Here is a 57,671-nt window from a genome sequence, read left to right on the forward strand (position 1 = left end):
TTGGCATTCGTCGCTATCGCACACGCCGTATAGCACCAAAGAATGCCCTGACAGCTTAAAGTTATGCTCTTGGGCAACCTTGAACTGCTCATCTTCGATAACGGTATTACGAAACTCGACAATCTTACCGCAAACATCACACACCAAATGATCGTGATGCTCTTCTTGGACGATTTCAAAAACCGACAAATTATTCTCAAAATTATGACGCTCAACGATGCCTGCTTGCTCAAACTGCGTCAAAACACGGTACACCGTCGCCAAGCCGACATCTTCGCCCTGCTCTGCCAACGCACGATAGACATCTTCGGCACTCATGTGGTGATGCTCGGCATTCTCCAGTAATTCTAAAATCTTAATGCGTGGTAGCGTAACTTTCAGTCCTGCTTTTCGCAAATCTTTATTTGTAAATGCCATAATTTAAAACCCCAATATTGTCTTATACATAGTTGATAATTTACCACAAAAATCGCCATCTTGCACCCAAAAATCATCACAGCAGACCAAAACATTGCGATAAGTTTATCCAATCATCACAAAGCATTACAAAATATTGCAAAATGCAACAAAAAAGCAAAAAATCAGGGCAAGTCAAAGCAAGCCAGTGCAAAAAGCCACCGCCAAAACCAAAAGACACTTGCATAATCGCTAACTTATGTTTAATATGGTGCAGAAGATTTGTTGTTGGGAATGATAATGAAAAAATCGACTTTAAAATTAGCAAGTTTGGGCTTGGTTGCGGCATTGGCGTTGTCAGGCTGCAGCGTTTTTCGTGTGTACACCATCGATTTGCCACAAGGCACGCCGCTATCGGTTGAGCAAGCCCAGCGAGTGCAAATTGGCATGAATGCCAACCAAGTGCTGTATTTGCTTGGCTCGCCTGCCCTAAAAGACACGCTGGCTCCAAACCGCTGGGATTATATTTATGACTACACCGCTGGCACGGAAGGCAAACGCAAGAAAAAGGCCAATGTCAAAAATGCTTCGCAATATTTGAGCGTGTATTTTGACAATCAAGGGCAAGTGGTACGCATTGATGGCATCGACAGCCTACCGCCGACACGCCATTAATCACGGATTTTGATAAATTACCAAACAATGAAACCGCTTTTGGCATCAATCAAAAGCGGTTTTTGTATTTTTGGCGTTTTGGCAATTATTGGTGATTGTTAGCAATTGGTGAATCATTTGCCAAACAACCTATCACAACAATCCATCGAAACAACCAACCATTGGGCAGATTGTGATGAATTGGTAAATTGGTAAATATTTAAATTATCTTATTTGGATTTTTTAAGTTTGCTGCGAATAAAGCCAATCACCACTGGCAGTACGCTAAAAATAATGATACCAAAAATCACATAAGTGAAATTTTCTTTCATCACAGGCTGATTGCCAAAAAAATACCCAAGCAGCACAAAAGACGCAATCCAACAAAAACCGCCAATGATGTTATAGCTGATAAAATAGCGGTAATCCATCTTGCCTGCCCCTGCCACAAATGGGGCAAAAGTGCGAGCAAATGGCAAAAATCTGGCAAAAATGATGGTCTTGCCGCCATGCTTGGCAAAAAAATCTTGGGTGTTTTTTAGGTGCTGCTGATTGATCCAGCGTGAATCCATCTCAAAAATCTTACTGCCCAAATGCCTGCCAATGTGATAATTGAGCGTATCGCCAAGCACCGCCGCCACAAATAATAGCCCAATCAATAACGCTGGGTTTAGCTCGCCTGTAAATGCCGCCAACGCTCCAGCGGCAAATAACAAACTGTCGCCCGGCAAAAATGGCATCACCACCAAGCCAGTTTCTACAAAAATAATCAAAAACAAAATGGCATAAATCCACATGCCATAATCTTTTAAAAATTCCGCCAAATGCTGATCAATGTGCAAAACAAAGCTCATCAGCTGCATCACAATATCCATCACAACCCGCCAAATATTATCAAAATAACTGTTATTAAAATTAAAATCAAAACAACAATTTAAAACTTACAAATTAAGCCGAATTTAATCAAACGCAATTTAATCAAATGTAAAAATGCAATAAAAGCAACATATGTTAGCAGAAATTTTGCTCATAAAAGGTAATTTTTTATTATAAAAATCTTAATCCCACCGCACAAAAAACCGCCACTATCAACAAAGACAATGGACGGCTTTTATTTTGGCAGTGTTGCCACTGCGTTTTGACAGTTTTTGACGATTGTCAATGATTATTGTGCTGATGATTGCTCTGATGGCTGTTCATCATCTTCATAATCAAATTCATCGTCATCGTGGACATTACAAGCATCACACATCAGATTTTCCTTAAAGTTTGTCAATTATGGTTTGCCAGATTGGGCTTTGGCTGGCTTGACTGATAACACCAATCATCAATCAAGCCGCCTTTTGCCAATCTTGCTGCAATTTGCCCAAAGATTAGGCGTATTGCTGACGTACTTTTTTGGTCATCTCAATCATGTTCGCCAATGCTGCCACAGTTTCTTCCCAGTTGCGAGTTTTTAGACCGCAGTCTGGGTTTACCCATAGGCGTTCTGCTGGAATGTATTTCACCGCTTCATCGATAACCACTTGCATATTTTCGCTGCTTGGGGTGCGTGGTGAGTGAATATCGTACACACCCGGACCAATGGCGTTGTGATAACCGTCGCCTTTGAAGGCATCTAGCAGCTGCAAGCCTGAGCGTGCAGTTTCGATGGTGATCACATCGGCGTCCATCGCACTGATGTGTGCCAAGCAGTCATGGAATGATGAATAGCACATGTGCGTGTGGATTTGTGTGGTCTTGTGAGCGATTGAGCATGAATGCTTAAAGGCATTGACCGCTTGTTGCCAGTAGTGCAGCTGATCGGCTGTTTTTAGTGGCAAGCCTTCACGGAATGCTGGCTCGTCAATCTGGATAATCGCCACGCCAGCGTCTTGCAAGTCACCAACTTCTTGGTTGATGGCTTCGGCAATTTGTAGGCGTAGAATGTCTCGAGTTGCCGTGTCGCTTGGTGCAAATGACCAGTTTAGAATCGTTACAGGGCCAGTCAGCATGCCTTTCATTGGCTTGTTGGTTAGGCTTTGGGCATAATTGATCCATTCAACGGTCATCGCTGTTGGGCGGCTGATATCGCCAACAACAATCGGCGGACGCACGCAGCGAGTGCCGTAGCTTTGTACCCAGCCATTTGCCGATACCCAGAAGCCTTCCATATACTTGGCGAAGTATTCAACCATGTCGGTACGCTCAGCTTCACCATGAACAAAGACATCTAAGCCAAGTTTTTCTTGCTCATCAACCGAACGGCGGATTTCTGCTTTCATGGCGTTTTCATAATCGGCATCAGACAGCTCGCCTTTGTTCCACTGGCTGCGAGCCTTGCGGATTTCGATGGTTTGTGGGAATGAGCCGATGGTCGTGGTTGGGAACAGTGGCAAATTCAGCTTATCTTGCTGGGCGGCATAACGCTCAACAAATTCACCATCACGAGCCTTGGCAGCTGATGTCGGTGCAGTCAGATTCAAAGCAACAGCATTGGTGTCGGCTTGGATTTCGCCTGTGGCAAGTTTGGCACAAGTTACCACTTCGCTCAATTTTTGTTTAGCAAAGGCAAGTTTACCAACCAAAGCCGCTGGCACATTTTCAAGGCTAACATCGACTGGCAGATGCAGCAGGCTTGAGCCTGAGCCTACCCACAGACGCTCACCAAGCTTGGCATAGCTTTCGCCCAAAATCTCTGCCGCTGCCGCTTGGTCAGTCGTCCAGACGCTGCGACCATCGACCACACCGATTGATAGAATTTTGTGCGTTGGCAATTGATCAATCACTTGCTGGGCGTATTGTTTTGGCGACTTGGCACGAGTGATATCAATGTGAATGCCTGCCACTGGTAGGTTGCACGCTGTGTTGATATTATTGCCCAGAGTGTCAAAATAGCTGGCAACGATGATTTTTGGCGGAATACGCTGCAAGGTGCTATAAGCACGCTCAAACGCTTGCTGCCAAGTGCCGTCCAAGTCTAGGCTCAAAATCGGCTCGTCTAACTGAGCGTATTCTACGCCAAGCTCGCCCAATGTCGCCAACAATTGGCTGTACGCAGGGATAAGTTTGTCCAAATGAGCGGTTTTGTCGTCATTTTCGCTGGTTGCCAAATATAGGAAGCTAACTGGGCCAACCAAAACCACTTTTAGTGGCTTATTGACGCCATTTTTGTCCAAAATCGCTTTGGCATCATTGACTTGCTTGATGATTTGGCTAAAATCTGTATTGGCAAAATCTTGATCTTTGGCAAGCTCTGGCACTAGGTAGTGATAGTTGGTGTCAAACCATTTGGTCATCTGCCAAGCTGCAGTATCAGCAAATTTGCCTGTGTTATCACGGCCACGAGCAAAGTAGAACTGACGGTCAAAAGTATCCAAAGTCTCAGCACCAGCAAAGCGTGGCGGTACAACGCCCAAAGCTGTCGCCAAAGTCAAAACCAAGTCATAATGTGCAAAATCACCAGTGGTAATCACATCAAGACCTGCGTCAATCTGATCTTGGATATTGGTTGTAAATACCGCTTCAATCTGTGCAAGCGTTTCGGCTTTGTCTTGTTTGCCTTTCCAGTATTTTTCTAGGGCAAATTTGGTTTGGCGGCGGTCGCCAATGCGGGGATAGCCCAAAATGTGGCTGGTCGTTGTCATAGCATTTTTCCTTATTTCAGGTTACAACTTAAAAATTTAAATGCAGTTTTTAGGTGAATTTAATTCATCAAAATAATAAAATAATGAATAATTTTGATGTTGCATATCTTAACCCAAAATTACCTTGAATAAAAATCAAGTTTTTCATTATAAGATGAATTTTATTTGATATTGAGCAAAAACTGCACAACTTTATAACAAAATTGCACAAAAAATAAGCAAATTCCTGACAAATTGCCGTTTTAACATGAATATATTTTTATTATATGATAAAATGATGAAAAATTTTAATCAGATATTGCCATGTTAGAAATTCGCCATTTACAAATGCTCAGTACGCTAAGACGCCACGGCTCACTGGCCAGCACCGCCGATGAGCTAAATTTGACCGCTTCTGCGATCAGCCATCAACTAAAAGAGCTTGAGAGTTATTATAACATCACACTGGTCAATCGCCGCACACGGCCAGTGAGCTTTACGCCAGCAGGGCTTGTGGTGCTTGAGCTTGCCGATAGCATCTTGCCGCAGGTGGCACGCTCAAAAGCCGAAATCAAGCGGCTGGCACACGGGCAAGCAGGCAGGCTTCGGCTTGCCAGTGAGTGCCACAGCTGCTTTGATTGGCTGATGCCGATTTTGAATGTCTATCGTGGACAATATAGCGATGTTGAGCTGGATTTTGCCACAGGCTTTGACCCAGAGCCGCATCAGATGCTGATAGACAATGAGATTGATTTGCTCATCACCGCCAGTGATTTGCCGATTGCTGGCATTCATTATTTGCCGCTGTTTACCTACGAAAGTCGGCTGGTGCTGTCGCCTGCTCATCGCTTGGCAAGCGGTGAATTTATCGCCGCTGAAGACTTGGCAGATCAGACGCTCATTGCCTATCCTGTCGAAGAAAGCCGCCTTGACATCATCGCCAAATTCTTAGCCCCAAGTGGCATCACCCCTGCTCGCATTCGCACCACTGAGCTGACCGCCATGCTCATTCAGCTGGTCGCCAGTGAGCGTGGCGTGGCGGCATTGCCTGATTGGGTGGTGCTAGAATACGAACGCAAAGGCTGGGTGGTCTCTCGCCCACTGGGGGCAGGCGTGCATTGTCAGCTGTATGCCGCCATTCGTGCCAGTGATGCTGGGCTTGACTATATGCAAGGATTTTTGGGCTTATTAAAAGACATCAAAAAACCCTAAACCGCCCAAAGCCCAAATTAACAAAAAAGCAAACCGCTGTGCTACAAGGTTTGCTTTTTATTTTTGCTTTTGTGATTGGCGTTGGTGTAAAATTGCTTGTTGTAAATTTAGGTTTTACTACTTAACACAATCAATCAATATTAATAATTAACGGCAAGAGCGAATCGCCTTGCTCATTTTTGGGATAAGTTGATAATGGCTGAACTGGCGCTAGGTAGCTTGGCACGGCTTCAAGGTTGGAGCGGTGATAGCAGACAAAATTAGCATCAAGACCCGAAAAATCTGCAAATTCAGGGCTGTCGCAGAAATTATCTGGCTGATAGCGATGCGAAATGAACCAATAGCACTGATAATCTAAGCTGTCAAAATACGACAACAGTTCATCGCTGTGATGTGGGTGAGCTTCGACAAAGATAATCGGTTTTAGCCGATTAATCAGCCGAACCCCCCCCTGTAACACATTTTTATCAAAGCCTTCGGCATCAATCTTGAGCAATTTTAACGCTGGTAAATTTGCCAAATCTGGGTGGCTGTCTAGATCAATCAAATTTAAATTTTCGTGATGAACATCGCCAGTAAACTCAAACTCGGTCGAATAACCCTTGTTAATCGAAAACGCACCATAATTCCACTGGGTCGTATAGTCGCTGGATTGCACCTGCGTGCTGCCTTGGCTGTCGCTCACGCCTGTGTGATAAGCGTGGACATTGGTCAGCTGATTTAGGGCAAGGTTGCAGCACAATTGTTGAAAAATAATCCGCTGCGGCTCAAAACAAAACAACCGACCCTGCGTCAGATGCTTAGCAATCGGCACGGCGTGCATGCCGATATTTGAGCCAACTTCGATGACATTGTCGGTAGCCGTTAGGATTGATTGAAAAAATCTGACTTCAAGCTCTGACCACTCGCCATAGATTCTGCCATAATTACTGATAAAATCGCCTTCGATTAAGCTAAATAAACCATGGCGTAAGTTGTGCAGCGTTGTTTTCATAAATTGCCCAAATCGGCTCAAAATTATTGAATTATTTTAATTGAGTTATTATAGACAATTTTTGAGAATTGGCAATATCAGCGGTGATGGTGATACATTTTAATAACAAATCAACGAGCAGCTACACAACGCCCAAAATCACCGCTAAAATCACGCTCATCATCTCAACCAGCTCAATCCCAGCTCCCAAAGTGTCGCCTGTGATGCCGCCAATTCGCTTGACAAAAATGTACCGCAAAAACGCCACTGTCAGCACCAGCCCCAAGCCAAGCCCCAACGCCAGCTTGACAGGCAGCAGCCAAAGACCCATCAAATACAGCAAAATCACCGCCACCAAAGGCTGCCAAGCGACATCGCCAAACGCTGAACCGATACCACCAGAGCGAACATACGGCGTGCTGACAAACATCATCAGCACCGACAGCCGACCGAGCATGGGGGCAAAAATCAGCACCGCCATTTGCTGCTGCTCAATCAAACTATAAACCGCTGCAAATTTGAGCAGCACAATCACCACAATGGCAATCACGCCCATCGCCCCTGTGTGCGTGTCTTTCATGATGGTAAGTGTCCGCTCACGATCGCCAAAGCCACCCACCCAAGCATCGGTAGTGTCCGCCAAGCCGTCCAAATGCAGCCCACCAGTCAGCCATGCCCACATCGCCACCACCGCCGCACTGGCGAGCATTATCGGCAAATGACTCATCGCCAAAAGATACAGCACCCCACCGATTGCCAGACCAATCAAAGGGTGAAACAGCAAGGATTTGGCGTTTTGATCACGACTGGGTACGACTGGCAAGGTGATGGGCAAAATGGTCAAAAACTGCACAGCAATCAAAAATGGCATTAAAATACGGTTCATGGTCGTAACAATTTGCCTTGTTGATAAATAAAGCGGTGAATCTCGCCAAGTTCGACTGGCTGCGACAAAATCTCATCTAAGGGCAAATTTAACGCCAGCAGATACAGGTATTTTATCACGCCGCCATGTGTGATGACACAAAGATTGTCCCAAGCGTGCGTTTGACAAAGCGTGTCAATCTGCACCAAAGCATCATCGATGCGTCTGGCAAACTGCATGATGGATTCGCCACGATTTGGGGTGAATTGCGTGGGTTTTTGCCACCATGCCGCCAGCTGCTCAGGGTATTTGGCATACAAATCGGCGGTGAATTGACCTTCCCAATCGCCAAAATCCATCTCTTGCAAGCCGTCTATAACCACCATCGGCAACTGATATTTATCCGCCTGAGCATGGGAAAAATCGGCACAGCGGCTAAGCGGCGAAGTGACAATCGCCTGCCATGCATTCGCTTGTATGCCTTGATTAAAACCGTCAAGCATCTGCTGCCAGCCTTTGTCTGTCAAGGCGTCGTCCGTTTTGCCACGCAGTATCATGCCTTGGGTCAAAAGCTCGGTTTCACCATGTCGCAAGCAGGATAAAATCATGATTTGTCCGTCACGCCAGCTTCGCCAAAGGTCGCCATTTGTGCATGCACCACGCACGCCAGCTGAATGATACCAAACGCTGTGGTTGCCCCTGTGCCTTCGCCTAGACGCAATCCCAAATCAATGAGCGGCACGGCATTCATCGCATCTAGGACTTTTTGGTTGCCGTATTCTGCCGATTTGTGCGAAAACAGCATGTATTCACGCACATCAGGGTTGATGCGTGTGGCACACAAAGCACAAACCGCCGAAATAAAACCGCCCACAATCACAGGCAAACCCAGCTGTGCCGCTCGCAGATATGCCCCCACCATCGCCACCATCTCAAAGCCTGCCACCGATTGCAAATAAACCAAGGGATCGTTTTTATCTTGATACAAATCAATGGCTTGGTCAATGACTTGTTTTTTGAACGTAAAAGTCTTATCATCAACGCCAGTGCCTAAGCCTGTCAAGCCGTCCGCTCGCTCACCCAATAACAAACCTGCCAGAGCCGATGATGCGGTAGTATTGCCAATGCCCATCTCGCCTGCGATATAAATATCTGCCCCTTGCTGTACCGCTTGCTCGACGCTCATTTTGCCAATGTCTAACGCCTGCAAGCACTGCTCATGGCTCATCGCTGGGGCTTTTAGGAAATTTTGAGTGCTTGGGGCAACAGGATACTGCTCCACGCCCACGCATTCATAAGCGTCGCCCAAAGTCCCACAATCGATAACCTGTGAAGTCGCTCCATAATGGCGAGCCATCACACTGATGCACGCCCCACCTGTGGCAAAATTGTACAGCATTTGCCGTGTTACTTCTTGTGGATAAGCAGACACGCCAAGGCTTGCGATGCCGTGATCGCCAGCAAAAGTACACACATACAGCCGATTTGCCACAGGCTTATCCTTGCCTTGCATACCTGCCAAAGCCAGCACCACCGACTCCATCTGTCCCAGCGAGCCTGTCGGCTTGGTCAGTTGGTTTTGGCGTACGCTGGCAGCGGTGCGTGCGTTTTGGTCAATGGGTTTGATCGCATCTAAATACCACATCATCTCGTCCTATTGTTGATAACTATGATAAAGTTTTTTAAGTTGATTGATTTTATTAAGTTAAAATTGGCTAAAATCAGCAAAAATCTTTGTAAGACTGGCCATCACTTTAGCACCATCGGCAAGCCAGCGACACAAAACACCACTTGATCGGCCAGCTGTGCGATTTGTTGGTGCAAAAACCCACTTTCATCGACAAATTGCCGTGTCAGTTGCCCCATTGGCACGATGCCCAAGCCAGTTTCATTGCTGACCAAAACGACATCGGCACGGCTTGTCGTCAGTGCTTGGATAAACGCTTGGCGGTGCTGTGCAAATTGGCTCTCATCTGGCAAACCCAGTAGATTAGATAGCCAAAGCGTCAAACAATCCACCAAAATCACGCAATCGTCGCCGTATCGGCTCAAAACACCCGCCAAGTCAAGCGGCTCTTCAACCACCTGCCAATGGCTTGGGCGATTGTGCTGATGGTGCTTAATTCTTTCTGCCATCTCGTCATCGCTAGCGGTGGCAGTGGCAACATAAATCACCTGCTTGCCAGCCGTTTCGGCTTGGGCGGCAAGCTGTTGGGCGTGGCGAGATTTGCCAGAGCGAGCACCGCCAAGAACAAAATAAAGCATCGCAATTATCCAAATAGTTTTTTAGATACTTAAAAATCAATTTCAATGATAAATTTATTATCAAAAATTAATCATATAAATTAATTATATTAAAATAAATCAATCCGTTGTATCGGTGTCAGCTCACCTTGCAGCTTATCGGCTTGATAATGCCCCACAGTGATTTGATTGACCCAAAAACGCTGCGGCGGACAAGGGATATTTTGTATCATCGTCAGCACCTGATGGCTGGTTATGCCTTGGCGATAAAAGCCCAAAGTAATGTGCGGACAGTAGTTATCTGGAGCAATCTCGCTCTTAATACCGCCCAAGGCTTGGCGAATGCGGCTCAAATTATCCGCCCAATCATCAATCGCCAAAAACAAACTGCTGCTAAAACCATCAACGCCTTTAACGCCAAGCTCAAATGCTGGCAGTTTTAGCCGCTGTATCGCTTGGGCTTGCTTGGCAATTTGTGCCAGCGTGCAATCGTCATCATAAATCGGTGCATCTGCCAAAAAACCATTGACAAACAGCGTGATATGAAACTGCCGCCGATAGCCGTCATGCAGGATTTGGGCAAATTGACTTTGCATCTGTTTGCAATAAGATAACACATTATCGCCAACAATCTCAATATACCAAACCACATAATGCCACCGCCCCTTGTGCCAGCTTGGATAATCCTGAAACTCATCCAACGCCAACACAGGCGTTTTGGGGTCAAATCTCATGCCGTGGCATCAATTCCCAGTGTGGTCATGTCCCATCTTGGCACGCAGCTGACCGCCAAGCCATCAGATTGCCCTGCCTGCAAGCGACAAAAGCCAGCATAAGCAATCATCGCTCCATTGTCCGTACAAAGCTCGGTTGGTGCATAATACACGGACGCACCGATTTTGGACAATTCTGTCGCCAATGCCGCTCGCAGAGCTTGGTTTGCTGAGACACCGCCAGCGATGACCAGTTGTTTTAGGTTGGTTTGCTTGAGTGCTTTGGTGCATTTTTTGACCAAAGTATCAACGACGGCATACTGAAAACTGGCGGCAATGTCAGCACGCACAGCGTCATCACAATCGCTGTTTGGCGTGTCTTTAATCAGATTATGCACCGCTGTTTTCATGCCACTGAACGAAAAATCCAGACCCTTATGCAGCATTGGGCGTGGCAGCTCAAAAGCGTGGCAGTTGCCATGTTTTGCCAATCGCTCAACATTGGGGCCACCCGGATAAGGCAGATTGAGCATTTTGGCAGCTTTATCAAAGCACTCACCCACCGCATCATCGATGGACTCGCCCAATATCGTATAATCGCCCACGCCGTCAGCTTGCACCAGCATGGTATGACCACCTGAAACCAGTAAGCACACAAACGGAAAATCTGGCGGATTGTCATTGGCCAATAGCGGTGCTAGCAGATGTCCTTCCATATGATGCACGCCAATGGCAGGCACGCCCAGCCCATACGCCAGCGTCCGCCCAAATAACGCCCCTGTCATCAAAGCCCCGATCAGCCCCGGGCCTTTGGTGTACGCCACCGCATCAATTTGCGATTTGTCAATGCCAGCTTTTTGTAGCAGCTCACGAAATAATGGCACCAATTTGCGAATGTGATCACGACTGGCAAGCTCTGGCACGACACCGCCATAAGTGGCATGCAGCTCAATCTGACTGTATAACACCTGTGCCAGCACGCCACCTTGGTGATTATTTAGGGTGCTGTCATAGATGGCAAGTCCCGTTTCATCACACGAAGTTTCAAGACCCAATACTTTCATAAAAATTTTCCCAAACTGATGGCAATTTTAATTTTGCCAATCTTTAACCTTTAACCTTTAATCTTTAATTTTGTCAATCGATGTGCTTTATTATAGCACAGCTTGCCTGTCAGCACGGCGGATTTGGGCAAATTTGCCAAGCAGATTGACTGCCTACGCCGCCGTTGTGTTTTTAACACTTGCCAAAACCAGATCAATGAATTTTAATTAATTTTATCAAAAGCTGTCTTTGATTTATTGCAATCATCATTGGTTGATGACCAAAAAATTGCCAATCATTTATTATATTTATGATAAACTTAAAATCATTAATATTTGATATTTGAGATTGTCTCAATAAAGTAGTACAGTTGTAATCTACCAAAGTGTCTGCGTTTTTGCGTGCAATTTTCGCTCAAAAGCATTGCCTGCTGTTGATATTTGGCACTTTGATAAGCATCTTGGGCGTCGGTCAATGTTTCAAATTTGGCTCGCCAAGTATGCTGATATGGCATTTTTATTTAAAATGTTAAAATAATCTGATGATTTGATGATTTTTTACAATAAATTAAATGCCATAACCCACTTTGCAAGTATGCAAAACAAGGAAAGTATGGCATAATACCGCCGCATTTATGAAAATTGATAACAAACTCAATTAGGAGTCCGTATGAGCAAATCTACCATTGTCTATACCCACACTGACGAAGCCCCAGCATTAGCAACTTATTCTTTACTTCCCATCATTCAAGCCTTTGGCAAAACTGCCGATATTGATTTTGTCACCAGTGATATTTCTTTGGCAGGCCGTATTTTGGCAGCTTTTCCAGAATTTTTGACCCCAGAGCAGCGTGTGACTGACGCTTTGGCAGAGCTTGCCGAGCTGGTTACTAAGCCTGAAGCCAATATCATCAAATTGCCAAACATCAGTGCTTCAGTGCCACAGCTACTGGCCGCCATCAAAGAGCTGCAAGCCCAAGGCTACCAACTGCCAGAATACCCAAGCAACCCACAAACTGACGAAGAAAAAGACATTCAAAAGCGTTATGACAAAATCAAAGGCAGTGCAGTAAACCCAGTTTTGCGTGAAGGCAACTCTGACCGCCGTGCACCAAATGCCGTCAAAAACTTCGCCAAAAAATACCCACACAGCATGGGTGCGTGGAGCAAAGACAGCAAATCGCATGTTGCCACCATGCAAAGCGGTGATTTTTTTGCTAACGAACAATCAAAAACTGTCGCTGATGCAACCACCGTGTCGTTTGTATTTACCGACAATCAAGGCAACCAAACCCAGCTACGCAAACCATTGGTACTAAAAGCAGGCGAAATCATCGATGCCACTTATATGAGCAAAAAAGCCCTGTTGGCATTCTTGGCAGAGCAAATCGCCGATGCCAAAGCCAAAGGCGTGCTGTTCTCACTGCACATGAAAGCCACCATGATGAAAGTGTCTGACCCTGTGATTTTTGGTCATGCGGTCAAGGTATTTTTTGCCCCAGTATTTGAGCAATATGGCGAACAATTGGCAGCCGCTGGCGTTGATGTCAATAACGGCTTTGGCAACCTACTTGCCAACCTAGACAAACTCGATGCCGATACTCGTGCTGGTGTCGAAAAAGCCATCGCCGATGCTTATGCCGCCAATCCTGACATTGCCATGGTTGATAGCGACAAAGGCATCACCAACTTGCATGTGCCAAGCGATGTGATTGTCGATGCGTCTATGCCAGCGATGATTCGCAACTCTGGCCGCATGTGGGACAAAAACGGCAACGCCCAAGACACCAAAGCGGTCATTCCTGACAGCAGCTATGCTTATGTTTATCAAACTGTGATTGATTTTTGCCGTGAAAATGGTGCTTTTGACCCAACAACCATGGGCAGCGTGCCAAATGTCGGCTTGATGGCTCAAAAAGCCGAAGAATACGGCTCACACGACAAGACCTTTGAAATCACTGCTGATGGTAAAGTCGAAATCATTGACGATAAAGGCAATGTGCTGACTTCACACACTGTCGAAGCTGGCGACATTTGGCGTGCTTGCCAAACCAAAGACGCTCCTGTCAAAGACTGGGTACAATTGGCGGTCAATCGTGCTCGCCTAAGCAACACACCAGCCATTTTCTGGCTTGATCAAAAACGCGCCCACGATGCCCAGCTGATTAACAAAGTCAATCAATACCTTGCCGAGCTGGATACTGATGGCTTAGATATTCAAATCCTAACCCCTGCCGACGCTTGTCTAGCCAGCCTAAAACGCATGAAAGATGGCCTAGACACCATCTCGGTAACAGGCAATGTGCTGCGTGATTACAACACCGACCTATTCCCAATCCTAGAGCTTGGCACTTCTGCCAAAATGCTGTCTATCGTGCCATTGATGAACGGCGGCGGCATGTTTGAAACAGGTGCTGGCGGCTCTGCCCCAAAACATGTACAGCAGTTCAACGAAGAAAACCATCTGCGTTGGGACAGCTTGGGCGAATTTTTGGCATTGGCGGTATCGTTTGAGCATTTAGCACAAACCACAGGCAACACCAAAGCACAAATCTTGGCAGAAACGCTGGATCGTGCGACCGAAAAACTGCTACTAAACGACAAATCACCAAAACGCAAAGTAGGCGAGCTTGACAACCGTGGCAGCCATTTCTACCTGGCCAATTACTGGGCTCAAGAGCTGGCAACACAAGATAAAGATGCTCAAATTGCCGAACAATTTGCCGCCGTCGCCAAAGCATTGAGTGATAACGAAAGCAAAATTGTCGAAGAGCTGAATCAAGCCCAAGGTCAAGCAACTGACATCGGCGGTTACTATGCCCCAAGTTTTGATAAAGCATCAGCGGCAATGCGTCCAAGTGCGACACTTAATCAAGCACTTGAATTGCTAAACTGATAAGTAATCGTCCCTACTACCAAAATGGCTCGTTGTTTATCAATGAGCCATTTTTTTTATGCTTAATTTTTTTTAAAAAATTGGCAACAAAAAAAACCAAGCCCAAAATAAGGCTTGGTTTGATAAATCGGTTTTGGCAAATGGCAGATTATTCTGCGTCTTTGCGGGCACCCAATTTTTCTTTGATGCGTGCAGATTTACCTGAACGATCACGCAAGTAGTACAACTTGGCACGACGCACATCACCACGACGCTTCACTTCGATGCTGGCGATTAGCGGTGAATGTAGTTGGAATGCACGCTCAACACCAACACCGCTTGAGATTTTACGCACGGTGAATGCTGAGTTTAGACCACGGTTGCGTTTGGCAATAACCACACCTTCAAAAGCCTGCAGACGCTCACGGTCGCCTTCACGAACTTTTACTTGCACGACAACAGTGTCGCCCGGTGCAAAAGATGGGTGGTTTTTTAGTTGTGCATTTTCAACAACTTGTACTAAAGGATGTTTGTTGCTCACAAGATTTCTCCTGATAATGATGGCATAGGCTAAAAACTTTTTGGCAAAATGCCGTGGCTAAAAAGTCGCATACCATGCTTTAATAAAGCGGCATCATCACAATGCACGCTGCACCTGAACCACACAGGTTATTAATAAAACTTTTGAGTTAATCTTCCAAGTCTTTGAGCCACTTGGCTTGCTGTTTGTTCGGCACAAATGCCTGCCACAATGCTGGGCGGCGTGCCTTAGTGCGTTTCACCTGCTGCAAAAAACGCCATTTGGCGATATTGGCATGATGCCCTGACAGCAGTACAGGCGGCACTTTATCGCCATAAAAATCAATCGGTTTGGTGTAATGCGGACAATCCAATAGGCCATCAACAAAAGAGTCCTGCTCGGCCGACAAATCATCGCCCATCACATTGGGCAAGCGGCGAATCACACTATCCATCAGCACCATCGCAGGCAGCTCACCACCTGTCAAAACATAATCACCGATGGAAATCTCCCCATCGACATAGCGGGCAATCAGTCGCTCATCGATGCCTTCATAGCGACCGCACAACAATATCATGCCGTCAAGTTTTGGCATTTGGGCGACCACAGACTCGCTTAAAGTCTCACCTTGTGGCGATAAATAAATCACTGGACATTTGCCAGCATCGACATTGCAGCCAGCATCTGCCGCCATCGCCTTGGCGTGCAAAATGGCCTTCTTCAGTGGCTCGGCCATCATCACCATGCCCGGACCACCACCAAAAGGACGCTCATCAATGCGGCGATAGTTGTCTTGGGTAAAATCCCTTGGGTTGATCAGCCGTATCTGCACTTGTTGGTTTTTGACAGCTCGCCCAACCACGCCATACTCTTTGATGGCACAGAACATCTCAGGCAAGATACTGATAACCGCAAAAAACACCGACCATTATCCCAAAATTTAAAATTATTATCTGCAAGATTATTGTCTGGCTGTCTGGCAATTTTACTGGCTTAGCCTAACAACACCAACAACAAAAATCTAGTAAAACAAGCCCATTGCCTATCAGTAATCTGCACCCCATGCCACACGCATGGTTTTATTGGCCAAATCAACCGCCAGCACAATATCACGATGCCACGGTATCAAGCGTTCTTCATTATCAATGCTGTCCGCCGTTGGCTTAAGCGAGATGATTTCATGAGCGCCTGTTTCGAACATTTCTTTGATTTGTCCAAGTTTTTCGCCTTCTTCATTAACCACCGAAAGCCCGATCAAATCCGACCAGTAGTATTCATCTTCGTTAAGTTCAGGAAAGCTGTCTTTGCTCACCCAAACGCCCGTGCCATTCATCAGTTCGGCAGCATTGCGATCGGCAATTTCTTCAAAACAAGCCACCAAGCCTTGCCCTTGATGACGCCATTGTTTGACGGTCAAAGGCTTAAAGCCAGTTGCGGTTTTTATCCACCATGGTTTCATCTCAAAAATGTCCGCACGGTTATCCGTTTGGCTAAAAACCCACAGCCAGCCTTTGATGCCATAGGGTTTTTTGAGCGTGGCAATTTTGACAAGCTCGGACTCTGCGGCAGGCGATTTGGGATTGAGATTTGGCTGATGTGTACGCATGAATACTTCTAAAATAAATGCTTAAAAATTTCGCAAATACTGATAGCAGAAAACGGTTTACACCCAACAAGAGTGCAAACCGTGCTAATAAAGCAGCGATTAAGCGGCTTTGTTCAATGCTTTTACAAGTGATGCCACACGCTCAGTTGGCTGTGCACCTTTAGCAACCCAAGCGTTATAAGCTTCTAGGTCGATGCGAGTTTCAACTTCTTGACCACGAGCCATTGGGTTAAAAAAGCCGATTTTTTCGATAAAACGACCGTCACGAGCTGCACGCTTGTCAGCAACAACAACTTGATAGAATGGACGCTTTTTTGAACCGCCACGGGCTAGACGAATAACTACCATGATAACTCTCTTAATAAAGTAAAAAATCTAAAAAATCAATTTGCAAGAATTAGAGCATGATACAGATTCGATAAGTTGAGGATGAGCCGTACGAACCTGAACCACTAAAACCGTAATTATAGCAAGAATTTTTCCATCTTTAAAGCAAAAAATGACTTTTTTACAAAAATTACTTCAAAACCCCAACAAAAGCTGTGCTAAAATGACAATCAAAAGACCAGCGAGACCGATGATGCCCAAAGCCTTGCAAAATTTATTTTCTAAGCTGCAATACAAACTGTATTCAAATACGCTACAAACCTTAATCATGGTGTGTTTTATTGTGCTTATCAGTGTAACCCTGTCAATTTGGCTATTTTGGCGTAGTCTGTATTTGCCTGAGCTAAAAAGCCATGCCAATTATCTGTCCAGTGAGATTACCCTGCTGACTTCCGCTCAGACCAAGTGGCATGACGATCCCCAATTCACGCAATGGCTAAAAAGCAATACACACATTGATATTGTCAGCGATCCCAAGCAATTTCCTGATGTCGCCGACAAGCCACTGGTAACACATCTGACCAAAATTATGGCAAAAGAAATTTCCGATTCGCTGGGGCGAGAAGTTGAAGTGTATTTCAAATTCAAACCCACGCCAAAACTTTGGATTCACGACAGTGCCTATCCAGACATTTGGATACGAGAACCGATGCGGCATTATTCTCAATACAGCACAGGGGTGCTGGTTGGTTTTTTGTTTGGCATTCCGCTTTTGACGATTTTTACCATTTGGGTGCTGGTGCGTGGACTCAATCGACCACTCAAAAAATTGGAGCGTGCCGCCAACGATTATATCACCCAAGGACACGCCACTACTTTACCCACCCAGACTGGCCCCAATGAGATTCGCAAGGTAAATACCGCCTTTAATCGCCTATTTACCACGCTCAACCAAGCTCAAAAAGAACGCACCATCATGCTTGCTGGCATCAGCCATGACCTGCGTACACCGCTGACACGCATGCGTCTGACCGCCGAGATGCTGCCTGATGAGTTTTTTCGAGAAGGTTTGGTTTATGATATCGAAGACATGGACGCCATTTTGGAGCAGTTCATTTCATTTATGAAAGATGGCTCTGATGAACCTGTTAAGCCGACCAATTTGGACGCCATTTTTAAGGAAATTATGGTGCAATTTGCCGATGTGCGGTTTATTTATGAATCCAATTTCACCCAGCAAGTGCCAGTGCGTCCTTTGTCCATCAAGCGTTTGATTGTCAATTTGGTCAATAATGCCATTCGCTATGGCAAGCAGCCAATTCATCTGATGGCAGAGATTTTGCCTGCCTGTGATGAGACAGCCGATGACAATACCCAACCATATCCGACTTTGGTGCTGTGCGTCAAAGACGAAGGTGAAGGCGTTGCCGATGATCAGCTTGAACGCATCTTACAGCCCTTTGAACGTGGCGAATCGGCACGCACCACCCAAGGCAGTGGGCTTGGGCTAGCCATTGTTAGTCGCATCGCTCATCTACACCAAGGGGAAGTTGAAGCCAGCAACCACTCGGATGGCGGTCTGCAAGTCTGCGTCAAAATTCCACTGATGACACAAATTGCCGACACTTTGGGCGATGATGACAGCGATGATACACCCTAAGCGATTGTTATCATAAATAATCACCGCCAATCGGATTATAAACAGCTTACAAATTGTCGCCTTTGCTGCTTTTATGAATGGTTTTTTCGACCCTGTCTTGGGTGATTTCATCGGCAGCGACCACTACACCCACCTGCTTGACAGGCCAACGCATGGTAAATCTCGCCCCTTTGTACGCTGGGCTTTCGTCCACGGTCAATGTGGCATTGAACCAAAATGCAATGCGGCTAATGATGGACAATCCCAAGCCGTAACCACCAGACGCACGAGTTCGGCTATCATCTAGGCGAGCAAATGGGATAAAGATTTTTTCACGGTCTTTTTCATCAATGCCATGCCCATCATCTTCGACACTGATGAATGCTTCGCCCTTTTGCACGCCAGCACTTAGTACCACGGTGCTGTTGGCGTATCTTAGGGCATTGCCAACCAAATTTTGCATCACACGGTGCAGATACCGTCTGTCTGCCATCGCCACGGCTTTGGCTGGCGGCAGCTGGCAGATGAAGTTAATCGGCTTGCCCAGTGCATTGGTTTCACGCTCAAGCTGTTCCACCAGTTCACGCAAATTCACCATTTCCCAATCCATCTTGGGTGAGCCTTCTTCGAGTTTGGCATGCGTCAAAATCTCATCAATCAGCTCATTTAAAGACTCAATGTCAGCATCGATATATTCTTTTTGCATCTGCCGAGAATCAGCATCATCGGTATCTGCCAGCATATCAACCGCAAAGCGAATGCGTGCCACAGGCGTGCGAAGTTCATGCGACACCGCACGAGTCAGCTCACGCTGCGACTCAATCAGCCGCTTGATGTGTGCCGTCATCGCATTAAAAGTTACCGACAAGCGAGCAATGTCATCACTGCCAACCACTTGCACCTTGGTATCCAAATTGCCTTGAGCCACTCTGTCCACGCCCAGCTGCAATAACTGCAAGCGACGCTCCAGTGGCAAAATCAGTGCATACACACCCAAAGCAATCAAAAACACACAAATCAGCACCACACTGCCCAAAAGATTTAGCGGGAACCAGTTAAACAACGCCACTGGCCCAACCACAATCACCAAATCTTCAACATCTGATGCCATGATGAATGAGATGGTGGAATTTTGTCCACGAATGCCGTCTTGAAAAATGATAACCAATTCATCTCGTTTTAGTCGAGAAATCTGATCAGGGTCTAGGCGTAAATTGTGAATGGATTGTAAATAAATGGGGTAAGAAAATTTGTGGCTCAAAAATTGCAAACGAGCTTGTTTTTGCTCAGTGCCTTGATAGCGAGATAAATCGTCCAACAAAAAAATCGTCAATGCCCGCACCTGCCGTTCGCCGACCTGCGTCAGCTTGACGGTCAAAATGTCGTTTGAACCTTCGAGCCGATGATAAAAAGTGGATTGGTTGCTGTATTGATCATAACGGACAACCGCTTTGCCTTCTTCGATGCGACGCATTTCACGAGCTTTGAACTCGACGCTTTGCATGGGGATAATTTCAAAATTACTACCAAATAATGAGCTGATGTCATTGAGCCAGTAGTTTTTTTGAGCAGGGGTTTCTTGATAATTTACCCCTTGAGCAATCAAATAAAACACCCCTGTTGCCACCGTCTCACGATAAGACTGGGCGCGCTCTTGATTGATGGTATCTACCAATAAATAAGCAAAAAAGGCGACGGACAGACACACCAACAATAAGCCAGCATATATGCGAAAAAAAATACTTCTTTCTGTCAAACTCATGAAAGCCACACCAAACCATGTCTGATAAAATGAAAGCCAGCAGATGCCGGCTTTGCAAAAATCAATACATCAAAATGACGCATTTGTTTTAGTTACCTTCTTTGACAAATAAGTAACCCTTGCTGCGTACTGTCTTGATGCGTTTTGGATTCTCTGGATCATCGCCAATTTTTGGTCGAATGCGAGAGATTCGCACATCAATCGAACGATCTTGACCATCGTACTCGATGCCACGCAGACGCTCAAAGATGTCTTCACGAGACAGAATACGGCCAGCATTTGACGCCAACAGCCATAACAGATCATACTCAGCACTGGTAAAGTCAACCAGTTCGTCATTGAGCGTTACCGAGCGGCCGCCATTATCAATGACCAAATCGCCAAACTCCAGACGCTGCGGTGATGATTCAGTTGGTGCTGTCTCAGAACGGCGTAACAACGCACGAATGCGAGCCAGCAAAACCCTTGGTTGGGCAGGTTTGGCGACATAATCGTCCGCACCCATCTCAAGACCAAGCACCTGATCCATATCGTCTGTGCGTGCCGTCATCATCAAAATCGGCTGTTGATACTGAGCTCGTACTTCACGACATACCGTCAAGCCATCGCTGCCCGGCAGCATCACATCAAGCACCACCAAATCTGGCTGCTCGCTGATAATGCGTTGAATGGCTCGAGTGCCATCGGTCTCAATCGCAACATCTAATCCGTTTTTACGCAAGTAGTCTTGTGTCAGCATCGCCAATCGTTCGTCATCTTCAACGATCAGGATTCGGGGCAAGTCTTCTTTTTCAGGGGTACCAGTCATAGTTATCCTAAATCAAACCACATCAAAGTATCTATGGTAAATCGCTGTTGAATTAAGCACGATTTTTGTATTTTTGAATCGTTTGTAACTGTGCAACAGACTCTGCCAGTGCTGCCAAAGCGGCATTGGTTTGTAGTGTGTCGCTTTGATTGGTTAGCATCTGTTCGGCAGCTCGTCTGGCTTCGGCGATTTTTACTTCGTCCAAATCATGCGCACGCTCTGCTGAATCTGCCAATACTGTCACAATGTGTGGCTGCACTTCAAGCACACCACCAGAGACATAAATCACTTCTTCATTTGAGCCATCAGCGGATTTTAGACGCATTGGGCCTGGTTTTAGCAGTGTAATCAGCGGCGTATGACCTGCCAATACACCGATTTCACCAGAATGTCCATTAGCGACCAGCATGCTGATATCGCCAGCATACAACTCTTCTCTTGCACTTACGATTCGGCACTTAAAAGTTGCCATATGATTCTCCCAATAAGTCAGGAAATTATCGTTAGTTAAGCTACAGTCAGACGGCGAGCCAACTGACTGCAGCTCATCAAGTTCATGCTTTTAGCTTCTCAGCCTTGGCAACAACTTCATCGATACCACCTACCATGTAGAACGCTTGTTCTGGCAGATGATCGTACTCACCTTCAATGATTGCTTTAAAGCCAGCGATGGTATCACGCAAGGCAACATATTTACCCGGTGCACCAGTAAATACTTCAGCAACATGGAATGGCTGAGATAGGAAACGCTGGATTTTACGAGCACGGTAAACAGTCATCTTGTCTTCTTCTGACAATTCGTCCATACCCAAAATTGCGATGATGTCTTTTAGCTCTTTGTAGCGTTGCAATACTTCTTGGACACCACGAGCAACGGTATAATGCTCATCGCCAATCACTTGTGGGTCAAGCTGGCGAGAAGTTGAATCCAATGGGTCAACCGCAGGGTAAATACCTTGTGATGCGATATCACGGCTTAGTACGACTGTTGCGTCCAAGTGAGCGAAAGTGGTTGCTGGTGATGGGTCGGTCAAGTCGTCCGCAGGTACATAGACCGCTTGCACAGAAGTAATAGAGCCTGATTGTGTTGAAGTAATACGCTCTTGTAGCAAGCCCATTTCTTCAGCAAGTGTTGGCTGATAACCTACTGCCGATGGCATACGACCCAAAAGTGCTGACACTTCAGTACCTGCCAAGGTATAACGATAAATGTTATCAACGAACAACAGAACATCACGACCTTTGCCAGTGGCTTCGTCTTTTTCGTCACGGAAATATTCTGCCATGGTCAAGCCTGTCAAGGCAACACGCAAGCGGTTTCCTGGTGGCTCATTCATCTGACCATAAACCATCGCAACTTTAGATTTGGTGAAGTCTTCGGTGTTTACAACGCCAGCTTCTTGCATTTCGTGATAAAAGTCGTTACCTTCACGAGTACGCTCACCGACACCAGCAAATACTGACAGACCCGAGTGTTTTAATGCGATGTTGTTGATCAATTCCATCATATTAACGGTTTTACCAACACCAGCACCACCGAACAGACCAACTTTACCACCTTTGGCAAATGGGCATAGCAAGTCAATTACTTTAATACCTGTTTCTAGCAGTTCGGTTGAGTTTGATTGCTCATCATAGCTTGGTGCTTCACGGTGGATAGACCATTTTTCTGCAGCATTAACTGGGCCAGCTTCGTCAATTGGGCGACCCAGCACGTCCATAATACGACCCAAAGTTGCTTGACCAACTGGCACAGAAATCGGTGCACCAGAATTTGTTACTGTTAAACCACGCTTCAAGCCTTCTGTTGAACCCATTGCAATGGTACGCACCACGCCATCGCCCAACTGTTGCTGTACTTCTAGTGTAGTTTCGGTACCATCAACGCTCAACGCATCAAAGATTTGTGGCACTTGACCACGGTCAAATTCAACGTCAATAACCGCGCCAATGATCTGTACAATACGACCGCTCATTGCGTTCTCCTAAATTATTTTACTAGACCAGATTTTGATTGGTTTGCGGTTTCTCTAAAAGTATAATTAGAAACAACGCCACTTTTGTCAAACAAAATCACCAATTCTTTAGTTTGAATATTTTCACCAAGAGAGAAGAAGTTGTATGGGATAAAGTTTCTCGCCATTGGTGTAGAACGTGAATGTCGATATGTCCAAACTTCATTTCCGCTATCAGTAAATGATACGCCATCAGCAGAGCCGAATTTATTTATAATATCTTGCTTGCTGGTAACACCTTTCACAATAACACTTTCAACACTCTGCTGGGTTTGTTCTTTCATTACTGTATTACCAGTTGAAACACAGCCAGTTACTAACAAAGCTGCGAAAATACCAGCAATAAGACCACGGGTAGAAATAGATGTCATATGTCTATCCTTATCATCCTAAGAAACAGCAGCGGCACCGCCAACGATTTCCGAAATTTCTCGGGTAATCGCCGCTTGACGCAACTTGTTATAAACCAACTGTAATTCTTTAATTAAGTTACCAGCATTATCTGTCGCTGCTTTCATTGCTACCATACGAGCCGACTGTTCAGAAGCGATGTTTTCACGAACTGACTGATAGACCACAGATTCAATGTAGCGTAAAAGCAAGCTATCGATGAGAGTTTTGGTATCTGGTTCGTAGATATAATCCCAGCTGTGTGCTTGAAGCGTTTCATCTTCAAACTCACCTTCTGCCAATGGTACGATTTGTTCAACCACTGGTTTTTGTGCCATAGCGTTGATAAATCTGTTATAGACCAAATAAATACGATCCAATTTACCATTCAGATAATCATCAAGCATGGACTGAACCGGGGTATTGATTTGCTCCAATGATGGATTGTCGCCATAATCAGTAACGGCACTGGTTACTTTACCGCCAAAATTTTTGAAAAATCCTACGCCCTTTGCACCAATGACTGCAAATTCAATCTCAACCGATTGTTCTTGATAGCTTTTGACTGTTTTTAGCAAGTTCTTAAATAGGTTAATATTTAAGCCACCTGCCAAGCCACGGTCAGAAGTCACAACGACAAACCCAACACGATTCACCGGACGGCTCACCATATAAGGGTGCTTGTAGTCTGACTGTGCTTGCACTAAATGCGAAATAACACGACGCATACCATCGGCATAAGGACGGCCTGATTCCATTCGCTCTTGGGCACGACGCATTTTACTAGCGGCCACCATTTGCATTGCACGCGTGATTTTTTGCGTACTTTTAATGCTGGTTACTTTAGCACGAATTTCTTTTAAGCTTGCCATAATTATTCCAATACTGGACTTATTATAAAAGGGTTTATGGTGCGTTAAAACAAACGCCTAACACACCATATTACTTTGATACTGCTTAGTAGCTGGCAGTTGCTTTGAATGCTTCAACCGCTGCTTTTAGACGACCTTCGATATCGTCATTATAATTTGCAGTTTCATCAATTTCTGTCATCAATGCTGCATGTTCAGTACGCAAATAGCGTAGGAAAGCTTCTTCGAATGCACCAATTTTTTCTACTGGTACATCAGCCAAATAGCCTTCGTTTGATGCATAAATCACCGCTGCTTGATCAGCAATTGACATCGGTGCGTATTGTTTTTGCTTCATCAATTCAGTAACACGCACACCATGCTCCAATTGTTGCTTGGTTGCGTCATCAAGATCTGATGCAAATTGAGCAAACGCTGCCAATTCACGATACTGTGCTAATGCAGTACGGATACCACCAGACAGCTTTTTGATGATTTTGGTCTGTGCAGCACCACCAACACGAGATACCGAAATACCAGCGTTCACCGCAGGACGGATACCTGAGTTAAATAGGTTTGACTCAAGGAAAATCTGACCATCGGTAATCGAAATTACGTTGGTTGGTACGAATGCAGACACGTCACCTGCTTGGGTTTCGATGATTGGCAAGGCAGTCAATGAGCCAGTTTTGCCTTTCACTTCACCATTGGTAAATGCTTCTACATAATCGGCATTCACACGAGATGCACGCTCTAGTAGGCGTGAATGTAGATAGAATACATCGCCTGGGTATGCTTCACGCCCTGGTGGACGGCGTAGCAATAGCGAGATTTGACGATAAGCAACCGCTTGTTTTGACAAATCATCATAAACAATCAGTGCATCTTCACCACGGTCACGGAAATATTCGCCCATGGTACAGCCTGAGTATGGTGCGATGTATTGCAATGCTGCAGGTTCAGACGCTGATGCAACCACAACGGTTGTGTACTCTAATGCACCAGTTTCTTCTAGCTTACGCACGACATTGGCGATGGTAGAGCGTTTTTGACCAACGGCAACATACACACACTTAATGCCAGAGTTTTTCTGAGCGATGATTGCGTCAATTGCCAATGCAGTTTTACCAGTTTGGCGGTCGCCAATGATCAACTCACGCTGACCACGACCAATAGGAATCATGGTATCAACTGCTTTATAGCCTGTCATTACTGGCTCATCAACCGATTGACGAGCAATAACACCCGGAGCAATTTTTTCAACTTTATCAGTAAGTTTTGCATTGATTGGACCTTTGCCGTCGATTGGGTTGCCCAACGCATCGACAACACGACCCAAAAGTTCAGGACCGACTGGCACTTCCAGAATACGACCTGTGCAATATGCTTTTTGACCTTCTTGTAGGCTTAGATATTCACCCAGTACAACCGCACCGACTGAATCTTGCTCAAGGTTTAGTGCCATACCATAGACACCACCCTCAAACTCGATCATCTCGCCATACATGGCTTCTTCTAGGCCATGGATTTGCACAATACCATCAGAGACACTGACGATAACGCCTTCAGTTTTTGCAGTTGCGCTTACGTCAAGGTCTTGAATACGCTGCTTAATCAGATTGCTGATTTCGGCTGGATTCAATTGTTGCATTGCCTTGTTTCCTTTGAATTAGACAGCTCGCCACTTACGCAGTTAGCTGAGTCTTTAATTGTTTTAACTTGCCACGCACTGAGCCATCAGTAAACTTATCGCCCACTTTAATCGTCGCTCCGCCCAATAAACTTGGATCTACAGATTCATGCAAAATTACAATAGAACCTGTTGAGATAGCTAGGCGTTCTTGCAATTGCTTGCTTTGAGCTTCGGTCAGTGGATAGGCTGAAGTAACGTAAGCATCAACCTGTTTGAGCTCTTGTGATTTTAGCTTACTGTAATGAGCATGAATTTCTGGCAATAATGCCAAACGATTATGCTCTGCTAACTGTTTGGTAAAGTTAGCCAACGCTTGAGATGCTTGCTCTGCTGTTAATTTGCCATAGGCATCAATTAAAATATCTGCCCTTTGTGCTGCAGAAATGGCTGGATTGTTTAGCAGTGAAGCAAAATCTTCATTGCGTACAACATCGCTTGCAACCGACAAAAAAACTTCCCAGTTGCTAATTGCGTTTTGCTCTTTAGCGTAATCAAATGCTGCTTTGGCATATGGTCTTGCTAAGGTAGATAGTTCAGCCATGATATCCTCTAATTTACAGCTTAGCCGCCAACTGTTCAAGCATGCTGGCGTGTTCTTGTTCATTGATTTTGTCTTGCAAAATCTTTTCAGCACCAAGTACAGCAAGGCTTGCAACTTGCGAACGCAATTGTTCACGAGTTTGGGCAACTTCTTGCTCCACAGCCGCATGAGCTGCAGCGATGATGCGTTCGCCATCTAGGCGAGCCTGTTCTTTGGCATCTTCAATCATCTGATTGGCAGTTTTGTTCGCACGCTCAATGATGGAAGCTGCTTCAGCTTTGGCAGCGGCAAATTCTGCTTCAACTTGCTTTTCGGCAGAAGCCAAATCTGCTTTTGCTTTTTCTGCGGCATTTAAGCCGTCTTCAATTTTTCGTTGACGCTCATTAATCGCGCCGATCAGTGGCGGCCATACGAATTTCATACAAAATAGCACAAAAATCGCAAACGCAATCAACTGACCAAAAATGGTTAAATTGATCATCCAATCACCTCGTTGTTAGTGAAAGTCAGGTGATGCCCACCTTTGATGATTCTCCAAAGGTGGTCGTTAGACTGACGGTTTCAGCTTATGCGAATGGGTTGGCGAACAATAGAAGCATTGCAATACCAACACCAATCATTGGTACGGCGTCAAGCAGACCTGCCACGATGAACATTTTGGTTTGTAGTTGCGAACCTAGTTCAGGTTGACGAGCAGTACTTTCTAGGAATTTACCGCCTAAGATGGCAAAGCCGATACCTGTTGCTAGTGCACCTGCACCGATTAGTAGAGCTACTGCAAGTAGGGTGTACTGTGCGATTACTGGATCCATGATGTCTCCTTATGACCTAAATTTAAGGGTTATTAAAAAGATTCAAATTAATGTTCGGATTCTGCTGAAATCAACGATAAATATACAATCGTTAGCATCATGAATACGAACGCCTGAAGAGTAATAACTAAAATATGGAAGATTGCCCAAGGCACACTCAATGCCCACTGAATCCAAAACGGCATCAGTGCAACCAAGATAAAAATCAGCTCGCCTGCGTACATGTTACCAAATAGACGCAAGCCCAATGAGATTGGTTTTGCCAATAATGTAACAATTTCTAGTACTAGGTTTACTGGGATTAAGATAGCTTGCAAAACTGGGTTTTTTGCACTAAAAGGGTGCAAAGTAAATTCTGCAATAAAGCCACCAACGCCTTTATATTTCAAGCCAAAACCGATGATTAGCAAGAACACGCCAATCGCCATGCCCAAAGTGATATTTGGGTCAGTGGTTGGTACAATTTTGAAATATACATGATGTGGATCATGACCCATCAAAGAACCCACCCATTGTGCCAATGCTGGAATCCAGTCAATCGGCACAAGGTCCATCAAGTTCATTAGGAAAATCCACACAAAAATCGTCAATGACAGCGGTGCTATCAGCTTTGATGGACCATTGTAAGATTCACGAACGCTATTATCCACGAAATCTACAATCATCTCAATGAAAGCTTGCAACTTAGTTGGGACGCCTGAAGTCGCTTTACGACCAACTGCCCAAAAAAGTGCCAAAAACAAAATGCCCAAGCCAATAGACCATAGCATGGAATCCAGATGGATCGCCGTAAACCCCATCTGTTGAGCCTCAGCGGCGTCGTGTGCCACTTTCCAACCCAATTCAGGGTGCTTGCCAAATGTCCAGTTGGTCAAATGGTGAGCAATATATTCTGTAGATGTCTGTTCGGCTGCCATAATAAGCTTCTTATTTTAACTCAAAAAAGAAAAATTGGTGATAAACGCCAAATCAAAAAAACGAAGTTACCATTTAACACACTCAATCCATTGTCGTTAATTGTCATTCGCTTGACTTGTTTAACTGGCTGGCACAAAAAAGTGTCAATCCAGCGTATTTCCCTTGCCATCAGTTCTGACAAAAGCCATACTCAGCATTGATTAATAAAATCAATCAATTTCACAAAATCTTATGAAAATCGTAACAATAAATTGCATTTGTAACTAACCCTGTATCTTACTTGAGTGTTGGCAATATGTAAAGAGCAAAATGCCATTTTATGGCTAAGATTTTGCAAATTTATGGCAAATTGTCGCAATTTTTGCAAAATTTGCTTATTTTTGCCCAAAAAATCGGTTTTTGCCCAACTTTTTGTCAATAAAGCAGACGGCGGTCAAAAATTTTGATGATTAAAATCACGCAGTCAATTTTGTTCACTTTTGCCATTTTGACAAAAATTTGTCATAACAAAAAGCAATGCATTGATTGATAATACTGATATAAATAACGCCAGTGTGGAATTGATTATTTTAGCCGTATCAAGCTAAGACTTTGGCAAAATTGCATCAAAACATAGCCTGCGATGACCGCAAAAGTGTGAATTGGCGTTAGGCTAATAAAAATAAAAGCAAAGCCTGCGATGCTAATCAGCCATTTGATTGCCAAACCAAGATAAGTGTTGAGCATGATTTGTTTGGCATATCGCACACCGACCGTATGATAGGCGATATAAGTAAAGGCAAACTGCCCCAAAAAAGCCAGCAGCGAACCTGCCAAAATACCCTTAGCAATCAGCCAGTTGGTGTCTGACAAAGCATAACTTAACCCAAAACCCAACACAGCCAAAGCCAGCACCGTCCAGATTTGGCGATTTTGGTTGCGGTAAATTGTGGCTTGCTGGCTTTTTTTGGCTGGACTTGACATTTGATACGCTAATGTTGTGTGAAAAATGGGCAACTGATGACGGCTTGATGATTGATAAAGCTAAGTTAAATTAAATTTAGTTAAAATAAATTAAAATTAAACTCAAGCCAAACCCAAATCAAGCCATCATCATACCAAACCATCATTATAAAAAGTCAAATCATGACTGGCAAGTGTTATTTTGCAATGGCTGACAATTAGCGACTGGCAATTGCAAAATTACTTGGCACACTGCTGCATGGTGGCAACCATCGATTTCCATACTTCGATAAAGTCGTCCGAGCCGCCGCTCATGTCTTCTTGAAGTACTTCAACTTTGACATTGCCCAGTTTGTTTTTGACGCCATCAGACACTCTGCCTTGTGAAATCAAGCACATCGCTGGTTTTGGGCGTACGCTGTTTAGCTTTTTAAATTGGCTGGCTTTTGGATTTAGGTGGTGATCAGGTGTCAATGCCCCTGCAAAAGTCAGCCCTGCCGCTTGCTCAATGTACTGATAAGCGTCATGATACGCCCAATAAGGCAATTTGGTTGGCATCTTGACCGATTGGACGGCGGCGTCCATGCGTTGCTCAAAATCGGCAGCATTTTTTTGGTAAACGGCTTTATTTTCTGGATTGGCATAACCGTGAATCACCGCCAACGCACGGACGATGGCTTTGGCATTTTCTGGGTCTAGCCAAATGTGGGCATCTTCGCTGTCGCTGCGTGGCTGACCGTCCAGTTGACGCAGTGGCAGGCGGTGAAAGGCGTTAAATTTTAGCAACGAAATGGCATTGGGAGCATCTTGTAGCGGTTTTGCCAAATTTTGCTCCATCGCTTCGCCAAACCACACCACATAATCGCTGTCTTTGACCAATTTGACCTTGCTGGGCGACAACGAACCATGATGCCCAACATCGCCTGTCTCGAGCAGCACTTCGGCGTCTTGGTTGCCTTGGGTGACGGCATGGCTTAATAATGCCAACGGATAATTACTGACACTCACCACGCCTGCCACTGCTGGCATTGCAGCCAATAGACTTGCCAATAAAGTGCCTTTGAGCCAAGATTTGATTTTCATAAAAACCTTCCTGTAAATTGTAAATTTGATTGAATTTGCTGTGTCAATTGAGCAAAAAAGCCGTGCTAATTATATCACAATTTTATCAAAATGTTATCGTATAACAACAAAACCTGCCACGCCAAACGCCGATTGATGCCATTAATTATGGCTGTGATACATCATTTTAATGCTTATTATAAATAATTTTGGATAAAATACTTGGGTTTTATTGATAAAATTTGCTAATATTGTATAGTCAAACGCAGTTTTTTTGGGTATAATGTAACAAATAGCAAAAAGTTATGAAATCAACAGCGTGCTTGATTTTGTCAATAAGGCTTACGCCCTATCGATGGACCGCTATTATTTGCAAGCACCATTTTAAGTATCACAAAGAAGGTTAAACATTTTATGCCAGCTGCACATTCGACACACTCTTGTCAGCACAGTCATCACCACGATCATCATCACGATGTTTATCACAACAACCCCCACGAGCGTCTGCAACAAGCCAAAACCTACTGCGTTGAGCGTGGGGCAAGATTTACACCGCTTAGAGAAGAAGTTTATAAGCTAATCCTAGAAGCGGATAAACCGATGGGTGCTTATGATCTCATCAGTGCCTTACAAAATAGCCGTCAAAACAGCAACACCGCCAAAAAAACCAACATCGCACCGCCGACAGTGTATCGCTCGCTTGAGTTTTTGCTCAATGAAGGCTTGATTCACCAACTAAGCTCAATGAATGCCTATATTCCTTGCTGCCACCCACGAGATCAGCATGTGGCGGCATTTTTGATTTGCCAAGACTGCAAAAAAGTCGAAGAATGCAGCACTTTGCCCGTCAATAGCGTGATGGATTTTGCTGCTCACGATGCCCAATTTACCGTCAAAAATAGCGTGATTGAACTCAAAGGCACTTGCCGTGACTGCCACAACACCTAATCCAGCCACGCCAGAAACGGCGGTCATTCTAAGCCTAGACAAAGTCAGCTACCGTATCGATGACAGTGAGCTGGTCAGTGGCGTCAGCATGAATATCCATGCCAACGAAATGATCAGCTTAATCGGCCCAAACGGTGCGGGCAAATCCACTTTGGTAAAGCTGATTTTGGGGCTATTGCGTCCAAGCAGTGGGCATATTGACAAAAAAGTCAGCCATATCAGCTATGTGCCGCAACGCTTTAGCGTGCCAAGCATTTTGCCCTTGCAAGTGGTGGATTTGTTATCACAAGCCAATCCCAAGCGATTGACCGATGAACAAAAAGCCCACATTTATACGCAGCTGTCCATCACACCACTGCTAAATAAGCAGATACATCACTTATCTGGCGGTGAGTCGCAGCGTGTACTGCTGGCTCGTGCTTTGCTCGATAAGCCTGAGCTGCTGATTTTGGACGAGCCGATGCAGGGGCTTGACCCTGAAAGCGAAAGCTGGCTGTATCAGTTTTTGGATCAGTTGCCTGATTTTTTACAATGTGCCATGCTGGTGATATCGCACGATTTGCACTGGGTGATGAAAGGCTCACGCCGTGTCATTTGCCTAAATAAGCACATTTGTTGTCAAGGTGTGCCAAGCCAAATCGCCATCACACCTGAATTTGTCCAGCTGTTTGGCTATCAATCGCCTTATATTCATCAACACACCCACTGCGATCATCATCTTGCCCACGATACCCACAATCACAACCACTGAGTAACCCAATGAACGACTGGCTGCCCATCATCGCCCCTGCTTGGATAGCAGGCACTCTGATTGCTTTATTGTCCGCACCGCTCGGCTGCTTGGTGCTGTGGCGGCGATTGGCGTTTTTTTCGGATACTTTGGCACATGGGGCATTGCTCGGTGTTGCTTTGGCTGCTTGGCTGCATTTGCCGACCGATTTGAGCATTGGCATTGTTAGTGTCGCTGTCATCATCGCATTAACAGTATTAAAGGACAATCGCCTACCCACCGATGCCACGCTTGCCGTGCTGGCTTCGACCTTGCTTTGTCTAGGCTTACTGACCTTAACTCAGCTCACCCAGCAGCAGGCTAATGTTTTGGGGTTTTTGTTTGGCAGCCTGCTGGATATTGATTGGTCGGATTTGCCCAGATTGGCGATATTAATCGGCATTGGTCTGATTGTTCTAAAGCTCATTTGGCAAGCACAGGTCAAGCTCGCCACTTCCGAAGCACTTGCCCAAATCCAAGGCATCAAGCCCTTGCAGCAGCATCTGTTTTTTATGGGATTGTTGGCAGGATTTTGTGCGGTAGCACTGCAAGCGGTCGGCAGCCTGCTGATTAGCGGTTTGTTGATTTTGCCAGCATTGATTGCTCGCTTATTTGCCAAATCGCCCAGCATGATGGTCATACTTGCCATACTTTTTGCCCAAATCGCTGTTACTGCTGGCGTTTGGGGCAGTGTGTGGCTGGATATCCAAACTGGCTTAAGCATCGTTTTGATATTGGCTTTGGGCTTTTTTGGCACGGCTTTATTTGGTAAATTGATTAAAAAATAAATTAAAAACAACCAAATATTACCGCTCATCTACCCATCAACTTTGTCAGCGATATGAAATCTTTAAACCCCATCACGCCCACGCACCAGACAGCTTTTGTTATGGTGCAATTGTCCGATTTTCACCTGACAGGTCGCATCGGTCAATCGCCCAGCTATCAGCGATTTTTGCAAGTGCTACAAATGGCGACGACGCTGCAGCCAGATTTGTTTATCTGCACTGGTGATTTGGTCAATGATGGCAACAGTGATGCTTATGATTGGCTGTTTGAGATGCTGCAACGCACTGGCACGCCTTATCTTGCCATCGCTGGCAATCACGATGTTACCCACGAAATCGGCACAGGTTTGCCTTATGAAAAGCGGCTACACATTCCCATCACCCCAGATGTCAGGCTGCTCAATTGTCATCGGCAGCTTGTTGGCACACATCACGATTGGCAGCTTTTGCTACTAGACTCAAGCGTTGGCGGTGAAACTCATGGCAAGCTGTCAGCAGCAACGCTGTCATGGCTGGATACGACTTTGGCAAATTCACCCCTGCCTGCCATCATCGCCCTGCACCACCACCCCAGCCCAGTCGGTTCGGCGTGGATTGATGCTTATCAGCTTGCCAATGCAGCCGATTTTTGGCAAATTATCCAAAAGCACCGCCACGCACACACCATCATCTGCGGCCATGTTCATCAGGCACAGCATTTACAGCCACTGGCACACCACCCTGTGCAGCTATTGAGCTGTCCATCAACCGATCGTCAATTTGCCCCTTTGATTGACGAGTTTACCCTTGATAATCAACCAGCGGGCTGCCGAGTGATACAGATTGATAACACAGGCGTACTTTCAAGTTACATAAAAAGAATGCAAAATACGCACTGATGCGCAAATTATCGCTCAAGTTTTGAAAATTTTTGCTCTTAAAGTAAAAATAATGCTTGAGATTTGGCATTGTATCACGATATACTGGTTTAATTTTTTTGTTAATTGCCAATTGTATTGGTGATTTGTACCATTTTTTGCAAAGTACCAATTTTGCAAAAATCGTTGTGGTTTATTCATCAATCGTGCTGCGACTGATGAATATCAGGCGATAACTTTGGGTTGCAAGTGATTGCATCGCATTTATTAAATCTGATTGAGGATAAATTCAGATGACAGACACCACCGTCTTTACCCCTTACCAACCTGCCAAAGATGAAGAATATATGTCCGATGCTCAGTTGGCACATTTTCGCTCAATTTTGAGAAATTGGCGTGAAGAATTGGTTTCTGAAGCCGAACGCACCAAAGCGTACATTCACGAAGAAACCAATACCATGTCAGATATTAACGATCGTGCCACTCAAGAAGAAGAGTTTGCCTTAGCCTTGCGTACTCGTGATCGTGAACGCAAACTGATTCGCAAAATTGACAAGTCTTTGGCAGAGATTGAGACTGGTGATTATGGATTTTGTGAAACTTGTGGTACCGAAATCGGCCTGCGTCGCTTGGAAGCTCGCCCAACCGCCACGCAATGCATCGACTGCAAAACTTTATCTGAAATCAAAGAAAAACAAAATCACGGTTAAGGTCGTATGGCACAAAAGCCCATTGGGCGATTTGCCCCATCGCCAACACACCACCTGCATCTTGGCTCGCTAACCACCGCCGTAGCGAGCTTTTGTCATATCAAGTCATTGGGCGGTCAGTGGCTGCTACGCATCGAAGATGTGGATTTTGAACGCTGCAAACCTGCCTATGCCGACAGCATTTTGTACGATTTGGACGCACTTGGGCTACACTGGGACGGACAAGTGGTCTATCAGTCGGCACGCACGGCGATTTATGATGAGTTTTTGTACGATACTTTGGCGTCGGTCAGCTATGCCTGCCACTGCTCACGCAAACAGCTGGACGCCCACCGTGCCAAAAATCCCACACCACACGCTCTTAACACACCCATCGTCTATCCACGCCTGTGCCTAAATCGCCAGTTGGACAAGCACCACCCTGACAGCAAAATCCGCCTACAACTGCCCGATGTGGCGACAGCATTTGTCGATGGCTTACAAGGCGTGATTTGGGACAATCCTGCCAAAAGTCTGGGTGATGTCGTGGTCAAACGCCAAAACCAGATGATTAACTATATTCTAGCGTGCAGCATTGATGATGGCTTACAAAACATCAGCCATGTCATGCGTGGGCTAGACATCATGCCGATGACCGTGGCACAGCTGGACATTCTTAACCTGTGCAAATTGCCCACGCCGAGCTATTTTTATCATCTGCCGCTACTGCTAAACCAAGACGGACAAAAATTATCCAAGCAAAATCTGGCAACACCGATAGACACCAGTCGCCCTGCCAAGCTTTTAATTTATGCCCTAAAACTTTTGGGTCAGCCCACCTTTGATGCGATGCAAGATGCCAGCCCCAGCGAGATTTTGGACTTTGCTATACGCCATTGGCATCATGAACCGCTTAAGCACAAAAGCACCTTGGCGGTGATTTAAACAAAGCAAGTGGTTGGATTTGCTTGATTTGCCAAAATTTTTCTAACCCATCACATTTTCCCCAATCTACCGCTTTGCCAAATCAGATAAATTGGTAAATTAGCAAATTGGTAAATTAATAAACTGCCCTTGATAAGCTGTTCAAAAAAACCAGTAAAAACAAAACCCCCAAATCCAAAGATTTAAGGGTTTTGATTGATTAATCAGTCATTTGGTCAAGCGACTGACAGTTGATTAGAATGCCAAGTGAGCACCCAAGCCAAGCATTGTCGCATCTTCTGACAAGTAGTTGTAGCTTGCTTCTACGCCAAAGTTAGCAGTTGGCTTGTAGCCGACACCCACGCCACCAGCTAGGCTGGTTTTGTCACGGTTTTGGCTATAGGCAACGCCTTCACGGCCTTTGACATCAACTTCAGTTTTTGCGATACCCAATTTGCCTTTGGCATAAAATGGGGTGTTCATGAAGTTATAGCGATAAGTACCATAAGCACCGTAAGTTTTTACATCACCTTCAACAGGTGCGTTGCCAATGTGGAATTTTTTGCTGTCTGTACCGACAAATTCTGCTTCAACACCAAAATTTTGGTCGAAGTTATAGCCGCCATAGACGCCATAAGCGGTGTTTTTGCCGCTGATTTGGTCAGCGTCGATTTGGCCGATTTTAACACCCACATAAGGCTGTGCGTCTGCTGAGTTGCCGTAGCTGATGGCAGCGTTGGCACTCATTGCCAATAGTGAAGATGCTGATACGGCCAGTAATGCTTTTGATAGAGTTTTCATCGTTTTTCTCCTAAGTTGGTTAATTGATTTGGGTAACAAATAGATAATTGGTTCAACCAAAATATCTGTCATCTCAAACGATGGGTTTATAGTAACAAAATATTTCGTAATAACTGTGCGTGTTTTATAGGTGCTGTGTAAAGTTTTGCAAAGATTGCCCCAAAGACAGCAAGACTGTGCCGATTTTCTCTACCAAGTGTTGCAAATGTCTCTAAGATGAGCCAATTTTTACATTTTATCAAACAATGGTCAATGATAAAATGATGAAAAATCGCCCAAATTGGCAAGTTAAGTATAAAAATACCGATAAATTGGTCAAAATCGCCAAAAATCTGGCGTTATTTTTGTTATTTTTTGAATTGTCAAAAATTGATCAATAAATAAAAATCGCTTTGGCGGATAAAATGGCTAAATTTTGTACAAAAATTGAGCATTGTTACACCGCAGACGATTTTTGGCACAAATTTTGGGACTGTGTTACAATCCATTTTGGTAGGTTTTATAAAATTTTTATCAAATTTGGCAGATTTAGCGAATTTGGTGAATTTGGCAGATTTGATGCGTTTGTATTTTTGGCATAACTTTTTAAAGTCATTTTAAACCTAAAACCATTTTAAAATCGCTTGATTGGGAGTAATGATGACACAGACATCTGACGGCACGCCAGCGATGGCAGGGCAAAAATCACTGATTATTTTTGATTTGGACGGCACGCTCATTGACAGTGCGGTGGATTTGGCGGCGGCGGTGAATCGTATGTATGGCAAGCTAAATTTGCCAACCATGCCCATCGACACCATCAAAAGCTGGGTAGGCAATGGCTCGGTTAAGCTGGTTGAGCGAGCATTGGCAGCTCATCAACAAACAGCCCAGCAGGTGGACAGTCAGGCACTGTCGGCAGCACACGAGATATTTTTGGCAGAATATGCCTGTTGCAGCACCGAGCAGACGCAGGCATATGAAGGCGTGTCGGTAGGGCTTAATGCTTTGGTGGACGCTGGCTATACTTTGGCGATTTGCACCAATAAACCCACTCGCTATTTGCCAGAGATTTTGGCACATTTTGGCTGGTCAGACAGCTTTACCATCGTCATCGGTGGCGATTCGCTGGCGGTCAAAAAGCCAAACCCTGAGCCGCTTTTGTATATTTGCCAACAGCTTGGTATCTTGCCAAAGCAAGCGGTGATGGTCGGCGATTCAAAAAACGACATCTTGGCAGCTCAAGCCGCCAACATCACCACGCTGGCATTACGCTACGGCTATAATTATGGCGAACCGATTGATAACACCAATCCAGATATGGCGTTTGATGATTTTAATCAATTAATCGCTTGTCTTTTACGGTAGTGCTGACAAACATTCTTTAAAAACATGACTTTTAAAGTACCGCCTTTGGATTGCTTTGCAAACTTTGCTTTTGAAAAGCGTCAAAACACCGCTGCCGTCTGTTTGTTGTTATTTTTTGGCAGTAATGGCTAAGATTTTGGTAACTTTTGCCACGATTTTTTGCTGATTGTCAGTAATGTCAATGGTGTAGCTGCGGACGGTGTCGCCTGTTTTGACAGCGTCCATAATCTGCAAAATCTCGGCAGTGTCGATTTTTAGGCGTGCGGTGAGCGATGATGTCGCCTTGTCCAAAAACTCGACCGTTGCTTGCTTGTCCGTTACCAGATAATCTTTGCCCAAGCGGTGCATGAGCATGATTTTTAGCAAAGGCTCAGTCATCATCATGATGCTGCCAGTAAACTGTGTGCCGTCCGTGTAGCGGTTTAGGCGAGTCAGTGGCAGCTCAACCACGCACAGCCCATTATCAAAATCAAGCGTGCGAACACGAATCCCTGCCCCAACAAATGGCGGATAAGCGTTCAGGAGGTTTTTGATAAACAGCGGCAACAGCTGCGGATAAGTGGTTTTTTTGCCTGTTTTGATAAACCGACCCAATTTTGTCCGAGTATTTGCAAACACAACATCACCCCACTTGCTGAAAAATTCCCATTTTGCCACAGATATACGCTAAAATAAAGCCAAATCAACAAACCTTTTTTATTCATTTGACTATGACCAGCCATCTTGATCCCAACGCCAAAAAACAACAGCTAAAAAACTTGGTGCAAACACTGCCCAACCTGCCCGGTATTTATAAAATGCTGGATAAAACAGGCGATATCTTATATGTCGGCAAAGCCAAATCGCTAAAAAATCGTGTCGGCAGTTATTTTGCCAAAACCATCGAACACCCAAAAACCCAAGCCTTAGTGCAACGCATTGATAATATTGAGATTATTATCACACGCAGCGAAGCTGAAGCGTTATTGCTCGAACAAAATCTCATCAAGTATCACAGACCGCCTTATAATATCATTTTAAGAGATGACAAATCGTATCTGTACATTTATATCAGCACGGACAAATTTGCCAGACTGAGCATCGGTCGTGGCAAGGGCAAGCATGTGCAGGGGCGGTTTTTTGGGCCTTATCCTTCGGCAAACAGTGCCAAAGAGTCGCTGCTTTTGATGCAGCGGCTGTTTATGCTGCGAAGTTGCACCAACAGTTTTTTTGCCCAACGCAAACGCCCTTGCCTAGAATACCAAATCAAGCGTTGCAAAGCACCATGCGTGGGCTTGGTTGAACCTGATGAATACGCTGGCGATGTCAAGGCGGCTTTGGCGTTTTTGCAGGGCAATGCTGGCGATGTGCAAGCCATTTTGATCCAAAAAATGGAACAAGCAGCGGCAGAACTGAACTTTGAGCAAGCGGCATTTTATCGAGATCAGCTGACAATGATTCGAGATGTGCAGGCCAAGCAAGCGGTGTTTCGTCTAAGCGGTGAAGCGGATATTTTTGCCATCGCTATCCGTTCAGGCATGATTGCCTTGCATGTCTTGACGGTGCGTGGCGGACAAGTGCTGGGCGGCAAAAACTATTTTCCAGATGACATCGCCCCTGATGCCAAGGATGCTGCCGAAAGATTGAGCGAGTTTTTGTTGTCGTTTTATTTGCAAGTCAGCGACGATTTGCCTGATGAAATTATCACATCGGTTGCCATCGAACACGCCGACACAGTGAGCCAATTATTGAGCGAACAATTTGGCAAACGCACGCAAATCAAGCACAAAGTAACCAAGCACCGTGATGATTGGCTGACCATCGCCGAACTCAACGCCAATAATGCCTTGTCGCTAAAACTAAAAGACAGCCAAGAATTGCAAACTCGCTTTGCTGCCTTGCAGTCGGTGTTGTCTAGTGTCAGTGATGCCACCATCAACCGCATCGAGTGCTTTGACATCAGCCACACCATGGGCGAAGCTGCCATCGGCTCTTGTGTGGTGTTTGACCATGGCGGTGTGCGTAAGCGTGATTATCGCCAGTACGCCATTCACGACATCACCGCAGGCGATGACTATGCTGCCATGCGTCAAGTGCTGACACGGCGATACAGCAAGCAGCCGCTGCCTGATTTACTGTTGATTGATGGCGGTAAAGGTCAGCTCAATATCGCCAAAGAAGTCCTAGTCGAGCTTGGCAAATTGGACGACACTCTGCTGGTCGGTGTGGCAAAAGGCGAAGGTCGCAAGGCAGGACTTGAAGTGCTGCATTTTATCCATCATAAGCCTTTGGATTTGCCAAGCGATCACAAGGCATTACACCTGATTATGCAGATTCGTGATGAAGCCCACCGCTTTGCCATCACCGCTCACCGAAAAAAGCGAGACAAAAAGCGTGCTGGCTCCGTCTTGGAAGCTATCCCCGGCTTAGGACAAAAACGCCGCCGTGATTTGCTCAACCATTTTGGCGGCATCTCGCAACTGCTCGGTGCGTCCCAAAGCGAAATCGCTGAAGTCAAAGGCATTGGCAATGTGCTGGCTGGGACGATTTATAAGGCATTGCACGATTGATTTGCCAAGTTTTCAGAAGTTTTAATATATCTTAAATCGCTTAAAATTTTCATAAATACAACAAAAACGCCCACAAAATTATCCGTGGGCGTTGTAAATTAAGACAAAATATTTTTAATAAAATCAATCAATCGGCGGCGTGTAAGTGCCGTTTTTGATGTCATCTTTAATAAGCTCTGCTTGTGCCAGCACCTGAGTCAGCAGGTTTTTGACATCGTCAAGCGTCGCCACTGGGCTAAGTGTGGTCATTTTTAGCGATTGTACATCTTGGCGATTGTCCGCCACACGAGTAACACCAATGTTGGCTTCACCACGAGCAAACAGCTCATCGGCGACATTTTGGTTCAGACTGTCAAGCAGCTCGGCAGGATAATCTTTTGGCACGACACGAAACAGCACGGACGCAAATTGTGGCTCAACCAACAGCTCCAGTCCGTCCGTTGCCTTGATATAATCCGCCACGGCACGAGTCAAATTCACCCCATGGTCAATCATCGAGCCGTACAGCTCTTCGCCCAAGGCTTCGACAGTGAACCATAATTTGAGTGCATCAAATCGGCGAGTGGTTTGTAGCGATTTGGAGACCAGATTTGGCACGCCATGCTCTTCGTCATAGGCGGAATTGAGATATTCGGCTTCGTAGTGCATAAAGCGGTAATTGCGTTCGTCTTTTAATAAAAATGCCCCACAAGAAATACTTTGGAAAAAATGCTTATGAAAATCAAGCGTCAGCGAATCAGACAGCTCAACGCCATCAAGCATCGCACGATAATCATTGGATAGTAGCAACGCCCCACCCCAAGCAGCATCAATATGTAGCCATGCCCCAAAATCATCGCACAGCTTGCGGATTGACTTGATGTCATCAATCGCCCCAGCGTCAGTCGTGCCAGCGGTTGCCACGACACAGGCGACGATTTTGCCATCATCGTGGAGCTGCTGCAAGGTTTTTGCCAGTGCGTCGGTGTCCATTTGGGCGTTTTGATTGACAGGCACGGCAACGACAGACGCAAAACCCATGCCCATCATCGCCATGTTTTTTTGGACGCTAAAATGGGCGTTTTGTGAGCAGATGACCTTGACCTTGCTCAACGCATCGGCAGGAATGCCCAGCTGCTGCACCAACCAAGGCTTGCCATCGGCGTCCGTCCAATGCTTAGCAATGCACCAATCTCGTGCCAGTAGCACGCCCATCAGGTTTGACTGCGTACCGCCTGATGTGAACACGCCTGCCGTACCGCTGCCGTAGCCTGCTTTTTGGCGTAGCCAGTCGATGAGCTGCACTTCCATCAGCGAACCCACAGGCGACTGATCCCATGAGTCCATGGATTGGTTGGTGGCGTTAATCAGCACTTCGGCGATTTGGCTAGCAACCATCGTTGGGCAATGCAAATGAGCCAGCGAATGCGGGTGATGTACTTTTAGGCTTTTGTTCAAAAACAGCTCAGTCAAACGTGCCAAAGTCTGCTGCACGCCAAGGCCTTGCTTACTTGGGCGAAAATCCACCTGCTCACGAAGCTGTCTGATACTGCCGCCTGTGTACATTTTATCATTGCCAAGCCATGCGGTTACGGCTTTAACCGCTTGATTCATCGCACTTTCGTAGTCGGCGATGGCGGCAGGGTCATTACAAAATAAGGCTTGGCGGTGTTTGGATAGGTTTGTCATTGGGATACCACACTGATTGGGAAATGCTTAATTTTATTACCAATATCCCCCAAAGGCAAGCTAATTTGAATGAAAATAATTTTATTTGGCATATTTTTTGATACAATGGTTTTTATTGTGTTTTATAAAAGGATTAAACATGAATCAACCCAAAAACAACTTATTTGCCTTAGCTTATAAGGAATTGAGCCAAGACGCATTTTTTGCATGGTTATTTAATTTTGCCAATCCTGTTTATAAAAACAGCCATGAGCAACTACACGATTGTGCCGTGTCATTATTGCAAAAATGGCTGGGCATCAATATTGACATTGCAACCATCGAAGTCAAAACCCAAGAAACTTTTTCTACCGAAGACAAGGAAAACGAGAACGTCAAAAGACGCAACGCCATAGACTTGTTTATTATTATTAACAAAAATACTTATCTTATCATAGAAAGCAAAACCAACAGTTCTTTGCATTCTAATCAATTGGAGCGTTATACCAAACACGCCAAAGAAAACTATAAAAATTTTACTGGCATCTATCTAAAAACAGGTAACGAATCAAACTACGTCCGAGCCAATATTCACCCTGCTTTTAAAGCCATCACTCGCCAAGACTTACTGGAGCATTTTAATTCATATAAAGACAGTATTCACAAAGACGGTATTCGCAATGACATCTTTATTGATTTTGTGGAAAATTTACAAGATATTGAAAATCAGACCAACAGCTTTGAACAATCAAGCCCTGAGAATTGGGAATGGCGTCAATGGGAAGGTTTTTATCAAAAATTGGACAATTTAAACCTATTGGAAGATTGGTTTTATGTTGATAGACGTAGCGGCGGTTTTTTGGCAGCAGATTTTAAAGGCAAACAATGGCAAAGTAAGCATGGCGAATACAAGATTTTATTTGCTGTTCATGAAAAACAGCTGGTTTTTGGCATTTTTCTTGGCGATACAAATAAGCAAAATAACAAAGACAAAAGCATTAAAAGGGAGGTGAGAGATGAATTTGCAGAGCGTTTGCCCAATGCCGCAAAAGATAAATTTCTAAAAATTACAAAACCCAAAAGATTGGGTATGGGCAAGTTTACAAGAGTAGCATTTGTTGATAAATATTGGCTTGATGATGCAGGCAACTACATTGGTATTGATGAAATGATTAAAAAAATGAAACAATATCATGAATTTTTACTGTCTTTATAAAGCAATAAAAAATGGCAAGCCCTAAAGTTTGCCATTTTTTTGTTTGATTAACGATTTGATGAATGCTTAACCACGCACCGCTTGCAAGGCTTCAGCCACTGCCTTTTTAAAGCGGACGATGACTTCTTGGCATTCTTCACGAGTGATGGTGATTGGGCAAAGCAGACGCACCACCGTGCCGCCACGACCGCCACGCTCCAAAAGCAGCTTGTTATTAAAGCAAGCCTTTTGGATAGCGGCTGCCAATTGACCATCAGCAGGATAAGAACCCATGTGATCGGCAGGCTGACGCTCATCGACAATCTCAATGCCTGTCATCAAACCACGACCACGCACATGGCCAATGCAAGGATATTCGGCAGCGATTTTTTGTAATTCATCACGCAAAAACTCACCTTGAATGCGTGAATTTTCGGCAAGGTTATTTTTGCTGATTTCTTCTAGCACATTATAGCCTGCCGCCATCGCCAGCTGATTGCCACGGAATGTGCCTGTGTGTCCTGCTGGCGACCATGCGTCAAATTTCTTGTTAATCGCCAACACACAAAGTGGCAAGCCGCCACCCACCGCCTTACTCATTACCACCACATCAGGGGTGATGCCAGCGTGTTCAAAGGCGAACATTTTGCCTGAGCGAGCAAAGCCTGCTTGTACTTCGTCCAAGATTAGCACAATGCCATGCTTGGCGGTAACTTCACGGATTTTTTGTAGCCATTTGGCAGGGGCAGGCACGACGCCGCCTTCACCTTGAATGGCTTCTAGGATAACAGCGGCAGGCTTAACCACACCACTTTCCACATCTTCGATGAAATTTTCAAAATAATAAGTCAGTGCGTCCACACCAGCTTCACCGCCCAGACCCAATGGGCAACGGTATTCGTGCGGATAGGGCATAAACTGTACGCCTGCCATCAGATTACCGACTTTTTCTTTGGCGGATAGATTGCCTGTCATGGCAAGTGAGCCGTGCGTCATGCCGTGATAGCCGCCACTAAAGGCGATGACATTATCACGACCTGTGTAGGTTTTGGCAAGTTTAATCGCCGCTTCGGTGCCGTCCGCTCCAGTTGGGCCACAAAATTGCAATACAAAATCTTGTGGGAAAAATGACAGCAGTTTTTCGGTAAATGCGTCTTTAATCGGCGTGGTGATATCCAAAGTATGCAGCGGCAGACCACTGTCTAGCACATCTTTGATGGCATTGATGGTGGCTGGGTGATTATGACCCAGTGCCAGCGTGCCTGCACCAGCAAGACAGTCAAGGTACTCGTTACCTTCAACATCAGTCACCCAACAACCTTGGGCTTTGGCAATGGCAAGCGGCAGCTTGCGTGGATAACTACGGACATTCGACTCCATCTGGTCTTGACGAGCCAAGTAGTAGTCATTGGTTGCATTTTGTGCAGGGGTTACAGGGGTGTGAACGCTCATATCGGATTACCATCTCAGATAAGGGTTAAAAACAAAAGCATAAACATGCTTGGCGAAAAAAAACCTATACTGCTGTATAGGTTCTAAGATTTACTGAATAATTTTTTAATCATTATTCAAATAAAAATGGCAGACAAACTCTTGCATACACCGTGCAATCGTTTGATATTGGGTTATCTGTTTTTGATAAAACAGCAAACTTACTATCAGATTTGTCTATTTTTAACTATCTTAAAACCTTTTTTGAAATTTATCAGTGCATAAAAACCGTTAATTGACAATGATAAATTAAATTTGTTAGCGACTAAGTTTTATGAAAAATGCAAAGACAATCAATCATCTTTGCATGGCGTATGATACACTGTTTTTGGGGAATGTAAAGGGATTTTTTAATCAACTTAGCAAGTGTGGCAAAATAACAACAAACAGCAACAATAAATTTACCATCTGCCTAAATTGTTTGGTACAATAACCAAATTTTCGCTGTATTTTATCATATAATTTAGCAAGATTAAGCCACCGCCGTGACAAATAAACACTCTTTACGCAACACCAAAATCCCCACCACCGATCCGCAAGCTGGGCTAAAGCTGACCGAAATTTTTTATTCGCTGCAAGGTGAAGCCTTGGCATCTGGCTTGCCGACCATTTTTATTCGACTGACAGGCTGTCCGTTACGCTGCGTGTATTGTGATACCACTTATTCGTTCACTGGCGGTGAGCGTTGGGGGCTTGATGAGATTTTGTCGCACATTGCCCAGTATCCTTGTCGGCGTGTCTGCATCACAGGCGGCGAGCCACTGGCACAGCCTAACGCCATCGCCCTGATGGATAAACTGCTGGCATCAGGCTATGAGATTAGCCTTGAGACCGCAGGGGCGTTATCCGTTGCCGATGTGCCGCCTGCAGTATCCAAAGTCATGGATCTAAAAACCCCATCATCTGGCGAATCGGACAAAAACCTATGGGATAACTTGCCACACTTAACCCATCACGACCAAATCAAAATCGTCATCGCCGACCGAGCCGATTATGATTGGGCGGCAGCGATGATTGCCAAATATGATTTGGATAAAAAAGTCGGCACAATCTGGCTATCGCCGATGTTCAATATCCACGAAAACAACGCCCAGACGCCAACCATCGCCACCGATTTGGCAGAATGGATATTGGCGGACGCCCTGCCAGTTCGCTTTGGCATACAGCTGCATAAAATCATCTGGGCAGACGCCAAAGGCAAATAGGCAACAAAAAAAACAGGACAAAAAGCAGCAGAACAAACGGCAATTGGCGAATTTGACGGAATGAACAGCTTTGACGGATTTGATAAACTTGATGGATTTGACGGATTTAATCGATTTGATGGATTTGACGGATTTGAAATCATAAAGGGATAATAATGATTGTTGAGCTTTTTGATACCAGTTTATTAATTTATCTACTGGATATGGTCGGCGTCATCGCCTGTGCCATCGCCGCCACGACGCTTGCCATGTACAAGCGATTTGATTTATTTGGTGGTATTTTGGTGTCGATGGTCAATGCCATTGGCGGTGGTACGATTCGTGATTTGATGCTCGACCGCCACCCGCTGTTTTGGATGATGGATTTAAACTATGTCATTGTGATTAGCATCACATCAATCCTATGCCAAATGTTCTTTCACCGCCATCAGCACATTGATGCGGCACTAAAATTCTTTGATGCCATTGGTTTGGCGGCGTTTAGCGTGATTGGTCTGACGGTGGCGTTATCGCTTGATGCTCACCCTGCCATCGCCATCATGATGGCGGTGATGACCAGCATCGCAGGCGGCATCATGCGTGATATGATTTGTAACGAAATTCCGCTGGTACTCCAAAAAGAAATCTACATCAGTGCCAGTATTTTGGGTTCGGCGCTGTATTTGGTTTTGGATAAATTTGGGACGGCGGACTGGATAAAGCAAAGTCTGGCGTTAGCGACGATTTTTGGCGTTCGTATGATGGCAGTGCGGTTTGATTGGCATCTGCCATCGATTCAGCTTAGACAATCCAACCGCTCATCATAATTTTAACTTCAAATTGATTATTAAATTTAAATTGATTTAAAGTACAATGGATTAAAGTTAGTTTATTGATATGGATTGAATGGAACAAAATCAATCCATCGCCTTAAGCTGGTAAAATCATCTATGCTCCAAGCGGATTTAACGCCGCTATCTGCATTACCGCCAAATCTTTGATAATCAGTTGTAGGTTTTGGCTGCCCTGCCATTCGTTGATGTCCAAAGTGTACAAAATATGCACACTTGCCGCTCGATAATCCCAGTTTTGTGGCTGATAATTGAACCAAATCGCATCAATCGGATATTGCACGCCTGCCATTTTTAGGGTCAATTTTAGGTGTTTGTCCTTTAGCACACGATGGTTTAGCACTTCAAATTCACCGTCAAACGCTGGCGGCGTAAAGCCATTGCCCCAGACGCTGATATTTTGTAGAGTGTCGGCAAATCGCAAGCTAAATTCATCTGGCGTCAAAGTGCCGTCGGTGAATTGCTCTTCGCAAAATAACGCATCGTCAAACTGTGCCATCTGCTCGGCAAATGCCTTGGCAAAACGCTCAAAGTTGGATTTTTTTAGCGTCAATCCTGCCGCCATCGCATGACCGCCAAAATGCTCAATCAAATCAGGATATTCAAAAGCCACACGCTCGATGACATCACGGATATGCACGCCAGCAATGGAGCGTGCCGAACCTTTGATGGCATCGTCATCAGCGATGGCATCGGTATCCGCTGGAGCAAAGACAATGCACGGACAATACAGCTGCTGCTTGAGTCGTCCTGCCACGATGCCGATGACGCCTTGATGCCAGTCGTCTTGATACAGTACCATGGATTTGTGAGCATCGCCTTCGTTGAGTGCTGGCAAAGTTTCGATAATGGCAACGGCATCATCTTTCATACTCATCTCAACGGCACGGCGTGCGTGATTGAGCTTATTTAGCTCCATTGCCAAGCGGTGTGCCGTCTGCCAATCGTCCGCCAGCAAGCACTCAACGCCGATACGCATATCGTCCATACGCCCAGCAGCATTAATCCGTGGTGCGATGGCAAAGCCAAAATCTTCGCTGGTGATGCTCTGATGCTGCCGCCCTGCCTGCTCTAAGATTGCCAAAATGCCAATAACGCACTGTGCTTGGCGAATCCGTGCCAAGCCATGAGTGACCAAAATGCGGTTATTGCGGTCAAGCACGCCCAAATCCGCCACCGTACCCAGTGCCACCAAATCCAAATATTGGGCGACATTGGCGGTGGATTTGCCCTGCTCTCGGCGATATTTGGCAAGTCTGCCCATGACATAAAACGCCACACCGACACCGACCAAGCATTTACTACCAAAACCACAGCCCAGTTGATTGGGATTGACCACCGCATCGGCAGGCGGTGATGGCTTGGTGGTCAAATGGTGATCGGTAATCACCACTTTAACGCCCAGCCGATGTGCCTGCTCGACACCTTCGTGGCTTGAGATGCCATTATCCACCGTGATGATGAGTTTGGGTTGGTAGCGTGCCACGCCATAATCAACAATCTGCGGCGTCAAGCCATAGCCGAACTTAAAGCGATCTGGCACCAAAAAATCCACCACCGCCCCCATCTGCCGTAGCGAACGCACCATCAGTGCTGTACTGGTCGCCCCATCGCAGTCAAAATCGCCCACGATGAGTATCTTATCTTGATGGTCAATCGCCGCATCAATCAGCGAAATGGCGGTATCAATGCCCAGCAAATCCGCCGCTGGCAACAACTGCGACAACTGCGTATCCAGCTGGCTGATGTCATCGATTTGCCGTGCTTGTAACACTCGTGCCAGTGCTGGATAGCCAGTCTGTGCCAAAAGATTGGACGATGGCAACTCATTGAGCCTTGGTGTCAGTGCTAAGTGTGCCATTATCTGCCTATCCTGCCTTGGTTAGTGATTTTGGTAAGCTGAATGTAACATTCTCTTCGATACCAGACAGCTCCATTGGTGTGTCAGCACCCCAGTCTTGCAGCGTTTTTAGCACTTCTTGGATCAGTATCTCTGGTGCTGATGCCCCTGCAGTTACACCGACATAATCAACTTGGTCAAACCACGCTTTGTCCATCTGGGCGGCATTGTCAATCAAATACGCACGCTTGCCCATACGCTCGGCAAGCTCACGCAAGCGGTTGGAATTGCTGGAATTTGGACTGCCAACCACCAGCACGACATCGCATTTTTTGGACAGCATTTTGACGGCATCTTGGCGGTTTTGGGTGGCATAACAAATATCGTCTTTGCGTGGGGCATTGATGGCGGGGAATTTGTCTTTTAAAGCATCAATCACATTTGCCGTATCGTCCATCGATAAGGTGGTTTGGGTAACGAACGCCAGCGGTTTGTCTTGGTCAAACTGCAAATTTGCCACATCTTCGACATCTTCGACCAGATGAATACGACCGCCAAAACTGCCATCAAACCGCCCCATCGTGCCTTCCACTTCAGGGTGTCCAGCATGACCAATCAAGATGGCGTCCATGCCTTCTTTGGCAAATTTGCCCACTTCGATATGCACCTTAGTCACCAGCGGACAAGTGGCATCAAACACCGTCAAATCACGGCGTGCCGCTTCGTCTTCGACCATTTTACTGACGCCATGTGCCGAAAAAATCACAATCGCCCCATCTGGCACTTCGTCCAATTCTTCAACAAACACCGCACCACGGCGAGCCAAATCTTCGACCACAAATTTGTTATGAACGACTTCATGGCGGACATAAATGGGCGGATTAAAACGGCGTAAGGCTTCATTGACAATGGCAATGGCTCGATCCACGCCTGCACAAAATCCCCGTGGGTTGGCTAATAAAATTTTCATCGAATTACTCAAAATTTGTCAAAATTCATCAAAATATCCATGCATTTTATCAAATTTGGCTCAATAAACCTAACGCCAAATCACTTTTTAAAGAATTTTTTGTGGCAAAGTGTGAAAAGTGGTAAAATAAACCATCAGCTGCCGCCCAAGCGATTGGGCTTGATGGCAGTCGCTTATTTGCATTAATTTTATTTTATATAAATTGATTTTGTATAAAGATTTACATAAGGCTTTATATCAATATATCAATTTGCATACCGCTTTTATAAAGATATGCATGGAGAATCACATGATTGGCAAACTGTTTATCATCACCGCCGCTTCTGGCACAGGCAAGACTTCCTTGGTCAAACAGCTGCTTGATCGCACCGACAATCTCACCGTCAGCATCTCGCACACCACTCGCAGCCCCCGCCCTGGCGAGACGGACGGCGTGCATTATCATTTTGTTGATAAAGCGGCATTTGAGACGCTGATTGGCGAGTCGGCATTTTTGGAATATGCCCAAGTTTTTGACAATTACTACGGCACAAGCCAAAAAGCGGTCAGCGACTTATTAACAAAAGGCGTTGATGTGATTTTGGAGATTGACTGGCAAGGGGCATTGCAAGTTAAGCAAAAATTTGCCGATGCGGTGATGATTTTTATTCTGCCGCCAAGTCGTGATGCCCTGCGTACTCGCCTATCTGGTCGTGGGCAAGACAGCCAAGAAGTCATCGAAAAACGCTTGGCAGGTTCGCTGACTGAGATGCGTCAATACGACAAATTTGACTATGTGGTGATTAATGACGATTTTGAGACCGCTTTGGCAGATTTACAAACCATCATCAAAAGCCACCGCTTGACGCTAAACGCCCAAAGCGTGCGTAATGCAGCACTGATTGCTGGGTTATTTGCCGATTGATGTTCGTTTGATGCTAAGTAATGCTGATACACCGACCGATATTTTGCGACTTTTTGGTCAAATTTTGCCCAAGGCAGAAAAATTAGCAATAAGTACTTAAAAAACCCAAAAAATCTTGCTATAATAAAAGATTGTTATTTTATTTGAGAGAAAACCTATGGCACGAGTAACGATCGAAGATTGTCTGGCAAATGTCGATAACCGCTTTGAGCTGATTTTGGTAGCAAGTAAGCGCGCTCGCCAGCTTGCCAATGGTAAAGTTGAGCCAACGGTTGCCGTGGACAACGACAAACCAACCGTACTGGCATTGCGTGAGATTGCCGCTGGTAATGTCAGCCGTGAGATTTTGGACGAGCCAGACGAAGATTTGTACAGCAAATCCATGCAATCTTTTGAGATTACCCCTGAGCAATTGGGTAACACCCTATAATCTCAACACCCATCAAAGCCATGTTTAGCATGGCTTTTTTGTTAGCAGTTATTAGCAACCATTAACAAAGATACCATTTTTGCAACACAATTTTTATCAAATAACAAATTTTATAATATAACAAAATGGCACAAATACTAATCAATCAAATGATGAATTTCATAAAATCAACCATCAATATATTGACAACAACCCCACAAAGTGATTTATTATACTAATGGTAAGTTTTTGCCATGTTAGCGTTGCTGTGCCTTTATTTGAGTAATTTGGTTGAGTTTAACTAAATTTTGCTTAAATTTTTATTGGCATGGCAATAAATATCCACCAGACCGTGAGCCATCTATGTTAGACAGCTATCACCCACATGACATTCCCACCCACCTAAGCCACCCCCTAGTGGACGAAGCTCGAGACAGTCTGATGCGTGCCGTCGCCTATTTGTCCAAAGATGAGCGTGCCGATGTGCTGCGTGCGTGTCATTTTGGCGATGTGGCTCACATCAAGGACAAACGCAAATCTGGCGAGCCGTACATCACCCACCCCATCGCTGTGGCGGAGATTTTGGCAGGATTTCGCCTAGATCGAGATACCATCATCGCTGCCATCTTACATGATACGGTCGAAGATACCGAAGTGACCGATGAGATGCTCACGGCAGAATTTGGCAAAATCGTCTCGCAGCTGGTCGATGGCGTCACCAAACTCAAATCATCAGGCATGAGCAAACAACAAAGCCAAGCCGCCACTTTTCATAAAATCTTAACCGCCACGCTGATTGACCCCCGTGTGCTGATTGTCAAATTGTCCGACCGCCTGCACAATATGTCCACGCTCGATGCCGTCAGCGAAGAAAAACAAAAACGCACCGCCACTGAGACTTTGGATTTTTATGTGCCGTTTGCTCGCTTGATGGGGTTAAATAACATCGCTGATTATATCGAGCTGCTGTGCTATCGCAACCTAAATCCTGCCATGTACAACAAGTTTACTGACAAACTTTTGCAGCACGGTTTGGGGCGTAATTTTCAAAAAACTGAGATTAGCACTTATTTACAAAATCTGCTTGGCTATCTCAATCTGGACGGCAATGTGCAAGTGCTGGATAACCGTGCTTCGATGTACCGCCAATTTTTCAAAAACCGTGGACAAATCAGCCAACTGATTCGCCAGTATGATTTTGAAGTTATCCTAAAAGATATTGAATCTTGTGATAAACTTGCCGCTCACTTAATCCAAAAATACCAAATCGGCGATCGCTACATTCAGGACAATATCCGCAAGCCTTTAGCAGGCGGCAATCAGTCTTTGACCTTATTTTATGATCGGGATTATAATCACATCAAAATCACGCTAATGACCCAGCGTATGCAAGAAGCGGCACGCCTTGGCATCATCAGTAACGAGCATACTGGCGTCAGTCAGTCGGTGATTCAGGCGAGCCTTAGAAATATGCAAGACTTGGCAAATGCTGGGCATGGCAACCACGAAGGCGATGATATCCAAATCGCCATCATCGAAGAGCTGATCAGCTATCTGCACGAACGCAAAATCGTCTGCTACAGTCCCAAAGGTCGTGCTTATGAGCTGCCCCGTGGCTCAACGGCACTGGACTTTGCCTATGCTGTCGGTCCTGCCATCGGCAACATCGCTACTGGAGCGGACATTAATAACGAGCATGGCAAGCTGGGATTGGTGCTTGCCGATGGTGATACCGTGAGCATCGATACGGACAAAAACGCCACACCAAGAGCTGAATGGCTGGGCTTTGTGGCGACCAACAAAGCTCGCAGTGAGATTTTAAAATTCCTAAAACGCCTGCCCAAAGACCAACAAATCCAATACGGCAAACAAGCCCTTGATCGTGCCTTGAATACTTATGGCAAACGCATCGACGATCTGGACGACAGCGATTGGCAAAATATCCTAAAATGGCGTGGTATCAATACCGCCGATGAGCTGTTTATGCAGCTATCGACAGGCGTGCTATTGCCGCAACTGGTGGTATCTCGCTTGTTTAGTGAAGAGATTGATCACGCCGATGGTAACGAAATCACTCGCTCCAAGCATCTTTTGGCTGGCATTAAGGGCGTGGAAGTGGACTTTGCCCGCTGCTGTAACCCCATCTATGGCGATCACATTGTCGGCCATCTGTCTCGCCAAGGCTTGGTGGTGCATCGCCACAAGTGCTACTCACTGCAAGCGGTGCGTGCCGACAACCCTTATCAGATTATTCAGCTCAACTGGAAGCCAGCAACTGCCATGGTCGAGCAGTCCAACGCCCTGCGTTTTCCTGCAATGCTGCGTATCTACGCCATGCTCAACGAAGAGCAAATCAGCCAAGTCATCTATGAAATGCGTGCCTTAAACATCGGTGTCGAGCAAACCCAAGTCAAGGCCGACAACAAAGCCGATAAAATGGACAAAGACGGCAAAGTCGGTACCACAACCTTGCGTGTGATTGTCCGCTCACGCCAGCATTTGGCAGAAGGCATCGAAAAACTGCGAAATCTGCTCGGCTATCCAAACATCATGCGACTGTATCAATGATTGATATTGATGGCTTGTGTTAATCATAAAGGCATCGGCAAATTATCGCTGAAAATCGCTTGAATTTGGCATAACAAGTGTTTTATGATAAGCAAAATTCGCCATTTATCTGGCGATTTTATGAACCATTTTAACAATGTTGGCAATTTTTGATATTTTGACAATTGAGACGGTTGTTAAATTTTTAATCAGATATTAATTTATCAATATTAATTTACATTATCAATTAACTTAACAATAAAGAGAATCATCATGAGCAAACAAATCATTCATACCGACAACGCCCCTGCAGCGGTAGGCACTTATTCACAAGCGGTCAAGGTCGGCAACACTGTCTATATTTCAGGTCAGTTAGGTCTAGACCCTGCCACGATGGAGCTAAAAGACGGCTTTTTGGCACAGGCTGAACAAGCCATGGACAATCTGGCAGCCATCGCTGCAGCTGCTGGTGGCAGCCTAAACGACACGGTAAAATTCAATGTGTCATTGACCGATTTGGCAGATTTTGCGACGCTTAACGAAGTATTTAACCGCCGTCTAAACGCCCCATACCCTGCTCGTGCAGCGGTGCAGGTTGCTGCTTTGCCAAAAGGTGGCGTGGTTGAGATTGAAGCCATTTTACATTTGGCGTAATTGGTATTAGTTGACAAAATTTGCCATTATCGCACGATTTGACACGATTTGGCATTTTTTGACAGCCAATTTATCGCCAAATCACCATCAAAGCCTTTGGGTTTCCAAGGGCTTTTTGTGTAAGATTTGGCGGATTTTGGGATATTTTGTTATAATGCCAAGAAGTCGCCACTGGGCAAATTACCTTGGTGGCAAACATTTGACACATTCAACGCCCAAGTTTTATTTGTGAAAAGATTTGTAAGTTTATGAATTTTAAGGATAAATTATGACAGCCACCGCACAGTCTGCCATCATTTTTGATCATTGTCGTGCAGGTATTTTTATGGAAGCAGACTTTTGTACTGCCGACACCGCTGCCATCGCCGATGCTTGCCGCCAAGCCTTGCAGGTGCTTGATGAACTCAAGCAACACTATGCCGACGCATCGCTGGGTTTGAGCATTGGCTTTGGAGCGACGGCGTGGCAAGCGTTTAATCACAGCGATGAAGGCAGTCAAATCAAGCCATTTCGTCCATTGGGTGGCGGCCTAGCACCTGCCACCCAGCACGATGTTTTATTTCATATCCAGTCTTTGCGTCATGATGTCAATTTTAGTCTTGCCAAGGCGTTGGTGGTAATTTTTAAAAATATCGCCACCATCAAAAGCGAGACGCACGGTTTTCGCTGGGTCGAAGATCGTGGCTTAGAAGGTTTTGTTGATGGCACTGAAAACCCGCAGGGCGACGCTATCTGTGATGTCGCCATCATCAAAGACGGTGCGGACGCTGGCGGCAGCTATGTTTTGTTACAAAAATATCGCCACGATTTGGACAAATGGGACACCCTGCCAGTGCATCGCCAAGAAGCCTGTGTCGGTCGCAGTAAGGCGGACAATATCGAATTTGACAAATCCGAGCGGCTGCCAGACTCGCATCTGGGGCGTACCAATCTCAAAGAAGACGGCAAAACTCTAGAAATCGTGCGTCGTAGCCTGCCGTACGGCACGGTAACTGGCGAACACGGCTTGATGTTTATCGCTTATGCCGCTCGCCTGTGGAATATCGAAGCACAGCTGCTCAGTATGTTTGGCGAGACAGACGGCAAGACCGATTTGCTACTGAAGCATGTCAGCACGGCTGTATCAGGGGCGTATTATTACGCACCGTCGGTCGAACGCCTACAAAATCTCTAAGCCTGCACCATGAGCCATCACCCCCACCAGTCCATGCACGCCCTACTTGCTCAAGTCGCCTTAGCCGTGCCAGTGGGGGATTTTTTTGATTATCTGTGTCCTGCCGATTTGCCCATGCCTGCCATCGGTGTGCGTGTGTTGGTGCCGTTTGGTCATCGGACGCTGGTCGGTGTGGTGGTCGGTCATATCGCCATAGATGACAGCAGTGTCTTGATGCACAAGCTCAAAGCCATCAAGCAAATCTTGGACAGCACGCCGATTATTAATCATCAGCTGCTTAAGCTGGCCAATTGGCTTTCGAAGTATTATCACCACCCTTTGGGCGATGTCTATTCGGTCATGCTGCCGACACTGATTAATCAAGGCAAGCCCATCAATGCCGCCACTGGTTATTATCGTGCCATCTGCGATGATGTGAGCCAGTTATCCAAGACCGCCAAAAAACAGCGGCAACTGCTTGAGCAAATCATCGCTTGTCGTGATGGCATCAGTGAATCGGCGTTAATCGGCATGGGGGCAACTCGTGCCAGCCTAAATGCTTTGGTCAAAAAAGGTTTGATTGTCCGTGATGAGCGTACCGATGATGCCACTGCCAAGCGTCCGCCCAAGGCTTGTCTACGCCAGACGCCACTGACTGCCAATGACGAACAAAGCCATGCCCTAGCCGCCATCTGTCAAGCCTGTGATGCAGGTTGTTATCAAGGGTTTTTGTTGGACGGTATCACAGGCTCTGGCAAGACCGAAGTCTATCTACAAGCGATGCAGCATGTGCTGTCATCAGGCAAGCAGGTGTTGATACTCGTCCCTGAGATTGGACTGACACCACAAACTCAGCACCGCTTTGCTGCACGGTTTGACGCTGCCATCTGCGTGCTGCACTCTGGTATGAGCGATGGCGAGCGGCTGCAAGGCTGGCAAGATTGTCGCTTGGCAAATGCCCAAATCATCATCGGCACACGCTCAAGCGTGCTGTATCCTTTTGATAATCTTGGGCTGATTATCATCGATGAAGCCCACGACACTTCTTATAAACAGCAAGACCATCTACGCTATCACGCCTGCGATGTGGCGATGGTGCGAGCCTTATTTGCCAAAATCCCCATCGTTTTAGGTACTGCCACGCCAAGCCTAGAACAACTAAAGCTCATCAAAGATGGCAAATTGCAACATCTCAAGCTCACCCAGCGAGCAGGTGATGCCACCTTTGCCACCATGCAACTGGTGGATATGCGACTGGGGTCGTCTTGGGCGTTACACACTGATGGCAATCTAAGCGATACCACCTTGTCTGCTACCACCGTACAAACCATGAAAAACCATCTGCTGCGTGGCGAGCAGGTTTTGGTGTTTTTGAATCGGCGTGGCTATGCACCGATATTGATTTGCCAAGCCTGCGGCCATCAGGCAGACTGCCCAAATTGCGATGCCCATCTGACGGTGCATAAAAACAACTTACAACCGATGCACAGCTTGCTGCGTTGTCATCATTGCGGTTATCAGACCGCCATGCCACACACCTGTCCTGTTTGCCACAGCGACAATCTGGATACCATCGGCACAGGCACGACACGGCTGGTCGAGCATTTGCACGCTTTATTTGCCAATCCACAAATCAGCCACAGCACTTATCCGATTTTACAAATTGACAAAGACACCATGCGAAAAAAGGGTGCGTGGGATAAGACACTGGCTCAGATTCACACAGGGCAGCCTGCCATTTTGGTCGGCACACAGATGATCGCCAAGGGGCATCATTTTGAAAATGTTACTTTGGTGGTGATTGCTGATGCCGATTTGGGGTTTTTGTCGCCAGATTTTCGCTCGCCTGAGCATACCGCCCAACGCATCATACAGGTCGCTGGGCGTGCAGGGCGTGCCAAAAAAGCCGGCACGGTGCTGATTCAGACGCTCCAGCCAGACAACCCACTACTACTAAATCTTGTGCAGCAAGGCTATCACGCCTTTGCCGAGCGACTCTTAAACGAACGGCAACAGCTGGGACTGCCGCCTTATAGCCATGCGGTACTGATTCGTGCCGAAAGCCCCAATTATCAGCAAGCCAAACATGCCATCATCGCTGCCAAGCAACACCTACCCAAGCAGCACCCTTTTGCCATCAATGCCCCCATCGATGCACCGATGACCAAAAAAAACAACCGCTATCAGGTGCAGATGCTGATTTTGTCAAAAAATCGCCCAGTGCTGCATCAGTTTTTGGCGACTTGGTGGCAAACCGTGCTTGCTCTACCCAGCAGCAAATCGGTACGGCTGAGTATTGATGTCGATCCGATGGGTTGGTGATTGTGGTGTTTTGATGAATTATCAATTAAAATTAATAACTGATAGCTGGCAATTGGCAACTGTTGACAACTGATAAAAAGTAAGCAATCAAGCAAATCAGCCATCAGTGCCAATTTCGCTAGTCTAATCTAGGCAGCGTTTGGGCGTTTGTTTTTTGCTCAAAGAAGTTTGGCAACGCCACAAGCTGTTATCGGTGGGCGTGCGGTAGATGGTCAGCTTGCGTCCGTTCAGATAACCAAGCGGATAACCGACATCAGACACTGTCGCCACCACCGCACAGTCCGTGGCGATACCATCGGCATGGCTGACCACCGCAATATCGGCGTGATCGGTCATGCGATCAATCAGCAAATCAGCGGGGCATTG

The 57,671-nt window shown here is 45.7% G+C and carries 56 protein-coding genes (2 of these 56 cut by a window edge); 21 read left to right on the forward strand and 35 right to left on the reverse strand.

The features are described from left to right. Nucleotides 1-417, reverse strand: partial view of a ferric iron uptake transcriptional regulator gene (gene fur, locus ACFBZI_RS01520; RefSeq protein WP_375714705.1) — the 5' portion only. 24 nt of this gene lie to the left of the window's left edge; the window shows 417 of its 441 coding nt (coding positions 1-417); it begins with the start codon at nt 415-417; its stop codon lies beyond the left edge, outside the window. 279 nt (nt 418-696) lie between these two features. Here fur and ACFBZI_RS01525 point away from each other — a divergent pair, with 279 nt between their 5' ends. Beyond that, nucleotides 697-1,071, forward strand: coding sequence for an outer membrane protein assembly factor BamE (locus ACFBZI_RS01525; RefSeq protein ID WP_375714706.1), 375 nt, complete (start codon nt 697-699; stop codon nt 1,069-1,071). A gap of 209 nt (nt 1,072-1,280) precedes the next feature. Here ACFBZI_RS01525 and ACFBZI_RS01530 read toward each other — a convergent pair whose 3' ends face one another. Both ACFBZI_RS01530 and metE read right to left on the reverse strand, forming a co-directional pair. After that, nucleotides 1,281-1,913, reverse strand: a complete 633-nt coding sequence (locus ACFBZI_RS01530; protein ID WP_375716285.1) for a DedA family protein — start codon at nt 1,911-1,913, stop codon at nt 1,281-1,283. Between the two features lie 510 nt (nt 1,914-2,423). Next, nucleotides 2,424-4,676 (reverse strand): 5-methyltetrahydropteroyltriglutamate--homocysteine S-methyltransferase, encoded by a 2,253-nt coding sequence (metE, locus tag ACFBZI_RS01535; protein WP_375714707.1) that lies wholly within the window; start codon nt 4,674-4,676, stop codon nt 2,424-2,426. A 303-nt stretch (nt 4,677-4,979) separates the two neighbouring features. Between metE and ACFBZI_RS01540 the strand changes: the two genes are divergently transcribed. Beyond that, nucleotides 4,980-5,867 carry a LysR family transcriptional regulator gene (locus ACFBZI_RS01540; RefSeq protein WP_375714708.1) on the forward strand — a complete coding sequence of 296 codons (888 nt, stop codon included), beginning with the start codon at nt 4,980-4,982 and terminating at the stop codon, nt 5,865-5,867. A 130-nt stretch (nt 5,868-5,997) separates the two neighbouring features. On the opposite strand, the gene ACFBZI_RS01545 is transcribed toward ACFBZI_RS01540, so the two are convergent. From ACFBZI_RS01545 to ACFBZI_RS01580, 8 genes are all read right to left on the reverse strand, one after another. Then, nucleotides 5,998-6,861 carry an FkbM family methyltransferase gene (locus ACFBZI_RS01545; RefSeq protein ID WP_375714709.1) on the reverse strand — a complete coding sequence of 288 codons (864 nt, stop codon included), beginning with the start codon at nt 6,859-6,861 and terminating at the stop codon, nt 5,998-6,000. Nucleotides 6,862-6,982: 121 nt separating this feature from the next. After that, on the reverse strand, nt 6,983-7,726 hold the full coding sequence (gene cobS, locus ACFBZI_RS01550; RefSeq protein ID WP_375714710.1) for an adenosylcobinamide-GDP ribazoletransferase: 744 nt from the start codon (nt 7,724-7,726) through the stop codon (nt 6,983-6,985). After that, nucleotides 7,723-8,313: a histidine phosphatase family protein gene (locus ACFBZI_RS01555; RefSeq protein WP_375714711.1), complete on the reverse strand. Its 591-nt coding sequence runs from the start codon at nt 8,311-8,313 to the stop codon at nt 7,723-7,725. Before ACFBZI_RS01555 ends, cobS begins: the two co-directional genes overlap by 4 nt. Beyond that, a complete protein-coding gene (gene cobT, locus ACFBZI_RS01560; RefSeq protein ID WP_375714712.1) occupies nt 8,310-9,353 on the reverse strand; it encodes a nicotinate-nucleotide--dimethylbenzimidazole phosphoribosyltransferase in 1,044 nt (347 codons plus the stop codon). The genes ACFBZI_RS01555 and cobT overlap by 4 nt, the downstream gene beginning before the upstream one ends. A gap of 101 nt (nt 9,354-9,454) precedes the next feature. Further along, nucleotides 9,455-9,970 carry a bifunctional adenosylcobinamide kinase/adenosylcobinamide-phosphate guanylyltransferase gene (cobU, locus tag ACFBZI_RS01565; protein ID WP_375714713.1) on the reverse strand — a complete coding sequence of 172 codons (516 nt, stop codon included), beginning with the start codon at nt 9,968-9,970 and terminating at the stop codon, nt 9,455-9,457. A gap of 89 nt (nt 9,971-10,059) precedes the next feature. Next, entirely contained in the window at nt 10,060-10,683 is a 624-nt protein-coding gene (locus ACFBZI_RS01570) for a 2'-5' RNA ligase family protein (RefSeq protein ID WP_375714714.1), read from the reverse strand. Next, a complete protein-coding gene (tsaD, locus tag ACFBZI_RS01575) occupies nt 10,680-11,726 on the reverse strand; it encodes a tRNA (adenosine(37)-N6)-threonylcarbamoyltransferase complex transferase subunit TsaD (protein WP_375714715.1) in 1,047 nt (348 codons plus the stop codon). The genes ACFBZI_RS01570 and tsaD overlap by 4 nt, the downstream gene beginning before the upstream one ends. 308 nt (nt 11,727-12,034) lie before the next feature. Next, complete coding sequence (locus ACFBZI_RS01580; RefSeq protein WP_375714716.1) at nt 12,035-12,220, reverse strand: hypothetical protein; 186 nt, start codon at nt 12,218-12,220, stop codon at nt 12,035-12,037. 155 nt (nt 12,221-12,375) lie between these two features. Between ACFBZI_RS01580 and ACFBZI_RS01585 the strand changes: the two genes are divergently transcribed. Continuing rightward, complete coding sequence (locus ACFBZI_RS01585; RefSeq protein ID WP_375714717.1) at nt 12,376-14,601, forward strand: NADP-dependent isocitrate dehydrogenase; 2,226 nt, start codon at nt 12,376-12,378, stop codon at nt 14,599-14,601. 148 nt (nt 14,602-14,749) lie between these two features. Here ACFBZI_RS01585 and rplS read toward each other — a convergent pair whose 3' ends face one another. The 4 genes from rplS to rpsP all read right to left on the reverse strand — a co-directional run bounded on the left by rplS (nt 14,750) and on the right by rpsP (nt 17,054). Further along, nucleotides 14,750-15,121, reverse strand: a complete 372-nt coding sequence (rplS, locus tag ACFBZI_RS01590; RefSeq protein ID WP_375714718.1) for a 50S ribosomal protein L19 — start codon at nt 15,119-15,121, stop codon at nt 14,750-14,752. 148 nt (nt 15,122-15,269) lie between these two features. After that, nucleotides 15,270-16,022, reverse strand: coding sequence for a tRNA (guanosine(37)-N1)-methyltransferase TrmD (gene trmD, locus ACFBZI_RS01595; RefSeq protein ID WP_375714719.1), 753 nt, complete (start codon nt 16,020-16,022; stop codon nt 15,270-15,272). Between the two features lie 123 nt (nt 16,023-16,145). Then, nucleotides 16,146-16,706 (reverse strand): ribosome maturation factor RimM, encoded by a 561-nt coding sequence (gene rimM / locus ACFBZI_RS01600; protein ID WP_375714720.1) that lies wholly within the window; start codon nt 16,704-16,706, stop codon nt 16,146-16,148. 99 nt (nt 16,707-16,805) lie between these two features. After that, nucleotides 16,806-17,054, reverse strand: coding sequence for a 30S ribosomal protein S16 (gene rpsP / locus ACFBZI_RS01605; RefSeq protein WP_375714721.1), 249 nt, complete (start codon nt 17,052-17,054; stop codon nt 16,806-16,808). A 229-nt stretch (nt 17,055-17,283) separates the two neighbouring features. Between rpsP and ACFBZI_RS01610 the strand changes: the two genes are divergently transcribed. Then, nucleotides 17,284-18,693 (forward strand): ATP-binding protein, encoded by a 1,410-nt coding sequence (locus ACFBZI_RS01610; RefSeq protein ID WP_375716286.1) that lies wholly within the window; start codon nt 17,284-17,286, stop codon nt 18,691-18,693. A gap of 46 nt (nt 18,694-18,739) precedes the next feature. Here ACFBZI_RS01610 and ACFBZI_RS01615 read toward each other — a convergent pair whose 3' ends face one another. The 13 genes from ACFBZI_RS01615 to ACFBZI_RS01675 all read right to left on the reverse strand — a co-directional run bounded on the left by ACFBZI_RS01615 (nt 18,740) and on the right by ACFBZI_RS01675 (nt 30,487). After that, nucleotides 18,740-20,434, reverse strand: coding sequence for an ATP-binding protein (locus ACFBZI_RS01615; protein WP_375714722.1), 1,695 nt, complete (start codon nt 20,432-20,434; stop codon nt 18,740-18,742). 88 nt (nt 20,435-20,522) lie between these two features. After that, a complete protein-coding gene (locus ACFBZI_RS01620; RefSeq protein WP_375714723.1) occupies nt 20,523-21,242 on the reverse strand; it encodes a response regulator in 720 nt (239 codons plus the stop codon). A 52-nt stretch (nt 21,243-21,294) separates the two neighbouring features. Then, entirely contained in the window at nt 21,295-21,714 is a 420-nt protein-coding gene (locus ACFBZI_RS01625) for a F0F1 ATP synthase subunit epsilon (protein ID WP_375714724.1), read from the reverse strand. 82 nt (nt 21,715-21,796) lie between these two features. Further along, nucleotides 21,797-23,218 carry a F0F1 ATP synthase subunit beta gene (gene atpD, locus ACFBZI_RS01630; protein WP_375714725.1) on the reverse strand — a complete coding sequence of 474 codons (1,422 nt, stop codon included), beginning with the start codon at nt 23,216-23,218 and terminating at the stop codon, nt 21,797-21,799. 14 nt (nt 23,219-23,232) lie between these two features. Then, nucleotides 23,233-23,628 carry an SEN1984 family lipoprotein gene (locus ACFBZI_RS01635; RefSeq protein ID WP_375714726.1) on the reverse strand — a complete coding sequence of 132 codons (396 nt, stop codon included), beginning with the start codon at nt 23,626-23,628 and terminating at the stop codon, nt 23,233-23,235. An 18-nt stretch (nt 23,629-23,646) separates the two neighbouring features. Further along, complete coding sequence (atpG, locus tag ACFBZI_RS01640; protein ID WP_375714727.1) at nt 23,647-24,519, reverse strand: F0F1 ATP synthase subunit gamma; 873 nt, start codon at nt 24,517-24,519, stop codon at nt 23,647-23,649. An 85-nt stretch (nt 24,520-24,604) separates the two neighbouring features. After that, nucleotides 24,605-26,149 (reverse strand): F0F1 ATP synthase subunit alpha, encoded by a 1,545-nt coding sequence (atpA, locus tag ACFBZI_RS01645; RefSeq protein WP_375714728.1) that lies wholly within the window; start codon nt 26,147-26,149, stop codon nt 24,605-24,607. Nucleotides 26,150-26,183: 34 nt separating this feature from the next. Further along, the gene (locus ACFBZI_RS01650; RefSeq protein ID WP_375714729.1) at nt 26,184-26,732 is read right to left on the reverse strand and encodes a F0F1 ATP synthase subunit delta; all 549 of its coding nucleotides are present in this window, start codon (nt 26,730-26,732) and stop codon (nt 26,184-26,186) included. A 13-nt stretch (nt 26,733-26,745) separates the two neighbouring features. Then, nucleotides 26,746-27,213: a F0F1 ATP synthase subunit B gene (locus ACFBZI_RS01655; RefSeq protein WP_375714730.1), complete on the reverse strand. Its 468-nt coding sequence runs from the start codon at nt 27,211-27,213 to the stop codon at nt 26,746-26,748. A gap of 85 nt (nt 27,214-27,298) precedes the next feature. After that, on the reverse strand, nt 27,299-27,544 hold the full coding sequence (gene atpE / locus ACFBZI_RS01660; protein WP_003658962.1) for a F0F1 ATP synthase subunit C: 246 nt from the start codon (nt 27,542-27,544) through the stop codon (nt 27,299-27,301). Nucleotides 27,545-27,591: 47 nt separating this feature from the next. Then, nucleotides 27,592-28,461 carry a F0F1 ATP synthase subunit A gene (atpB, locus tag ACFBZI_RS01665; RefSeq protein ID WP_375714731.1) on the reverse strand — a complete coding sequence of 290 codons (870 nt, stop codon included), beginning with the start codon at nt 28,459-28,461 and terminating at the stop codon, nt 27,592-27,594. Nucleotides 28,462-29,026: 565 nt separating this feature from the next. Continuing rightward, a complete protein-coding gene (locus tag ACFBZI_RS01670; protein WP_375714732.1) occupies nt 29,027-29,425 on the reverse strand; it encodes an ATP synthase subunit I in 399 nt (132 codons plus the stop codon). Nucleotides 29,426-29,644: 219 nt separating this feature from the next. Further along, nucleotides 29,645-30,487, reverse strand: a complete 843-nt coding sequence (locus ACFBZI_RS01675) for a metal ABC transporter solute-binding protein, Zn/Mn family (protein WP_375714733.1) — start codon at nt 30,485-30,487, stop codon at nt 29,645-29,647. 393 nt (nt 30,488-30,880) lie between these two features. On the opposite strand from ACFBZI_RS01675, the gene ACFBZI_RS01680 reads away from it, so the two are divergent. The 6 genes from ACFBZI_RS01680 (at nt 30,881) to gluQRS (ending at nt 35,462) form a co-directional block, all read left to right on the forward strand. Further along, nucleotides 30,881-31,414 carry a transcriptional repressor gene (locus tag ACFBZI_RS01680; RefSeq protein WP_375714734.1) on the forward strand — a complete coding sequence of 178 codons (534 nt, stop codon included), beginning with the start codon at nt 30,881-30,883 and terminating at the stop codon, nt 31,412-31,414. Then, a complete protein-coding gene (locus ACFBZI_RS01685; protein WP_375714735.1) occupies nt 31,395-32,165 on the forward strand; it encodes a metal ABC transporter ATP-binding protein in 771 nt (256 codons plus the stop codon). The genes ACFBZI_RS01680 and ACFBZI_RS01685 overlap by 20 nt, the downstream gene beginning before the upstream one ends. Nucleotides 32,166-32,173: 8 nt before the next feature. Then, nucleotides 32,174-32,971: a metal ABC transporter permease gene (locus ACFBZI_RS01690; protein ID WP_375714736.1), complete on the forward strand. Its 798-nt coding sequence runs from the start codon at nt 32,174-32,176 to the stop codon at nt 32,969-32,971. A gap of 53 nt (nt 32,972-33,024) precedes the next feature. Further along, nucleotides 33,025-33,849, forward strand: a complete 825-nt coding sequence (locus ACFBZI_RS01695) for a metallophosphoesterase (protein WP_375714737.1) — start codon at nt 33,025-33,027, stop codon at nt 33,847-33,849. A gap of 272 nt (nt 33,850-34,121) precedes the next feature. Further along, nucleotides 34,122-34,538: an RNA polymerase-binding protein DksA gene (gene dksA, locus ACFBZI_RS01700; protein WP_375714738.1), complete on the forward strand. Its 417-nt coding sequence runs from the start codon at nt 34,122-34,124 to the stop codon at nt 34,536-34,538. A gap of 6 nt (nt 34,539-34,544) precedes the next feature. Then, nucleotides 34,545-35,462 (forward strand): tRNA glutamyl-Q(34) synthetase GluQRS, encoded by a 918-nt coding sequence (gene gluQRS, locus ACFBZI_RS01705; RefSeq protein ID WP_375714739.1) that lies wholly within the window; start codon nt 34,545-34,547, stop codon nt 35,460-35,462. 234 nt (nt 35,463-35,696) lie between these two features. Here the strand turns inward: gluQRS and ACFBZI_RS01710 are convergent, their stop codons facing one another. Continuing rightward, a complete protein-coding gene (locus ACFBZI_RS01710) occupies nt 35,697-36,242 on the reverse strand; it encodes a porin family protein (protein ID WP_375714740.1) in 546 nt (181 codons plus the stop codon). 639 nt (nt 36,243-36,881) lie between these two features. Here ACFBZI_RS01710 and ACFBZI_RS01715 point away from each other — a divergent pair. Next, nucleotides 36,882-37,589, forward strand: a complete 708-nt coding sequence (locus tag ACFBZI_RS01715; protein ID WP_375714741.1) for a phosphoglycolate phosphatase — start codon at nt 36,882-36,884, stop codon at nt 37,587-37,589. A 108-nt stretch (nt 37,590-37,697) separates the two neighbouring features. On the opposite strand, the gene ACFBZI_RS01720 is transcribed toward ACFBZI_RS01715, so the two are convergent. Continuing rightward, on the reverse strand, nt 37,698-38,207 hold the full coding sequence (locus tag ACFBZI_RS01720) for a DUF4442 domain-containing protein (RefSeq protein ID WP_375714742.1): 510 nt from the start codon (nt 38,205-38,207) through the stop codon (nt 37,698-37,700). 92 nt (nt 38,208-38,299) lie between these two features. Between ACFBZI_RS01720 and uvrC the strand changes: the two genes are divergently transcribed. Continuing rightward, complete coding sequence (gene uvrC, locus ACFBZI_RS01725) at nt 38,300-40,138, forward strand: excinuclease ABC subunit UvrC (protein WP_375714743.1); 1,839 nt, start codon at nt 38,300-38,302, stop codon at nt 40,136-40,138. 123 nt (nt 40,139-40,261) lie between these two features. Here the strand turns inward: uvrC and ACFBZI_RS01730 are convergent, their stop codons facing one another. After that, entirely contained in the window at nt 40,262-41,806 is a 1,545-nt protein-coding gene (locus ACFBZI_RS01730; protein ID WP_375714744.1) for a pyridoxal phosphate-dependent decarboxylase family protein, read from the reverse strand. Nucleotides 41,807-41,945: 139 nt separating this feature from the next. Here ACFBZI_RS01730 and ACFBZI_RS01735 point away from each other — a divergent pair, with 139 nt between their 5' ends. Then, a complete protein-coding gene (locus ACFBZI_RS01735; RefSeq protein ID WP_375714745.1) occupies nt 41,946-43,001 on the forward strand; it encodes a PD-(D/E)XK nuclease family protein in 1,056 nt (351 codons plus the stop codon). Between the two features lie 66 nt (nt 43,002-43,067). Here ACFBZI_RS01735 and ACFBZI_RS01740 read toward each other — a convergent pair whose 3' ends face one another. Beyond that, on the reverse strand, nt 43,068-44,432 hold the full coding sequence (locus tag ACFBZI_RS01740; RefSeq protein ID WP_375714746.1) for a diaminobutyrate--2-oxoglutarate transaminase: 1,365 nt from the start codon (nt 44,430-44,432) through the stop codon (nt 43,068-43,070). 524 nt (nt 44,433-44,956) lie between these two features. Between ACFBZI_RS01740 and queE the strand changes: the two genes are divergently transcribed. Both queE and ACFBZI_RS01750 read left to right on the forward strand, forming a co-directional pair. Then, entirely contained in the window at nt 44,957-45,676 is a 720-nt protein-coding gene (gene queE, locus ACFBZI_RS01745; protein ID WP_375714747.1) for a 7-carboxy-7-deazaguanine synthase QueE, read from the forward strand. Nucleotides 45,677-45,831: 155 nt separating this feature from the next. Beyond that, nucleotides 45,832-46,482: a trimeric intracellular cation channel family protein gene (locus tag ACFBZI_RS01750; protein ID WP_375714748.1), complete on the forward strand. Its 651-nt coding sequence runs from the start codon at nt 45,832-45,834 to the stop codon at nt 46,480-46,482. Between the two features lie 121 nt (nt 46,483-46,603). Here the strand turns inward: ACFBZI_RS01750 and recJ are convergent, their stop codons facing one another. Together recJ and ispH are read right to left on the reverse strand one after the other, a co-directional pair. Beyond that, nucleotides 46,604-48,367, reverse strand: coding sequence for a single-stranded-DNA-specific exonuclease RecJ (recJ, locus tag ACFBZI_RS01755; protein ID WP_375714749.1), 1,764 nt, complete (start codon nt 48,365-48,367; stop codon nt 46,604-46,606). Between the two features lie 7 nt (nt 48,368-48,374). Continuing rightward, nucleotides 48,375-49,316: a 4-hydroxy-3-methylbut-2-enyl diphosphate reductase gene (gene ispH, locus ACFBZI_RS01760; RefSeq protein ID WP_375714750.1), complete on the reverse strand. Its 942-nt coding sequence runs from the start codon at nt 49,314-49,316 to the stop codon at nt 48,375-48,377. A gap of 289 nt (nt 49,317-49,605) precedes the next feature. Between ispH and gmk the strand changes: the two genes are divergently transcribed. The 6 genes from gmk (at nt 49,606) to ACFBZI_RS01790 (ending at nt 57,305) form a co-directional block, all read left to right on the forward strand. Further along, the gene (gene gmk, locus ACFBZI_RS01765) at nt 49,606-50,220 is read left to right on the forward strand and encodes a guanylate kinase (RefSeq protein WP_375714751.1); all 615 of its coding nucleotides are present in this window, start codon (nt 49,606-49,608) and stop codon (nt 50,218-50,220) included. Nucleotides 50,221-50,377: 157 nt separating this feature from the next. Continuing rightward, nucleotides 50,378-50,650 (forward strand): DNA-directed RNA polymerase subunit omega, encoded by a 273-nt coding sequence (gene rpoZ / locus ACFBZI_RS01770; RefSeq protein ID WP_375714752.1) that lies wholly within the window; start codon nt 50,378-50,380, stop codon nt 50,648-50,650. Nucleotides 50,651-50,992: 342 nt separating this feature from the next. After that, the gene (locus ACFBZI_RS01775) at nt 50,993-53,197 is read left to right on the forward strand and encodes a RelA/SpoT family protein (protein WP_375714753.1); all 2,205 of its coding nucleotides are present in this window, start codon (nt 50,993-50,995) and stop codon (nt 53,195-53,197) included. Nucleotides 53,198-53,449: 252 nt separating this feature from the next. Then, nucleotides 53,450-53,830: a Rid family detoxifying hydrolase gene (locus tag ACFBZI_RS01780; protein ID WP_375714754.1), complete on the forward strand. Its 381-nt coding sequence runs from the start codon at nt 53,450-53,452 to the stop codon at nt 53,828-53,830. A gap of 268 nt (nt 53,831-54,098) precedes the next feature. Beyond that, entirely contained in the window at nt 54,099-55,004 is a 906-nt protein-coding gene (locus tag ACFBZI_RS01785; RefSeq protein ID WP_375714755.1) for a Dyp-type peroxidase, read from the forward strand. A gap of 9 nt (nt 55,005-55,013) precedes the next feature. Further along, on the forward strand, nt 55,014-57,305 hold the full coding sequence (locus tag ACFBZI_RS01790) for a primosomal protein N' (RefSeq protein WP_375714756.1): 2,292 nt from the start codon (nt 55,014-55,016) through the stop codon (nt 57,303-57,305). Between the two features lie 123 nt (nt 57,306-57,428). Here ACFBZI_RS01790 and ACFBZI_RS01795 read toward each other — a convergent pair whose 3' ends face one another. Next, nucleotides 57,429-57,671 carry the 3' portion of a DUF2628 domain-containing protein gene (locus ACFBZI_RS01795; protein ID WP_375714757.1) on the reverse strand. The gene runs 693 nt beyond the window's last position, so only the last 243 of its 936 coding nucleotides appear in the window; its start codon lies off the right edge, out of view; it ends in the stop codon at nt 57,429-57,431.

Source organism: Moraxella marmotae (genome assembly GCF_042219885.1).
Taxonomy (GTDB): Bacteria; Pseudomonadota; Gammaproteobacteria; order Pseudomonadales; family Moraxellaceae; genus Moraxella; species Moraxella marmotae.

Bases quoted from the DNA above. Each gene is read 5' to 3' on its own strand.
- rpoZ (WP_375714752.1), top strand. From the start codon at position 50,378: ATGGCACGAGTAACGATCGAAGATTGTCTGGCAAATGTCGATAACCGC.
- recJ (WP_375714749.1), bottom strand. From the start codon at position 48,367: ATGGCACACTTAGCACTGACACCAAGGCTCAATGAGTTGCCATCGTCC.
- ACFBZI_RS01530 (WP_375716285.1), bottom strand. From the start codon at position 1,913: ATGCAGCTGATGAGCTTTGTTTTGCACATTGATCAGCATTTGGCGGAA.
- dksA (WP_375714738.1), top strand. From the start codon at position 34,122: ATGACAGACACCACCGTCTTTACCCCTTACCAACCTGCCAAAGATGAA.
- ACFBZI_RS01675 (WP_375714733.1), bottom strand. From the start codon at position 30,487: ATGAAAATCAAATCTTGGCTCAAAGGCACTTTATTGGCAAGTCTATTG.
- gmk (WP_375714751.1), top strand. From the start codon at position 49,606: ATGATTGGCAAACTGTTTATCATCACCGCCGCTTCTGGCACAGGCAAG.
- atpE (WP_003658962.1), bottom strand. From the start codon at position 27,544: ATGGATCCAGTAATCGCACAGTACACCCTACTTGCAGTAGCTCTACTA.
- ACFBZI_RS01780 (WP_375714754.1), top strand. From the start codon at position 53,450: ATGAGCAAACAAATCATTCATACCGACAACGCCCCTGCAGCGGTAGGC.
- atpB (WP_375714731.1), bottom strand. From the start codon at position 28,461: ATGGCAGCCGAACAGACATCTACAGAATATATTGCTCACCATTTGACC.
- cobU (WP_375714713.1), bottom strand. From the start codon at position 9,970: ATGCTTTATTTTGTTCTTGGCGGTGCTCGCTCTGGCAAATCTCGCCAC.
- ACFBZI_RS01540 (WP_375714708.1), top strand. From the start codon at position 4,980: ATGTTAGAAATTCGCCATTTACAAATGCTCAGTACGCTAAGACGCCAC.
- ACFBZI_RS01710 (WP_375714740.1), bottom strand. From the start codon at position 36,242: ATGAAAACTCTATCAAAAGCATTACTGGCCGTATCAGCATCTTCACTA.
- ACFBZI_RS01625 (WP_375714724.1), bottom strand. From the start codon at position 21,714: ATGGCAACTTTTAAGTGCCGAATCGTAAGTGCAAGAGAAGAGTTGTAT.
- cobS (WP_375714710.1), bottom strand. From the start codon at position 7,726: ATGAACCGTATTTTAATGCCATTTTTGATTGCTGTGCAGTTTTTGACC.
- metE (WP_375714707.1), bottom strand. From the start codon at position 4,676: ATGACAACGACCAGCCACATTTTGGGCTATCCCCGCATTGGCGACCGC.
- ispH (WP_375714750.1), bottom strand. From the start codon at position 49,316: ATGAAAATTTTATTAGCCAACCCACGGGGATTTTGTGCAGGCGTGGAT.
- ACFBZI_RS01730 (WP_375714744.1), bottom strand. From the start codon at position 41,806: ATGACAAACCTATCCAAACACCGCCAAGCCTTATTTTGTAATGACCCT.
- ACFBZI_RS01655 (WP_375714730.1), bottom strand. From the start codon at position 27,213: ATGATCAATTTAACCATTTTTGGTCAGTTGATTGCGTTTGCGATTTTT.
- ACFBZI_RS01690 (WP_375714736.1), top strand. From the start codon at position 32,174: ATGAACGACTGGCTGCCCATCATCGCCCCTGCTTGGATAGCAGGCACT.
- atpD (WP_375714725.1), bottom strand. From the start codon at position 23,218: ATGAGCGGTCGTATTGTACAGATCATTGGCGCGGTTATTGACGTTGAA.
- ACFBZI_RS01615 (WP_375714722.1), bottom strand. From the start codon at position 20,434: ATGAGTTTGACAGAAAGAAGTATTTTTTTTCGCATATATGCTGGCTTA.
- ACFBZI_RS01670 (WP_375714732.1), bottom strand. From the start codon at position 29,425: ATGTCAAGTCCAGCCAAAAAAAGCCAGCAAGCCACAATTTACCGCAAC.
- ACFBZI_RS01790 (WP_375714756.1), top strand. From the start codon at position 55,014: ATGAGCCATCACCCCCACCAGTCCATGCACGCCCTACTTGCTCAAGTC.
- ACFBZI_RS01620 (WP_375714723.1), bottom strand. From the start codon at position 21,242: ATGACTGGTACCCCTGAAAAAGAAGACTTGCCCCGAATCCTGATCGTT.
- cobT (WP_375714712.1), bottom strand. From the start codon at position 9,353: ATGATGTGGTATTTAGATGCGATCAAACCCATTGACCAAAACGCACGC.
- ACFBZI_RS01585 (WP_375714717.1), top strand. From the start codon at position 12,376: ATGAGCAAATCTACCATTGTCTATACCCACACTGACGAAGCCCCAGCA.
- ACFBZI_RS01680 (WP_375714734.1), top strand. From the start codon at position 30,881: ATGCCAGCTGCACATTCGACACACTCTTGTCAGCACAGTCATCACCAC.
- ACFBZI_RS01610 (WP_375716286.1), top strand. From the start codon at position 17,284: ATGATGCCCAAAGCCTTGCAAAATTTATTTTCTAAGCTGCAATACAAA.
- ACFBZI_RS01570 (WP_375714714.1), bottom strand. From the start codon at position 10,683: ATGAGATTTGACCCCAAAACGCCTGTGTTGGCGTTGGATGAGTTTCAG.
- ACFBZI_RS01775 (WP_375714753.1), top strand. From the start codon at position 50,993: ATGTTAGACAGCTATCACCCACATGACATTCCCACCCACCTAAGCCAC.
- rimM (WP_375714720.1), bottom strand. From the start codon at position 16,706: ATGCGTACACATCAGCCAAATCTCAATCCCAAATCGCCTGCCGCAGAG.
- ACFBZI_RS01545 (WP_375714709.1), bottom strand. From the start codon at position 6,861: ATGAAAACAACGCTGCACAACTTACGCCATGGTTTATTTAGCTTAATC.
- rpsP (WP_375714721.1), bottom strand. From the start codon at position 17,054: ATGGTAGTTATTCGTCTAGCCCGTGGCGGTTCAAAAAAGCGTCCATTC.
- ACFBZI_RS01635 (WP_375714726.1), bottom strand. From the start codon at position 23,628: ATGACATCTATTTCTACCCGTGGTCTTATTGCTGGTATTTTCGCAGCT.
- ACFBZI_RS01695 (WP_375714737.1), top strand. From the start codon at position 33,025: ATGAAATCTTTAAACCCCATCACGCCCACGCACCAGACAGCTTTTGTT.
- ACFBZI_RS01555 (WP_375714711.1), bottom strand. From the start codon at position 8,313: ATGATTTTATCCTGCTTGCGACATGGTGAAACCGAGCTTTTGACCCAA.
- ACFBZI_RS01785 (WP_375714755.1), top strand. From the start codon at position 54,099: ATGACAGCCACCGCACAGTCTGCCATCATTTTTGATCATTGTCGTGCA.
- atpG (WP_375714727.1), bottom strand. From the start codon at position 24,519: ATGGCAAGCTTAAAAGAAATTCGTGCTAAAGTAACCAGCATTAAAAGT.
- ACFBZI_RS01525 (WP_375714706.1), top strand. From the start codon at position 697: ATGAAAAAATCGACTTTAAAATTAGCAAGTTTGGGCTTGGTTGCGGCA.
- ACFBZI_RS01580 (WP_375714716.1), bottom strand. From the start codon at position 12,220: ATGCCATATCAGCATACTTGGCGAGCCAAATTTGAAACATTGACCGAC.
- gluQRS (WP_375714739.1), top strand. From the start codon at position 34,545: ATGGCACAAAAGCCCATTGGGCGATTTGCCCCATCGCCAACACACCAC.
- ACFBZI_RS01740 (WP_375714746.1), bottom strand. From the start codon at position 44,432: ATGAGCGTTCACACCCCTGTAACCCCTGCACAAAATGCAACCAATGAC.
- atpA (WP_375714728.1), bottom strand. From the start codon at position 26,149: ATGCAACAATTGAATCCAGCCGAAATCAGCAATCTGATTAAGCAGCGT.
- ACFBZI_RS01715 (WP_375714741.1), top strand. From the start codon at position 36,882: ATGACACAGACATCTGACGGCACGCCAGCGATGGCAGGGCAAAAATCA.
- ACFBZI_RS01650 (WP_375714729.1), bottom strand. From the start codon at position 26,732: ATGGCTGAACTATCTACCTTAGCAAGACCATATGCCAAAGCAGCATTT.
- tsaD (WP_375714715.1), bottom strand. From the start codon at position 11,726: ATGAAAGTATTGGGTCTTGAAACTTCGTGTGATGAAACGGGACTTGCC.
- uvrC (WP_375714743.1), top strand. From the start codon at position 38,300: ATGACCAGCCATCTTGATCCCAACGCCAAAAAACAACAGCTAAAAAAC.
- ACFBZI_RS01735 (WP_375714745.1), top strand. From the start codon at position 41,946: ATGAATCAACCCAAAAACAACTTATTTGCCTTAGCTTATAAGGAATTG.
- ACFBZI_RS01750 (WP_375714748.1), top strand. From the start codon at position 45,832: ATGATTGTTGAGCTTTTTGATACCAGTTTATTAATTTATCTACTGGAT.